The sequence below is a fragment of the Streptomyces sp. 2A115 genome, assembly GCF_052245575.1.
Lineage (GTDB): Bacteria > Actinomycetota > Actinomycetes > Streptomycetales > Streptomycetaceae > Streptomyces.
In genome coordinates, this window is record NZ_JBQQCG010000038.1 from 55,056 (window position 1) to 106,423 (window position 51,368).

The following is a 51,368-nucleotide window of genomic DNA, read 5'->3' on the forward strand; positions in this document are numbered from 1 at the left end:
ATGGTCAGCCTCGGTGACCTGGCCGAGAACCGGGACCCGAACTCGGCACTCGCCGACATCAGCCGGGCCGCTCCCAGCCCTGGTCAGGGCACGGTCATGTGGTAACCGGGTGCCGCTCGCGCCCCTGCCCGCGCGGCTCCTGCGCGAGCCCTGCTCAGGCCGCCCTCCGCGAGTACTCTGACTCTATGGACACCTTCGGCAGGGGTATAGCCATCCCGAACGAAGTCGTGGCCGGTCTGGCACCCTTCGTGGTGGGACTTTTGATCACGGCGATGCTGATCGCCGCAGTGTGGTGGGGCATGAGGGTGCGCGCTCGGGAACCCGGCCCGCCGCGTCCCGAGGAACAGCCCCACTTGCCGCCCACTGGCGCGGTCCACGAGATCAGCGAAGTGCGCGAGCCCGACGAGATGCCGCACGACGGCACGGTCCTCCTCCCGACCGAGTTGGCAGCTCTCGGCAACATGTACACACGCCGCGCCAAGAACCAGAAGCGGCCCATCTGGAACCGGAACAGCAGCGGAGGATTCGGGAGCGGCGGGCTCGGACACCACTGAGGGTGCTCGGGCACACCGCGTGAACACCGGAACGAGCGGCGAAGGGCGAAGGACGACAGGCCGCTCAGAGGCGTGCCGTCTCGGCCGTACGGATGTCGGCGCCCATGTTCCGCTCCATCATCCGCAGCGCGGCCTCGGCCAGATCGGCGTGGATGTGCGCCACCGCGTCCGCCGGGACGGTCACGCGCATGTGCCGGATGTGGGCGTCGAGCGCGGAGTAGAGCACGCACTGCTCGGTCACCTGGCCGCAGAGCACGACATGGCCGATGTCGAGCTGGTTGAGCAGATAGCTGAGCGGGGTCTCGAAGAAGATCGAGTGCCGGGCCTTCACGACGAAGAGGTCCGTCCCGTCGGGACGGACCGGCTCGACCAGATCGGCGTGCGGCCCCCCGAGGGCGGTCTCCACGATCTCCCCGTGGTGGGAGCGCCACTCGCCGAAGTTGTCGTTCGCGTAGATCACCGGAACGTCCCGCTCCCGGGCCCGCTGAAGGAGACGTACGACCGCGGGCAGCGCGTCGCGGACCGACGGGATCAGCAGATCGGCGTCCTTGTGGTCGTATGTGTTGATCATGTCGATGACGATGAGTGCGGTCTTTGTCTCGCCCATGCCGTTCGAGGTTCCACTTCATGACCGAAAGGAACCCACTGGAAGGAAACCACCGGAGGGAACTCGTGGGGTCAATGAAGTCATTCGCCGACCGACTCGACTACCCCGTGTACGTGGTGACCGTGGCGGCCGCAGGGGAGCGGGCCGGCTGTCTGGTGGGCTTCGCCTCGCAGTGCTCGATCCGGCCGCCCCGGTTCATGGTGTGGCTGTCGAAGGTCAACAGGACCTTCCGCGTCGCCCAGCCCGCCGAACGGCTCGCCGTGCATCTGCTCGGCTCCGACCAGTACGCGCTCGCGGAGCTGTTCGGCGGTGAGACCGGCGACAGCGTCGACCACACCGGCGAGCTCCTGGACAAGTTCACCCGCGTGGCCTGGACGCCGGGCCCGGACGGCGTCCCCGTGCTGGACGGGGTGCCCGCCTGGTTCGTGGGCCGCGTGGAGAGCCGTACGGACGGGGGCGATCACGTGGGCTTCCTGCTCAGCCCCGTCGCGGGCGGGGCAAACAGGCGTTCGGGACAGAGGCTGCTCGGCCTGAGCGATGTCGTCGGCATCACCGCCGGACACCCCGTCGACTGACGATGCCTGACGGCCGGCGTCACGCACTCTCGGGCAGCTCACACACACCGATCCCGTTCTCCAGCAGGCTGCCCAGGACCAGCGTGCCCTCGTACGCGTACACGCTGGTCACCATCCGATAGCCCGATCGTCGACGCCTGAGGTCGCGGCGGACCCGGCCGTCGGGCCCGATGCCCATCACCCGGGCGATGGGCCGCGGGCGCACCCCCAGCGGTCGAACCACCCGCCACACCGCGCGCCGCACACCGACGGGCGCCCGATGCAGCCAGTCGAGGGCAGCCAGGCGCGGGCCAGCCAGCGCGACCCAGATCGTCCCGTCCGCGCCACGCGAGAGGTTGTCCGGAAAGCCCGGAAGACTCTCGATCAGGGTGTCGCGGCGGCCGGCTCGCGCGCCGGACAGCCACAGCCGTGTGAGGCGGTACGCGCCGGACTCGGCCACCACGACACAGGACTCGTCCTCGGCGAGCACGACTCCGTTGGCGAAGTGCAGGCCGTCCAGGAGGAGTTCGGGCTCGCCGCCACCGGGCGGGAGCCGGAGCAGCCGACCGGTCGCCGTCCGTTCCATCAGATCGCCGGCCCACTCCTGGAGCCCGTAACACCTGCTGGAAACGGTGAAGTACACGCTGCCGTCCGCCGCCGCGACCGCGTTGCTGCAGAACCGCAGCGGCGCCCCCGCCACCTGGTCGGCAAGCACCTCGACCTTCCCTCCGGAGTGGGAGTCGGAGTCCGAGTCGGGGCCGGAGTCGGAGGCAGGCGTGACCCGCAGCAGCCCCCGCTCCGCGTCACACACCAACACCCTTCCGTCCGGCAGGACTTCGAGCCCCAGCGGCCGCCCTCCGGTCCGGGCGATCCGCTCCACTCGGGCCGGACGGCGCGGATGGACGCGCAGAATGCGGCCGTCGTCCACCCCAGTGACCACGAGGCCCTCGTGATCGACGGCGACATCCTCGGGACCCGTACCCCCGAGGGGGATCAGCAGAGGGGACGGCAGAACCGCGGGCGCCGCCTGCCGGGAGCGTCGCGGTGTCATGAAGCACGCCGTGCCCGGACGCAGCGCCTCAACTCCTCGGCGTACGGCAGCACCACCCCGGCACCGATCACCACGCCCAGGCCCGCCAGATACCCGGCGGACAGCGGCCTGTCCTTGGGCAGCAGCTTCCAGTCGTCGGGGCGGCGTCCACCGCGCAGGGCCGCCCGTACCTCGTCCGCGTACAGGCACCCCGTGAAGGCGATCCCCGCCAGCGGCAGCACTTCAAGGAAACTGTGGATGTGCTGCTCGATCGGGCGGACCTCGCGCTTCTCGGTCGCCAGCGTCACGTCGTACAGGGCTGTCGCGCTGTGGGCAGCCGCGGAACCGCCCATGACGGACAGGACCAGCGGGTTGACCCGGGCCAGCAGGCCCATGGCGACCGGGATGCCCGCCTCGGTCATCATGAGCGCGTGCACGACGGACTCCTTCGTGCCGGTGGTGTGCTCGATCCGGGTGCGCCGGTGCATCCACCAGTCGGCGACCGCGGGCACGACCCACAGAGGCAGCATCCCGTAGAGCAGAAACCTCCGGTTCGCGTCCTCGACATCCGTCGACGCGAAGGGGACCGACAACTCGGGTCCCCGCCGCCAGTGCCGCCAGGACCTGGTCGCGGACTTGCCGGGCAGAACCATGAAAAACCTCCGTCAACAACCCGAGGACACGGATGCCCGACCCCGGTACCCGGCACGGGACCGCGCACACGCGCCGTCGTCCTCGCGCACGTTCTCCCCGCCCGCCAGGCGCCCTTGCGGACGTTTCGGGTACCCCCGACCGGCTACTAGGAACGCATGGTGCAAATCGGATACACGATGATGACCGAACAGGCGGGCCCGCGTGACCTCGTACAGCACGTGGTGGCCGCCGAACAGGCCGGATTCGACTTCTCCGTCACCTCCGACCACTACTTCCCCTGGCTGGAGGAGCAGGGGCACGCCCCGTACGCGTGGAGCGTCCTCGGCGCCGCGGCGCAGGCCACCTCCACGATCCCCCTCATGACGTACGTGACCTGTCCGACGACCCGCTACCACCCGGCAGTCGTCGCCCAGAAGGCCGCCACGACGCAGCTGCTCGCCGAGGGCCGCTTCCGACTCGGGCTCGGCTCGGGCGAGAACCTCAACGAGCACGTGGTGGGCGGCGGTTGGCCCGCCACGCACGTACGCCTCGACATGCTGGAAGAGGCCGTGGAGATCATCCGCGCCCTGTTCGGCGGCAGGAACGTGAACCACCACGGCCCGCACTTCGACGTCGAGAACGCCCGGCTCTTCGACCTCCCGGACGAGCCGCCCCCGATCGGCGTCGCCGTCTCGGGCGACCACTCCTGCGACATCGCCGGCCGGCTGGCCGATCTGGTGATCGCCACCGAGCCGAACGCCGAGCTGGTGGACTCCTTCGACCGGCACGGCGGCAGCGGCAAGCCCAAGGTGGGCCAGTTGCCGGTCTGCTACGACCCGGACACGGACGCCGCGGTCCGCCGGGCGCACGACCAGTTCCGCTGGGCCCTCGGCGGCTGGCCGGTCAACTCCGAACTGCCCGGTCCCGCGAGCTTCGACGTGGCCACGAAGAACACGCGCCCGGAGGACGTCGCGGAGACGATTCCGTGCGGCGACAGCGTCGACACGTTCGTGGAAGCCGTACGCCCCTACGTCACCGCGGGCTTCACCGAGATAGCCCTGGTCCAGGTCGGCGGCGACCACCAGATCACGTTCCTGAACTGGGCCGAGAAAGAGCTGCTCCCCGCGCTGAAGGACCTGTGAGAAGGACCGGGGAACGGAAGAACGAGAGACCGAAGACCGAAGAGCGAAAGACCGAAGCGAAAGACCGAAGAGCGACGAAGGGACCATCGTGGCCATCGCCGAGTACCGCCTCGTAGCCCTGGACTGCCCGGACCCGCCGGCCCTCGCGGAGTTCTACGCGGGCGTACTCGGCGGAGAGGTCAAGCAGTACGACGACAACTGGTACGACCTCTACGCCCCCGGCGGCCACCGCATCTCCTTCCAGCGTGCCCCGGGTTACCGCCCGCCGGACTGGCCGCGCGCCGACGACAACTCCCAGCAACTGCACCTGGACTTCACGGTGCCGGACATCGACGCGGCCCAGGCCGAGGTGCTGGCCCTCGGCGCCACCCCGCTCGACCTCGACGACGAGGACGGCCGTCGCGGGTTCCGGGTGTACGCGGACCCGGTCGGCCACCCGTTCTGCCTGTGCCGGGACTGACGCACGAAGCGCGCCGGGCGAGGCGAGTCGGTCGGGCCCCGATTCGTTGCCCTGCTCACGGCCGGTACCGCAGCGGATGATCCGCCGGTACCTCCACGACCACGATCTCCGTCCCGTCCGGATCGGAGAGCCACATCTCGATCAGCCCCCACGGCTCCTTCACCGGAGGCCGCGGGACCTCGACGCCCGCGGCCACCAGTTCGTCGTACGCCGCCGTCGCGTTCGCGACCTGCAGCCACAGCTTGACGGCGGGGGAGGGCGGTTCCTCGGAGCGGCCCGAGATCTCGAGGAAGCCGCCGCCGAGGAAGTAGACGGTGCCGCGCTCGGGGCCCGTGCCGTACTCGCGGTAGACGGCGAGGCCCAGCTGCTCGCCGTAGAAGGCGCGGGAGCGCTCGGGGTCGGTGGGGCGGAGCAAGGTCCGGCTGCTCAGTACGTGCACCATGCACCCGGAGCCTAGTGGGCGGGTTACGCTCATCGGTGCCCGAGCCGCGCCAGAGAGTCGGAGAAGCTTTCCATGGACACCGCTGACACCGCCGCCAATGGACTGACCTTCCGCGACGCCACTGACGCCGACGTGGACGCCATCGTCGCGCTGATCGAGTCGGCCTACCGAGGGGACGCCAGCCGTACCGGCTGGACCACCGAGGCGGACATCCTGGAGGGTCAGCGGACCGACCCGGAAGGCGTGCTCGAGGTCATCAAGTCCCCCGACAGCCGTCTGCTGACCGTCGAGCGGGGCGGCGCGGTCGTCGCCTGCTGCCAACTCGAACACCGAGGCGACCACGCCTACTTCGGTATGTTCGCGGTCAGCCCCGCCCTCCAGGGTGCCGGCCTCGGCAAGGTGATCATCACGGAGGCGGAGCGCCACGCGTGCGAGACCTGGGGCGCGCGGGCCATGCACATGACCGTGATCTCCGTACGGAACGACCTCATCGCCTGGTACGAGCGGCGCGGCTACCGCCGTACGGGAGAGATGACCCCCTTCCCGTACGGCGACGAGCGATTCGGCATCCCGCAGCGCGCGGACCTGCAGTTCGAACTGCTGGTCAAGCCGCTCGCATAATCGTTACGCCGTGAAGCGGCCGGTGCGTTTGATCTCCGGATAGTCGGTGGTCGCGCCGTCCAGCTCCAGGGCGCGTACGAGCCGCAGATGGTCCTGGGTGTTCACGACCCAGCCGATGATGCGCAGGTCCGCCTTGCGCGCGTGCTCGACGATCTCCAGGGTGAGCCGGCGGATGTTGAGGACGAGGCCGGTGGCGCCGACCGTGACCGCCCGCTCCACGACGTCGACGCCGTAGCGGCTGGCGACCAGCGCCGTGCGGACCCCCGGGACGAGCCGCGCGATCTCGGCGAGCGCCTCGTCGTGGAAGGACAGCACTTCCACCCGGCCGACCAGATCGCGCCGGTTCATGACCTCGGCGAGTGCCCGGGCCGCCGCGACGTCCTTGATCTCGGCCTGGAGCGGGGCCGTGACGGCGTCCAGGACCTCCTCGAAGACAGGAATGCGCTCTCCGCGACCCGCGTCCAGCACCCGCAGCTCGGCGAGGGTCTTCTCGGCGATCGGTCCCGAACCGTCGGTCGTACGGTCCACGTCGGCGTCGTGCATGACGACGAGCTCGCCGTCCTTGCTCAGATGCAGATCGAGCTCGATCAGGTCGAGGCCCGCGTGCTGGGCGGCGATGAAGGAACGGAGGGTGTTCTCGGGTTCGACACCCATGATCCCGCGATGACCGATGGTGAGGAAGTTCAAGGCTGGCTCCGCTTCCGTCGACGGCGGCTCGGCTGCCGCGCTGCGGTCCCGTACCCGCGCGGCAAGGCCGCAGCCTAATCGCCCGGCTCGGCGTTGAACCCGGTCCTACAGGGGGGAATGAGGCCTTCCAGCCGTGGTGACGCCCTCTCCCGCGACCATCCTGCCTCACTCCTGCTCACTCCTGCGTGGGCGAGTCCCGAAGGGGTTGACCCGTCGTGCCGCTACCCGGCAATCAGCGGAAGTAATCGCCGTTACAGTATCCGGCAGGAAAAAGAGCGGTGAAGATGGAGTAGTCCAGGACGATCTCCCGAGCTTCCCCTTGTGGGGAAGATCGCCGCACGCATACGGTGTTCATACGCGAGGTTCTCCAGTGGAGGATGGGTCATGACGGAAATTCTTGTGCAGGTGGGTGCGGAGGAGCAGGTTCCTCCCCATGGCAGGGTGGTGGAGCACCCGGCCTGGCCCGTGCTCAAGGATGCCGTGGAGCAGATCCGGCCATGGCAGTCCAAGGACGGGTCCATCGACTTCGACGCCGAGGCCGCCCCGGACCCGGCCGACGCCGATCTCGCCGTACGCCGTGTCATAGACGCGGTCGAGGGGCTCTCCCCCCTCCTTCCGCACGACGCCGCCTACCACGAGGCGCTCGTCAAGGACCTGCGTCACTGGGCCGACAGCGGTTTCAAGGTGCCCGACTTCCTCGACTCGCTGCTGGCCTTCCAGCCGGCCGCGCACCGCGAGGACGGCCTCCAGCACCTCGTCGTCTTCCCGATGTACACGCAGAACGGCAACCCGGACCGCAACCTCGAAGCGGTCGTCGTGCGCATGGTCTGGCCCGACTGGCTGGCCGAGCTGGAGCGCACCCGCTACGACAACCCGCTGTTCTGCGGCATCAAGTTCGAGGACTTCACGGCCGGTTACGACACCCACTCCGCCGTCCTCTTCCCGGAGACCATCGCTGTGCGCGAGGCCCCCGAGCGGTTCAGCTGGGGCGGTATCTTCTGCGACCGCGAGGCCGCCCGCTTCCGCAGGGTCACGGAGGCCGCCGTCGACACGCTCGGGCTCGAACTGCCCGACGACATCCGCGAGATGGTCGGCGACCAGGCGCGCTGCGAGCAGGCCTTCGTCTTGTGGGACATGGTCCACGACCGCACCCACAGCCATGGTGACCTGCCCTTCGACCCGTTCATGATCAAGCAGCGCCAGCCGTTCTGGATGTACGGCCTGGAGGAGCTGCGCTGCGACCTCACCGCCTTCAAGGAGGCTGTGAAGCTGGAGGCGGACGGCTTCCCGCAGGGCCGTGACGTGCAGCACGCGGTGCTGTTCGACCGGATGTTCCGTTTCCCGGTCACCGGTGACCGGGTCCGCAACTACGACGGGCTCGGCGGCCAGTTGCTCTTCGCATACCTGCACAAGCACGACGTCGTCCGCTGGACCGACAACACGCTGCACATCGACTGGCAGCGCGCCCCCCAGGTCACCAACCAGCTGTGCGGCGAGATCGAGGACCTCTACCGGGCCGGTATCGACCGCCCGAAGCTGGTCCACTGGTTCGCCGCGTACGACCTGGTCTCCCAGTACCTCGCACCCCACCCCGGCTCCCGCTGGGCCAAGGGCCCGGATGCCCTCGACCTGACCCAGCCGCCGAGAAAACTCGTGGACGACGTGCTTCCTGACGAGTTTCCGTTGAGCATGTTCTATGAGGCGCTCTCCAAGAAGCTCAAGCACGTGATCGCCTCCGCCAAGGGCATCACCGCGGCGAGCGCCGAGCGGGCAGCCGCGTGAGCGCTGCCCGCGCCGGGAAGGCTGCAGCTCAGGAGGCGAAGACGATGGGGAACGGGAACGGGGCACTGAGCGGTGCGGTGATCGCGGTGGCCGGCGCGGGCGGACCCGCGGGCCGGGCGGCCTTGCTGCGACTCGCCGAGGCGGGAGCCGTCGTCGTCGGCTCCGACAACGACCCGGAGCGGCTGTCCGAGGCCGTGGACGCGGCCCGCTACGCGCACGGCGGCGCCACCGTCGTCGGCGACACGGTCGATCTGCTCAACCTGCAGTCGACCCGGGACTGGGCCACCCGTATCGAAAAGGACTTCGGCCGCGTCGACGGTCTGGTCCACCTCGTGGGCGGCTGGCGCGGCAGCGAGACCTTCACCAAGACGGTCCTCGACGACTGGGACCTGCTGGAGTTGCTGCTCATCCGCACCGTGCAGCACACCTCCCTCGCCTTCCACGAGGCGTTGCACCGCAGCGACCGTGGCCGGTACGTCCTGATCAGTGCCGCGGGCGCGAGCAAGCCCACCGCGGGCAACGCCGCCTACGCCGCCGCCAAGGCCGCGGCCGAGGCGTGGACGCTGGCCATGGCGGACTTCTTCCGCAAGGCCGGGGGCCGGGAGGGGCCGACGTCCGCGGCTGCCATCCTGGTCGTGAAGGCGTTGGTGCACGAGGCGATGCGCGCCGAGCGCCCCAACGCGAAGTTCGCGGGCTTCACGGACGTCAAGGAGCTGGCCGAGGCCATCGTCGGCGTCTGGGAGCGGCCCGCCTCCGAAGTGAACGGAAAGCGTCTGTGGCTGACCGAGAAGCCGTGAACCCTCCCAAGACCGATGCACGGCGTCACCACGACCCGGAGGTCCGCGGCTTCGCCAGCGACAACTACGCGGGGGCCCACCCCGAAGTGCTCGCCGCCCTGGCCCTGGCCAACGGCGGGCACCAGGTCGCGTACGGCGAGGACGACTACACGGACCACCTGCAGCAGGTGATCCGCAGCCACTTCGGCGCGACCGCCGAGGCGTTCCCGGTCTTCAACGGGACGGGTGCCAACGTCGTCGCGCTCCAGGCGCTCACGGACCGCTGGGGCGCGGTGATCTGTGCGGAGAGCGCGCACATCAACGTCGACGAGGGCGGCGCTCCCGAGCGCATGGGCGGTCTCAAGCTGCTCACGGTGCCCACGCCCGACGGCAAGCTCACGCCCGAACTGATCGACCGGCAGGCGTACGGCTGGGACGACGAGCACCGCGCGATGCCGCAGGTCGTCTCGATCACCCAGAACACCGAACTGGGCACGGTCTACACGCCCGACGAGGTCCGCGCGATCTGCGAGCACGCCCACGCGCACGGTATGAAGGTGCACCTCGACGGGGCGCGGATAGCCAACGCGGCCGCCTCCCTGAACGTCCCGATGCGGGCGTTCACCAACGCGGTCGGCGTGGACGTCCTGTCCTTCGGCGGCACCAAGAACGGCGCCCTGTTCGGCGAGGCCGTCGTCGTGCTCAACCAGGATGCCGTCAGCCACATGAAGCATCTGCGCAAACTCTCGATGCAGCTCGCCTCCAAGATGCGCTTCGTCTCCGCGCAGTTGGAGGCGCTGCTCGCCAAGGATCTGTGGCTGCGCAACGCCCGGCACTCCAATGAGATGGCCCAGCGCCTCGCCGAGGGCGTGCGCGCCGTGCACGGGGTCGAGATCCTCCACCCGGTGCAGGCCAACGCGGTCTTCGCACGCCTTCCGCACGACGTGGGCGAGCGCCTCCAGAAGCGCTTCCGCTTCTACTTCTGGGACGAGGCCGCGGGCGACGTCCGCTGGATGTGCTCCTTCGACACGACCGAGGACGACGTCGACGGGTTCGTGGCGGCGCTCAAGGAGGAGATGGCCCGCTAGCAGCTCACGGCGCTGTGCATAGATATACGGTTGAGTGGAAATGCATTGACTCTCGATCGGTCGTGTTCCTATGCTCTGCGGGTATGGAGCTGATCCAGCAAACCCCCGACCTGTCCGCATACTTGGTCGCTGACGAGGTCGTCGACCATCACCACCCGCTCGTGCGCGAGACGGCCGCGCGCCTTGCCCGGGACGCGGCGAACTCGTATGTATATGCGCAAGCCGCCTATGAATTCGTTCGCGACACCATTCCCCACTCGCAGGACTCCGGCGACATGCGCGTCACCTGGCGTGCCTCCGACGTCCTGGAGCAGGGCACCGGCATCTGCCACGCCAAGGCGCACGCGCTGGCGGCCCTGCTGCGGGCCGAGGACATTCCGACAGCGTTCTGCTATCAGAAGTTCGACATGGTGCACGGGCTGATCGCTGTGCGATTCAACGGCGCCTGGCATCGGCAGGACTGCCGAGGGAACAAGCCCGGAGTCGATGCCCAGTTCTCTCTCGACGGGGAGCGCCTGGCCTTCGCGCTCGACCTTGAGTCCAATGAGATGGACTACCAGGTGCTGTACGCTGAACCGCATCCGGCCATTCTGCGCGCCCTCAAGGACGCTCCCGACCGGCCGTACCTGTGGAAGACCCTCCCTACCGCACTCTGAGACAAGGCAGGCAGCACAGCCGATGAATCTCCCGCTCACCGTGTCCGACGACGTGCGCGCCCTCGCGCCCGGCTTCACCCAGGTCGCCGTCGAGGCGTACGGTCTCGTCAACGGGCCCAGTACGGACGGCACTTCGGAGCTCCTCGACGACGCGGCCCGACGTCTGGCCGTACGCCTGGGCGGCCGCGCCCCGCACGAGGACCCCCACATGGCCGCCTGGCGCGAGGTCTACACGGCGTTCGGCTCCAAGCCGTCGCGTACGCGCAACTCGGCGGAGGCGCTGGCCAAGCGGGCCCTGTCGGACGCCGGACTGCCCCGCGTCAACATGCTCGTCGACGTCTACAACGCGATCAGCGTCGCCCATCTGATCCCGGTCGGCGGCGAGGACCTCCACCGCATCCAGGGCGGGATGCGCCTCGTGCGTGCCACGGGCGACGAGGACTTCGTGACCGTCGCGGCGGGTGAGGAGGCCGTCGAGCACCCCGACGCGGGTGAGGTCGTGTGGCGCGACGAGGCGGGCGTGACCTGCCGCCGCTGGAACTGGCGCCAGGGTCCGCGCACCCGGCTCACGGAGGAGTCGACCTCGGCCCTCTTCCTGCTGGAGAGCCTGCCGCCGATGCCGGTGGCCGACGTCGAGGCCGCGGGGGCCGAACTCGCCGAGCTGCTCGAGAAGTTCAGCCCCGGGGCGCGGATCACCGTCCACGCCCCGTCGTGACGATTCAGCGCGCCTCGGCCGCACGCGCCTCTTCGGGGGTCGGTGCCGTGCCGCCGAGGTGCGCCGGCATCCACCAGGTGTCGTCCGGGCCCTTGGGCCGTACGGGGTAGGCGCGCTGCGCGGCCTCCAGGAGCTCCTGGACGCGCTCGCGCAGCTGCCGGGTGATCGCGCCCGCGTACTTGTCCTGGGGTGCCTCCACCGGCTCGCCGACCCGGATCATGATCGGGGTGTGGCTGCGCTTGAAGTTGCGCGGGTGGCCCTTGGTCCACAGGCGCTGCGTGCCCCACAGGGCCATCGGAATGAGCGGAACACCGGCTTCCTGGGCCAGTCGCGCGGCGCCCGACTTGAAGGTCTTCAGTGTGAACGACTGCGAGATGGTGGCCTCGGGGAAGACGCCGACGATCTCGCCGGAGCGCAGCGAGTCCAGCGCGTGCGAGTACGCCGCCTCACCCTGCTTGCGGTCCACCGGGATGTGCTTCATGCCGCGCATCAGCGGACCGGAGATCTTGTGCCGGAACACCGACTCCTTGGCCATGAAGCGGACGAGACGCTTCTGCGGCAGGGCGGCCAGGCCGTCGAAGATGAAGTCCAGATAGCTGATGTGGTTGCTGACCAGTACGGCGCCGCCCGAGCGCGGAATGTTCTCCGATCCCCTCAAGTCGATCTTGAGGTCCCAGGCCTTGAACAGGGTGCGGGCGAGACCAACGACAGGACGGTAGACAAGCTCTGCCATGGACGGGGTGGACCCTTCTCTCTGGTCTGCCTGGGAAGAGGGTGATCCCGGCTGGAAAGTTACGCAGCCGTAGGTTTACGGCATTGCGCAGATCGTGCCCGAAGAACGGGCGAGTGACCAGTCCTGGTTCCCCGGTGTGGCGAGATTCTCGTCACGTCACCCCTTGATCCACCTCGGGGTTTTAACCCGCCTTTGCTCCCCACACACCGTCACCCGCCGTACGAGCAGGTACATCTCGCACTCGAGGCAGTACCCGAACGCAGCATTGAGAAACGCCGCCGCGAACGAACTCCGTCGGTCGCCGTACCGAACCGAGTCCCCTCGCATCGATGTTCATGAATCAAGCATTCCGCATGGCGGAGGTCCCGTTGCGGCGGGAATCTTCGCAGTCTCGTGAACGCTGAAGGTGAGGACGAACGGACTTGTGGTGTGCGTGGTGGGGCTCGTCCTGGCGAGCGCCCACGGAGTGCTGCGCCGGCAGCGGAGCGGGAGAGTCGGAGTGCGCGGGCGGGACGAAGGAAAGCGGCTCGGCGTGGCCGAGTTGGGTGAGAGTCTGGGGGAACGGGCCACGCTCGTGCAGTTCTCCAGCGCGTTCTGCGCACCGTGCCGGGCGACCCGCAGGGTCCTCGGAGAGGTCGCCGACCTCGTCCCGGGCGTGACGCACGTCGAGATCGACGCCGAGGACCACTTGGACCTCGTGCGCGAACTCGACATCCTGAAGACGCCGACCGTGCTCGTCCTCGACGCCGACGGGCGCGTCGTGCGTCGTGCGACCGGGCAGCCGCGCAAGGCGGACGTGATCGCCGCGCTCGGCGAGGCGGTGGCAACGCCCTGAGGAACTCCCCGACCTGTGAAGCCAACCCCTGACCTGTGAAGCCGCCGGTGACGCATCTCCCAGATGCCGGGACGCACTTGACTGAGCGTGCCACCTATCGTCAGCTTGGCCGTATGCCTCAGGAACTCCTTCTCTTCGGGCGCGTCCATGTGGACCTCGCCCGCACCTCGAGCGCGCGCTGTCCGGGCTGTTGAGCAGTCCAGGCCCCGCTCGTCGTCCCCCGCAGAAGGACAACTCCATGACGGCCACGCCCGATCTCACCACCCCTCGACTCGCTCCCGCAGACCTGCTCCGGTCCGTCTTCCGGCGGCACGCGGCCGGAGTCGCCGTGATCACAGCCCAGGGTGAGGAGGCTCCCGTGGGCTTCACCGCCACCTCGCTCACCTCGGTCTCCGCCTCGCCCCCGATGCTCTCCTTCGGTATCGGCACGGGCGCCTCCAGCTGGCCCGCGATCGCCGAGACCGACCACGTGGGCGTCCACATACTCGGCGAGCACCAGCAGGAACTGGCCGCCACCTTCGCCCGCAGCGGCGCCGACCGCTTCGGCGCTCCCACGGGCTGGCGGGAGGGCCCCGAGGGCGTCCCCGTCCTCGATGGCGTCCTGGCCTGGCTCGTGTGCCGGGTCGCCGCGCGCGTGCCCGCGGGCGATCACCGGATCGTCCTGGCCGAGGTCGTCCTCGGCGACCCCACCGGCACCGGGCGGCCGCTCCTCTACCACCAGGGGCGCTACAACGGGCTGCGCGACTGAGCCCTTGAGCGGTCCATCGGGCCGTACGGCCCGCCTCGGCTGCGGGAGCGTCGAGTTCCGATTACGCTGCGTTGCAAAGGTCACAGTTCAAAGCGCTTGCTTAGAGGGAACCACCTGCGGGAGCGTAGATGTGCGTACTGGCGAGTAATATTTCGCTCGGAGCGCGGGTCGCCCCCACCGGGAACGGCCGCTTCAGGCGCCTATGCTGCCGCAAGAAGGCAGCCCAGAAAAAGACGATGCAGTAGGAGAGCCGGCGTGAGCTTGAGGATCGTTGTCACTGTGAAGTACGTGCCCGACGCCACTGGCGACCGGCACTTCGCCGATGACCTGACCGTCGACCGTGACGACGTGGACGGCCTGCTGTCCGAGCTCGACGAATACGCGGTCGAGCAGGCCCTGCAGATCGCCGACGAAGCGGACGACGCGGAGATCACCGTGCTGACCGTTGGCCCCGAGGATGCCAAGGACGCTCTGCGCAAGGCGCTGTCCATGGGTGCCGACAAGGCCATCCACGTCGAGGACGACGACCTCCACGGCACCGATGTCATCGGTACGTCTCTGGTGCTGGCCAAGGCGATCGAGAAGGCCGGCTACGACCTGGTCATCTCCGGCATGGCGTCCACCGACGGCACCATGGGTGTCGTCCCCGCGCTGCTCGCCGAGCGCCTGGGCGTCCCGCAGGTCACGCTGCTCTCCGAGGTCTCCGTCGAGGACGGTGTCGTCAAGGGCCGCCGCGACGGCGACTCCGCCTCCGAGCAGCTGGAGGCCTCGCTTCCGGCGGTCGTGTCGGTCACCGACCAGTCGGGTGAGGCCCGTTACCCGTCCTTCAAGGGCATCATGGCCGCCAAGAAGAAGCCGGTTCAGTCCTGGGACCTCTCCGACCTCGATCTCGAGGCCGAGGAAGTGGGTCTGGAGGGCGCCTGGACCGCCGTCGACTCCGCCACCGCGCGTCCGGCGCGCACCGCCGGCACGATCGTCAAGGACGAGGGCGAGGGCGGCAAGCAGCTCGCCGAGTTCCTCGCGGGCCAGAAGTTCATCTAGGACGCGAGCCCGCCGCAGGCTCCCTTACCGCCCCTCAGACTTCACACTTCGCAAGCAGGAGAGCATCCCCATGGCTGAAGTTCTCGTCTACGTCGACCACGTGGACGGTTCCGTCCGCAAGCCCACCCTGGAGCTGCTGACACTGGCCCGCCGCATCGGCGAGCCCGTCGCCGTCGCGCTGGGCTCCGGCGCCGAGGCCACCGCGTCCACCCTCGCCGAGCACGGCGCGGTCAAGGTCCTCACCGCCGACGCCCCCGAGTTCGCCGACTACCTCGTCGTACCGAAGGTGGACGCGCTGCAGGCCGCGTACGAGGCCGTCTCCCCGGCCGCCGTGCTGGTCCCCTCCTCCGCCGAGGGCAAGGAGATCGCCGCCCGCCTCGCGGTCCGCATCGGCTCCGGTCTCATCACCGACGCCGTCGACCTGGAGGCCGGTGACGAGGGCCCCGTGGCCACGCAGTCCGTGTTCGCCGCCTCCTTCTCCACCAAGTCCCGTGTCTCCAAGGGCACCCCGGTCATCACGGTCAAGCCGAACTCGGCCGCGGTGGAGGCCGCTCCGGCAGCCGGTGCGGTCGAGGCGCTGTCCGTCTCCTTCTCGGACAAGGCGACCGGCACCAAGGTCGTCGCCCGTACCCCGCGTGAGTCGACCGGTCGCCCGGAGCTGACCGAGGCCGCGATCGTGGTCTCCGGCGGCCGTGGCGTCAACGGCGCCGAGAACTTCACGATCATCGAGTCGCTCGCCGACTCCCTCGGCGCGGCCGTCGGCGCCTCGCGTGCCGCGGTGGACGCCGGCTGGTACCCGCACTCCAACCAGGTCGGCCAGACCGGCAAGTCCGTGTCGCCGCAGCTGTACATCGCTTCCGGCATCTCCGGCGCCATCCAGCACCGGGCCGGTATGCAGACGTCGAAGACGATCGTGGCGATCAACAAGGACGCCGAGGCCCCGATCTTCGACCTGGTCGACTACGGCGTGGTCGGTGACCTCTTCGAGGTCGTCCCGCAGCTCACCGAGGAGATCAAGGTCCGCAAGGGCTGAGCGATCAACACCTTCTCCGCTTCATGAGATACGAGGCTCCTGCGACCGTCACGGTGGCAGGAGCCTCGCTTCATGTCCGCGTCAGTCCTCATGCCAAGGTCAGCGACGCCTGCACGGGCAGATGGTCGCTCGGGAACTGTCCGTTCACGGAGAAGGTGTTGATCGATGCCCGATGCGTGGTCACGCCCGGAGTGGTCAGGATCCAGTCGATGCGGTCGCCGTCCGGAGTAAGCGGCCGGTAGCCGTGGAACGTCGCGTAGAGCTTGCTCCGCTCGGCCGCCGTCTCCCAGGTGTCGACGAGTCCGGCGCCCAGCATCGTGTCGTGGACCGGGTTCTTGCGGGCGGCGACATTGAAGTCGCCGGTCACCACGAGCGGCAGGGAACGGTCGAGCCCGGGGATCCGTTGGGCGATCAGGGACGCGGCACGCGCGCGTGCGTTCTGGCTGGCGTTGTCGAGGTGGGTGTTGAGGAAGTAGAACTCCCGCTCCCCGTCGCGCAGATCGCGGAAGCGGACCCAGGTCACCATGCGTATGGAGCCGCCGCCCCAGGTGTTCGAGCCGATCACGTCGGGAGTGTCGGAGAGCCAGAAGTGGTCGTACTCCACGGGGGCGAGCCGGCGGGTGTCGTGGAAGACCGCCATGAACTCGTCTCGGCTGCCGCCCGCGCGACCCGTGCCGATCCAGTCGTAGTGCGGGCCGAGGTCGGCCTCGATGTCGCGGACCTGCTGGTAGAGGCCTTCCTGGGTACCGATGAGGTGGAGCCGTTCCTGGCGCAGCAGTTCACGCATCACAGGGCGGCGGACGGCCCAGCTGTTGGGTTCGGTGGTGCTCGCGAAGCGGAGGTTGAACGACATGACCTCCAGGTCGTCGCGGCGGTCAGACGCCGCGGCGGGTGTCCTGGAGAGTGCTGTACTGGACACAGGCAGGGCGACCGCGGCGGCGAGTGCGGTCTTAAGTCCCAAGCGGCGCGTGACTCGGCTGCGATGGGGCACGGGAGGCTCCTTCTGTGGCGGACGCCGGGCGAGGGGGTGCGCTCGCAGTGTCGAATCTGGGCGTGAACATGTCGAGATCCCGGGATGGACCCCGAAGGAAGTCCGGGGGTGACCCGGGGAGGAATCCGGGTGGCCCGGGAGGGAATCCGGGGGCGGCCCGGGAAGGAAGTGGGTGTTGACCAGCCGGAAGGTCCGCGGATAGCTTCGCTCTACGGATTGTTGATTCCGTGAAGCGGAAAACAGGAGGGCGTGGAATGGGTCAGGGCCAGCAGGAGAAGGTCGCGACGAGCCTCGCGGGCGCCGTCAGCGAGGAGATCAGCGCCTCCCTCGCCCCGGTCGACGCCGAGCTGGAGCGCCTCTACCCCGGCGACCCCGGCACCCGCCAGCCCGTCCACACCGTGTACGTCCCCGGTGACGTCTTCACCGCCCACACCCTCCGCTCCTGGGGCGACCAGGCCCTCGCCGCCCTCGACGAACACGCTCCCGACGCCGCCTCCTTCGCCGCCGTCCTCGGCCTCACCGACGACCTCGCCGGGCCCGTGTACGAGCGGGTACGCGCCAAGCTGGAGCGCGAGCCCATCGAGGACCTGCGCGTCGACTTCGAGGACGGTTACGGTCCGCGTCCCGACGCCGAGGAGGACGAGGCGGCCGCCCGCGCGGCACGGCTGATCGCGGAGGCGTACAAGAACGGCACGGCGGCCCCGTACATGGGCATCCGCATGAAGTGCATGGAGGCGCCGGTCCGCGAGCGGGGCATCCGGACCCTCGACATCTTCCTCACCGGCCTGATGGAGGCCGGCGGTCTGCCCGACGGGCTGGTGCTGACGCTGCCGAAGGTGACGTACGCCGAGCAGGTCACCGCGATGGTCCGGCTGCTGGCGGAGTTCGAGAAGGCGCACGGTCTCGAGCAGGGCCGGATCGGGTTCGAGATCCAGATCGAGACCAGCCAGTCCATCCTCGCCACCGACGGCACCGCGACCGTCGCCCGCATGATCCAGGCCGCCGAGGGCCGCGCCACCGGACTGCACTACGGCACCTTCGACTACAGCGCCTGCCTCGGCGTCTCCGCCGCCTACCAGGCCAGCGACCACCCGGCCGCCGACCACGCCAAGGCGATCATGCAAGTCGCGGCCGCCGGGACGGGGGTGCGCGTCTCGGACGGCTCCACCAACGTCCTGCCGGTCGGCCCGACCCCGAAGGTCCACGACGCCTGGCGGCTGCACTACGGCCTCACCCGCCGTGCCCTGGCCCGCGCCTACTACCAGGGCTGGGACATGCACCCCGGCCACATCCCGACCCGGTACGCGGCGGTGTTCGCGTTCTACCGCGAAGCCTTCGAACAGGCCGCGGCGCGTCTGGCCGCGTACGCCAACCGCGCGGGCGGCGACGTGATGGACGAGCCCGCCACCGCCAAGGCGCTCAGCGGCTATCTGCTGCGCGGCCTGGACTGCGGCGCCCTCGACGTCGCGGAGGTGGCCCGCCTGACGGGCCTGACCCGCGCGGACCTGGAGGACTTCGCGACGCCGAGGCGGGCCAACCTGACGAACTCGCCCAAGTAGAGCGCGCCCCTTCAGGGGCGCGGGGCCGTGACACTGTGCGGCTCCGCCGCGTGGGCGCGACCAGCCACAGACGCCCTGCAGCCGTTCGACCGCCGGAGGCCCCCGTCGCGTAGCGACCACGTCACAGAGACCACTTGTCGCCCTGTCCTGTCACGCCCGCCCCGTAATGTGGACGCCACGCATGGGTTGACTCACAGAACGGGGCAGCGGTGTCTTCGGGGGAGAACCAACGGCCGGGGGAGAAGGAACAGCCGGACGGCATCGGGCGGCTCCTGGCGGGACGCTACCGAATCGTGGCCCAGCTCGGCCGCGGCGGCATGGGCGTCGTCTGGCGGGCCCTCGACGAAGTCCTCGGTCGCGAGGTCGCGGTCAAGGAACTGCGTACGTACACGGACGCGGCCGCGCCCGAACTGGCCGACCTGGGCCTGCGTATGCAGCGCGAGGCGCGCGCGGCGGCCCGGGTGCGCCACCCCGGAGTCGTAGCCGTGCACGACGTGGCCGAGATCGACGGCCGTCCGCTGATCGTGATGGAGCTGGTGGACGGGCCGTCCCTGGACGACGTCCTGCGCGAGCGCGGCACCCTCGACGCACGCGAGGCGGCCAGGATCGGCGCGAAGGTCATGGACGCGCTGGCCGCGGCCCACCGCGCCGGGGTGCTGCACCGCGACGTGAAGCCCGGCAACATCCTGCTCGACCGCTCCGGCCGCGTCCTCCTCACCGACTTCGGCATCGCCACGATGGACGACCCGGGTGACGGTTCAGCCACCCGTCTGACCCGCAGTGGTGAACTGGTCGGCTCTTTGGACTACTTGGCGCCCGAACGCGCCCAGGGCCATGACCCCGGACCTGCCTCCGACGTGTGGGCCCTGGGCGCCGCGCTCTACGCGGCCGTCGAGGGAACCTCACCGTTCCGCCGTACGTCGACCTGGTCCACACTCACCGCGATCGTGGCAGAGCCCTTGCCGGAGCCGCAGCGCGCCGGGCTCCTCGGCCCGGTCCTGCAACAGCTGATGGACAAGCAGCCACAGGCCCGCCCCGACGCCGACCGGGCGCGCGAACTGCTGGAGGCGGTGGCGACCGCGCCCGACGCGGACTCGGCGACGGTGGGCCTGCGAGGGCCCGCGCCGCAGCCACGGGAGACGACGGAGCGGAGCGTACCGGCGGTGCCGCCCGGGTTCGGACCGCAGGAGTCGGGCGCGGCTGGTTTCGGCGGCATGGGTGCGGGCGGGCCACAGGCCGGGCCTGCGAAGGGATCCGGGTCTGCGGCGGTTGCGGAGGCGGGTCGGACGGGCTCCGCCACTCCGGAAGCGGGCGGGCCCGGCACTCCGGCGGTGGGTGCCTCCGCGTTGACGTCGGGCAATGGTCCGGGCTTCGGGCCGCCGGAGTCGTCCGGGTCGGGCTCCGGGCCGTCGGAACCGGTGGTCCACGGCGCCGCCCCCACCGCTCCCCGGCGCCGCAAAGGCCGAGCCGTCCTCGCCGCCGCGGCCGTCACCGTCGTCCTGGCCGCGACCGGCGCCACCGTCGCCTTCATGTACGACTCCGACGATCCGGAGACGAGCGCCGCCCGGCCCACGGCCACCCGCGGTGCCGACGACTCCCCGTCGGGAGACGCCGGCCGAGGCTCGGTCGACCCGTCGGACGGCCCGAATCCCACGAAGCAGGGCGACGAGGAGCCCTCGGCCCCGGGCAAGAAGCCGGACCGCACGGAGAACTCCAAGCCGACGGAAAAGGCACCCGCCCCCGTTCCCTCGCCCGAGTCCACCAACGGCGGTACCGCAGGCGGCACTTCGGACGACGGCACGCCCGGAGGCGACGGAGGTTCCAGCAGCCCCGCTCCGGCCTGTGAGCCCATCGGCGGCGGCAAGTACAACTGCGAGGTCTGGAAGACCGCCACCTCCTACACCGCCGTCGGCGCCGAAGCAGGCTCCCTCAACGCGGGCACCAACTACTTCTACTGTCAGCAGAACCTGGGCCGCCGCGAGACCTACGGCGAGTGGACGAACGTCTGGTGGGCGAAGACCGACGACGACAGCGGCAACGCCGATGTCTATGTCAGCGACGTCTACATCGAGGGCGGCAACAACGACGAGCCGGTGCCGGGCCTGCCCACCTGCTGACCAGCCCTGATCGTGTCGCGGACGGGGGCGCGGAGTATCGGCTGCGGCGGACGGAGTGAGGCTTCGACCTGGCCGCGGACGTCCCGACGACGAGCCGCCGCACCACGCACAGGAGCCCTCTTTCGTTGGACTAGCGGCTTGATTAGACCCCGTTCCACACCGGTTCGAACTGAGGTGCACGGCTACGTACGTAGCCATTGAAGTAGCCATGTTGCTCAGGGCAAGCCAGTGATGACTCAGGTGCCTGGGCCTGCGACTTGGGGCCTCTGCTGGACTATCCGGAGGGCTTGCTGCACCAGTCGAGGTGGTGCCGACGCCTGGCGAGCTTGTACCTCTTCAATAGCCCCGCTCGGCTATACAGCTATTCGCGGCTGAGGCCGGCGGCCCGGTCGCGCCATCTGACGTCGCAGTAAGGGAGGTAGCGCCAAACGTGCCGAGCCACGTGAAAGCGGGGCTGCGGCTGTTGATCAGCCTCAGCCCCGCTGAGTTTTCCTTCTCGCCGCTACACCTACGAGGGGCAGCGGTTGGGCGGTCACGCCGCGTCGCGCATGGGCGATGGCTCGGGCCGTGAGGTCAGACTGGCGGCGAAGGCTCCATGAGTGTCGGCGTGGTCCTTCAAAAGGTGGCTGTACGTACTGCGCAGCATCTCGACTGAGTCGCCTACCCATGCGGCCACGGTGTGCTCGGGGATTCCGTTCTGGAGGCACGTGGAGATGAAGGTGTGCCGGAGGTCATGGAAGGTTGGAAGGTTCCCCTTCTCATCCTTGATCCCTAGCTTCCGCAGCGTGGGCTTCCACAGACATTCGTTGAAGTGGTTCTTGCAGAGGAGGGTGTTGTGTGGCCCCCAGAAGAGGGCCTGTACGGAGCCACGCTGGCAGTCATCGATCTTCTGCTTGTGCTGCCACAGGACGTTTTGTGCGGCCCGCGGAGGGTGGCGGTTCATGTGTTCGTTGAGGGCTTCTTGGAGATGCGGGGGGATCGGAACGTCTTTCGTGGTGAGGCGCGGGCTCGTCTTGAGTCGGTCTATGAGAGTGGGCTTGTGACGAGTCTCCTTGGTCTTGAGCACTTGGCGGTGAACGGTGAGCAGCCTTCTGTCTGTGTCGATCACGTCCGTGCACACGGCTAGCGCCTCTGCTTGCCGTACGCCGCAGGCGAAGCCGAGCATCGGGATGGGACGGTAAGGCTCGGGAAACTCGTCATAGATTGCCCAGCACTCGTCTGGGGTGAAGACGTACGACTCCGTCGCGCTTACGTAGGGTCCGGGGACCTCGTAGGTGGGGTTGGCGGCGATCCTTCCGTTCTGGAGGGCGTCTCTGATAATCATCTTGAAGACCTTCCAGTGGCCTTCGGCCGTGCGGTTGGCGAGGTTCTTGTTGGCCTCCATCTCCTGGACCCAGACCTCTACTTGGGCCCGCTTGATGGTCCGCAGGCGCTTGCTTCCCCAGCGAGGGTTGAGGTGTAGGCGAATAGACACCTCATAGTTCACGACGGTGCCTTCCTTCGCGCGGCGCCTGCTGAGCCAGTCGGCAGCCCACTCTTTGAAGGTCAGGGATGCTTCGGCGGGCTCCGGAGCTACGCCGCTAGCCATGTTGTCCAGAACGGCTTGCGCCTGAGCTTGGGTTATGCCAACTGACTCGGGGATAGTGGCTCGTGTGCGGTTACCCTCGGCGTTCGTGAGGTTGTAGGACCAGCTATGGCCGCAGCCGCCCTTCTTGGGGCGGTTCTGGTCGGAGCAGTCGCACCGCTTGTAGACAGTGGGCTTGCGTGCCACGGGATACCTCTCGAGATTTCAGTGGGTTCGCGGGTGACTCCCTGGCCAGGGGAGTTTGACTGTACGTAGGCGTAGCCATCGCTGGTCAAGTCGTCGCGTGAGGGGCCGTGCCGTCGGTGAGGCCCCTGTATGCGCAGCTATAACTCGCGTGCCAGCGCCTGAAGTTCATTCCGTGCGCGCGTCTAGCCATGCCTCGAAATCGCGCTCTCGTACGCGGAGAATTCGGTCGCTGATGCGCACGACGGGGATGTCCCAAGTTCTGTAGTTGTCGAGCACAGTGCGCTTTGGGACTTCCATTCGCTCGGCAATCGTCTCGAAACTCAGCAATGCATTTGAACCACCGCGAGGCATAGCCGTCCCTGTTCGTTCGTAGATGCCCCCGGGCGGACCGATCCGGCCGGATGGAGCCGGTTGCGTTCAGTCCGGCACCGGTAAGTACGCGGGTTGGCGAAATCTGTTACACCTCGAAGAAGCCCCCCGGCCTGCAGCACGGTTAGGTCGCTCTGGGGCGGCGGTATCGGTCGGGCTGGCCGAGTCAATGACAAGGCCGATGGCGGCAGTTGGGTGGTGGCGGTCGTCGGGCAGTGCACCGCGAGCGCGGCACGCTGATCGTGCCGTGCGGACGTCGGGTGGCAGATGGCACATGCCTGCGTCACGTGGCAGTGAAGGCGCGCGGCATCGCTGATCTGTTCGATGCGTTCCGTAAGGGATTGGTTATGCTGCCCGGGAGCCGCATCGGAACGTGATCGTCCATTGGTGGGGAGACCATGGAGGTTGCTCCGAGTGCGGCGCTGTAGCTGATGACCGCAGACCGGCTTGGGGGGATATCACGCCGTGACCGACATTTTGGAGGCTTTGGTCGCACGCGCCGTAGCAGGCGGAGACGACGGGGCTGACGCCATGGCGGCGTTGTACGACGAGCTCAATGACACCGTGTACCACTGGGTGCGGTTCTACATCCGGGACGCGCACGTCGCAGAAGACCTGAGCCAAGAAGTGTGGCTGAAGGTCGCCCAGAACATCAGCAAGTACCGCTCGGGGACGAGCCTGTTGGCCTGGCTGCGCACGATCACGAAGCACACCGCGCTCGACTATCTACGCTCGGTGCAGCGGCGCCCCTCGGAAGTGCTGTACGCCGACCACCTTGAGCTCGACCGGCCGCGCTTCGACCAGAACCCGGAAGAGTACGCCGAACGGCGTGCACTGGCCCAAGCCGTTGCCACACAGCTGCAAAAATTGCGCAGTGAGCAGCGGCAGGTCCTGATCCTGCGATTCTTCGACGGGCTCACCCCGGGGCAGACTGCGCAGATCATGGGGAAGTCGGACGGCGCTGTCCGTACCCTCACGGTGCGAGCGCTGCGCAAGCTCGCTGCGGTCATGCCGACGGGCGAGTCGTCCTCGGAATTGGTCGAAGAGCTGCTGTCGGCGGCAGCGGGCAGACATAGAGTTGTCGGAACACGGGTTGATTCACGAGAGGCGAGGGCGCATGTCGCGACGCGCTGACCAGAGCGGGCGCTTGGAGGGGGCGCTGGAAGGCGGGCCCGTCCCTCACGATGAGGACACCCGCCAGATGCTGGCTGCCGCGGGTGCGCTGCAGCCCGGCCACCAGCGCAGCCCCTCGAGGGTGCGCGCCGCCCGAGAGGCGTTCCTCCGCGAGTACGCGCGTACCCAGAACCCGCAGGAGACGCGGGAGGACGCCGGATCAGGCGACGGCTTGGACGAGCCGGAGATCCATCGTGTGGAGATGGAACTGCCCGATGGTGGGCAGCTCGTTCTCACGGACATCGAAAACATCACCCCGGAGCGGGCCGAGAAGACGGCCAACCACATCGCTCGGATCCTGAACAGCAAGGAAAGAGACCGCCAGAGTTGAGCAGCGCAATATCTGGGGGCTCCGGCGGCTGGGGGCGGCCGTGACCGAGCCGCAGCCTCGCATCCGGATCCACATCCTCAATCCCAAGGACGAGGACGAGGCCGAGTTCACTGACCTGGGCCTCGTCGACGTTGGAGGCGAGCGCCTCCTGTTCCTGAAGCCGCAGAGCTTCAACTCGGCCGTACGACAAGTGCGTTCTGCACTGCCGGATCTGCCGTTAGAGCAGGTGGAGCGCTTGGTGCGTGAGTACCCGGAGTTCAAGGACTTCGAGGAGCTGCTGGGGACGGTCAAGCCAGCTCTGCCCCTGGACATCACCCCCACGCCCGAGCCTCTTCGGCCCGTGCGTTTGCGCGGCCGCGCGAAGCGGTGGGTCATCGCTGCTGCACTGGCGCCTGCACTCGCGGGGAGTTGGGCGCTGGGCTACGTCACCGCCGACAGCCCAGCAGGAACTACCGCGAGTGCACCGGACACAAGTCCGTCGCCGGGCTCCACTGTGCAGCCCGCGGCGAAGCCGTTCGTCGGCCCCGAGTTCATGGGCTTCTCCGATGCTGGGCAGATCGACTGCAAGCCGATCGCCAACCTCGAAGCGGAGTGTACGGACGCGGACGGCATGGTGATGTCGAGTAAGGCGGCCACCGGGCCGGACAGCACGATCTTCACCTTCTCGTACGGTTCGGAGCGCATAGGGCTGAGGATCTTCGGAGACGCAGACTATGCAGAGACGTGGGCACGGCAGGACGGTACGACCGAGCTGTACCCCAACCTCTCCCGTTCCGGCCGGTACGTGCTCTGGGGCACGGACAAGGAGCGGCTGTCGGAGTACACGGAATTGCTCCAGGCCGCGGAGGTAAACCCGTCGGTGGCCCCGAACATGATGGCCTCGTCGACGCCGCTCCCGCCTCGCTTGGCCGCGCTCACCCTCGGCACGTTGGGGCTGGACAAGCGGGACGTGGAGGCAATCCTGCACTCACCGCGTAGCGCGCCGGTCGATGAGCCCGTTCTCCTGGCCGCGCAAGCCGTGCTTGGTGTCCAAACCACCGTTCCGCGCTATACGGGCGGCGACGACATTGTGGCAATCGCCGCTGGCCTCGATCAGCCGCCCGTGGTGTCCCTGCCCGAGCACACCCCGCACATGGACCCCCCAGTGGTGCCCATCGAGGACCGGGACGCTCCTTCCGCACCGGCCGAGAGTACCGACGGGACCCAGCCGAATACGACGTCGCCGGCCTCTGCGGACCAGCCGGTCGCCGACGACCCCCCGACGCCGACACCTGATCCGATTGATTCAACAGAGCCGGAACAGACCACGCCCCCAGCGACGTCAACTCCCGAGCCTCCGACACTCCCGGCCCCCGATCCAGTCGAGGACCCGCCCGGCGTCCCGGGGCCCCCGGCTGCGGGGGAGACCCCGACCGACGAGGGCTCCGATCCGGGCGAGGAAACTCCGGCCGTCCCGGAGAGCCCGGCGCCGTCCGACGAGGGAACCGCCGCCCCAGTCGAGGAGACTCCGGACCCCGTGGATCTGCCCGCAGACACCGCCGAGGACCCGACCCCGACGGAATCCGCGGACCCGGTCACGGGACAGAGCGGGGACGACCTGCTGATCCTGGACTCGGCCTGGACGTTCGCGGCCGCCTGAACAAACAGAAGGGGCCCGGACAACAGTCCGGGCCCCTTCTGCGTGCACGGGTCAGAACGGCGGTTCGTCCCCGCGCGGCGCGGTCCATGGGTCGTCGGCTGTGGGACGGCCCTGCGCTGCAGCGGCGGGGCGCTGCGCGTTACCCCCGGTCTTGGTCACCTTCGCGGTGGCGTTACGCAGGCTGGCGCCGACCTCCTCGACGTCCAACTCGTAGACCGTGCGCTTGACGCCCTCGCGGTCCTCGTAGGAGCGCTGTTTGAGGCGCCCCTGAATGATGACGCGCATGCCCCGGGTCAGGGACTCGGCGACGTTCTCGGCCGCCTGTCGCCACACGGCGCAGGTCAGGAACAGGCTCTCGCCGTCCTTCCATTCGTTGGTCTGCCGGTCGAAGGTGCGGGGCGTGGAGGCGACGCGGAACTTGGCCACTGCGGCGCCGGAGGGGGTGAAGCGGAGTTCGGGGTCGTCGACCAGGTTCCCGACGACGGTGATGACGGTCTCGCCTGCCACAGACAGGGCCTTTCATGACGGAGCCGGCCCGCGCGGGTGCGGGCCGGCCGAGGGGTCAGGAGAACAGGATCGTCCAGGTCTTCGGGCCGGGGATGCCGTCGGCGTCGCCCGCGAGCTCCTGGTGTGCGCGCTGGAAGTCGCGCACGTTCAGGCGGTCCGCCTCCGACCACTTCGGGCCCGGACCCGAGGTGTAGTGCTTGCCATAGCCCTTCCGGACGAGCTGCTGCCCGAGCAGGGTGATGGACGTGTTGTTCTTGCCGGGGCCGAACTTGTCGACGCCGGGAAACGGCGGGGCGGGCTTCGCGGTGACCTTGCCGGGCAGGGTGCCCAGCAGCTCCTTGAGGGACATCTCGCCGGGGACGCCGTCCGCGTCCGCGCCGCTGTAGCCGAGGGACTCCTGGAAGTCCTGGTAGTTCTTGGTGTCGGCGTCCGTCCAGGTGGGGCCGGGGCCCGAGGTGTAGTGCTTGCCGAACCCCTTCCTCACCAGGGCCTGGCCGACCTTGGCGACATGGTCGCCCTTGGCGCCGTAGCCGTAGACCAGGCCGTTGATGGTGACCTGGGCGCGGGAGACCTCGGAGCTCGAGCCGCCGCCCGGGAGGGAGCCGCCCGGGTTCGGGGCGGGCGCGTAGTCGCCGGCGGGCATGCCCGCCTTCACCCAGGCGTACAGCTTGGTGCCGGGGCAGGCGGTCGCATACCCGTCGCGGTGACCCTTCTTGGCCAGGGTGCGGCCGGTCTTCTTGCACGCCTCCTCGTACAGCGCGCGGCACGCGGCCAGGGCCTTCGCGCTGGGCTGTTGGTCGCCGCCGATGGCGATCTGGACGCCGATGCCAGCCACGTTGTGGTCGGGGCAGTGGGCGCCCTGCAGGCCCCAGCCGCGGCCTTCGTAGATGTTGCCGGCCTGGTCGACGACGAAGTTGTAGCCGACGCCGCTCCAGCCGTTGCCCAGGTGCTCCGCCTCGATGGCGCGCATGATCGCGTAGCCGGTGCGGGTGATGTGCGCGCCGCCGTCGTAGTGCACGAAGAACTCGGTGCGCTTGCTCAGGGAGACGGACGCCGGGGTGCCGTTCCACGGCTTTGCGCCCCAGGTGGCGCGGGAAATGATCGTGGTCATGGGGGTGGTGCCCTCCGTTTCGGGTGATCAGTGGAGGGCACCGTGCAGGGCGTGGGTGGTTAACGTCGCGTGCTGCCCTGCGGCCTACTCGTCGAGGACCTCGGCGTCCACGACACTGCCGTCTCCGAGCTCCGGCGGGTACTCGACTGAGAACAGGCTGCGGTCCAGGCGCTCGGCGAGCGCGGACAGGTCGACGGCCTGGTCGTCCGGGCCGACCGCGATGTCGCCCAGGCCGGTGATCTCGACGGCGACGATCGCGTCCTTGCCGTAGTGCTCGCGGTGCTGCCGCTCGAGGTACCACGCATCGGCGCGCCAGTCGGGCGACGTGCGGTCTTCCACGGTCTCCTCGACGATCTCGCCCGTCACGGAGTCCCGGAACCGTCGGGTGGTGACCTTGGTGACGATGCCGCCGTCGGCGACCCGGCGGATGTTCATCATGGCGCGCGCGGCCGCCGTGGCGCGGGCCGTGCGGACCTTCTCGTACAGGGCCGCGTACTCCTCCTCGTCCGGGTTCGGCTTCTCGCCTGCCTCGCGGGCCTCGATCTCGGCGCGGCCGCGGGCCATCCACGCCAGGAAGCTCGAGCGGGAGACCCCGGCCATCTCGGCGGCCAGCTCGACAGCAACGCCCGTGCGCGACGCGCCGACGAGGCGCGCCTCGACTTCTTCGGAGAGCAGGCGTGGGCGACCGCTGTGGCCCTGTGGCCGGCGTGCCTTGCGTCGGGTGGACATGGTGTTCCTCGGAGAGCGGGTCAGCGGCTGGACTTGAACATGTGCCCGCAGGCCGGGCAGGTCGTGTGCGGGACGCGGCCTTCGTCGTCGGGACTGAGGTCGTCGCCGTGCTCTCCGTCGTCGGGCAGGTGCAGCAGGGGCGTCTCGTCCGTGCGGCCGCCGCCGGGCAGGGTCTCGGGGTCGACCTGGCCGAGCATCTTGTCGATCTCCTCGTGGGGGATGGCCAGGGAGTCGAACAGCTCCGCCTCGTTCGTGGCCAGATCCTCGAGGACCTCCGCGAGTTCGCGCGGATCCCATCCGCCCTCACCGGGGAGCCTGTTCAGCTTGATGGCCAGGGCCTCGGCTTCGGCGTCGTTCCTCGACGACCAGCCGCGCAGGACGGGGACGAGCCAGCCGCCGTCCTCGTCGATGACGATGCCGCTCGGCGCGCGCATGCCGCGGGACTGCATCTCGATCAGAGACTCACGGCGGCCGTGGCCGTGGAGGGTCTGCTGGGTGCGCTCGTCGACGACCGGGATCTCCACCAGGCCGTGCATGTCGATCGACGCGATGATGAGTTCGAGTTCGTGCCGCTTGGGGTTACGAGCCGCTGGTGTCAGGTCGGTGAGCGGCACGTAGGTGATGAAGCGTGGGGGCCTGGCGATCGTCTCGGTCACGGCTGGTGCGGTCCTCTCCCATGCGTTGGTGTCCGGCAGCGGGGGAGAGCTGCGAGCCCGCGGACTTCAACCGCGGCGCCCCGCCTCGCAAGCAGGGCGATGCCGTCATGGCCGACCCTCACCCGCCGCCGGGCCGGTTCCGCCCTCGTTCCGGATGGGGCGGAGCCGGAGCCCTGCCGCTTTCGGTGACGTCGCCGAATGCCGCAGAGCCGCAAGGAAGTTAGGGGGACGCACCGTTAACGTCGCGTCCTACCCAAGCGATTTGCCTGGGTGTACTATTCGGATCGGCTGGGAGAGCAACCCAGCTACCTGGGCCTAGGTGTAACAAGAATCGGCCGGCGACGTACCTCCATGCGACGTCCCGAGACACCCCGCCCGGGAGGACCAACACCCTGGGCCACGGCGTCCGGGGGCAGAGAGGAACACCCCGATGTCGAATGACGTCGCCGACGACGGCAACCAGGGCGAGGAGACCACTGGCCTCCCCTTGACGTCTCTCGCGCTGATCGGCGCGCTCGCCCGCGCTATGGAAGATCACCAGAGAGAAGTCATCAAGCCGCGGAAGGACGCCCCGCGCGACCCTCTCATCCAGGGGTTCGAGGCGACGAAGCAGCCGAGTCTCGTCGTGGAGATCGACGGCGAGGAGGTCGGCCACTACAAGGTCAACCTCACGAAGGACCGGTTCGAGATCGAGGACCAGGCCAAGTTTGACGAATACGCGGAAGACAAGGGCGAGATCGACATCGTCATCACGGCGAAGCCCGCGTTCGTGGACGCGGTCCTCGCCTACGCCCACCGGAACCCGGAGACGGGCACCATCTTCGACTCACGGACCGGCGAGGAAATCCCGGGGATCAAGTACGTGCCGGGCGGGAAGCCCACCGGTACCGTCACCTGGACCTGGAAGAAATTCAAGGGGCAGCCGATCGGCAAGGGCGTGCTCTTGGCAGCGTACAAGCGCGGTCGGCTCAACGAACTGCTGCGGGAGACACCGGAGTTGCTGCCCAAAGCGCAACCCGGCGCGAGCGAGTGACGACGGCCGCCCGGGTCCGGTCCCTGCGGCCGGACCCTTCTCCCCAGGGACCAAGACCATGACCACCACCGCGCCCGCCCACACCTCGAAGCTCTCCGACCGCGCGCACCGCGTTCTCTTCCAACTCGCCCTGCACCCCGACGGTGAGTGGGTCGACGTGACGTCCATCTACACCAGCCTCGGACTGAATTCCCATGAAGTGCGCAGCGCCCTCACTGAACTGCGCACCGCGGGCATGACGGAGAGGAAGCGGCGCATGGCCCTCAGCCGGACCACCAGCCGCCGGACGCACCGCACGTACTTCCGGCTGACCGACGACAACACCAGCGAGGCCGCTGAATGAGCCGCCTGCCCAGTCCCACGGCGGTCCGTCACAACCGGCGTCGCCCCTACTACGTTCACGTGGAGTCGACGACCGTCCGCAACACGCGCCTGAGCTACCGCGCGCTTGGGTTGCTGACCTACCTTCTTGATCAGAAAGAAGGGTGGCAGGTCCGGTCCGACCAACTCTCCAAGGGCGAAGGGCGCGAGGGACGTGAAGCGATACGGACCTCGCTGCGCCTGCTTGCCGCTGAGGGCCACTACCGCCTCGAGCGGCGCCGACTGCTCAACGGCAAGGTCGTCATGGGCACGGCGGTGTCTGAGTTTCCCGTGGACCAGTGGATCAAGGATCACGAGATATTCAGCACCCAGAAGGATCCAGCCGTCCCGGTGGTCGAGCAGGAGGACGGCACGTTCTTCGTCGAGTATCCCGACGGCAGCCGCGGCAGCGATGGGTTCGAGACGGACCCCTACAACGAGGAGCCCCCGGCCGACCAGGAGTTCGAGCCGGCGGAGAAGCCCGCGGTCGACGGCGAGGAGCCCGCGGCCGCGCCGCCGGAGAAGCCTGCCCGCACCCGTAAGCCCCGCAAGACCCCCGAGGAGAAGGCGGCCGAGGCGGAGGAGAAGGCGGCCGCCGCCGACGAGAAGGCCAAAGAGAAGGCCGCTCTCGACGAGGGGGCGACGGCAGGAGCGCAATGGTGGTGGGGCACCCCGGAGAAGGACGGGCAGCCAGCCAAGAAGGGCCGCGTCTACGAGCTGATCGACGAGGGGAAGATCCCACGGTTCGTCGGCAACAAGAGCCGCGCCTACCACGGTGTCAGGACCCTGGTCCGCAACGCCCTCATGGCGGGATACGACCGCGGCACGGTCGCTACCGCCCTCGAGACCACGAAGCGGGCGTTCCCAAGTCAGCAGCAGTTCGAGGACGCGTGCGCCGCGGCGGCAGGGGTCCACATCGACCGGCCCAGGTTCAACGGATCCCGCAGCGTGCCGTACAACGACGCGAACACCTGGGGCGACGACACGAATCCGTCGTCCACCACGCCCAGCAGCACCAACGACTCTGACGACGCCACCTTCGGCGTCCTCGTACGACCGTAAGGAGCGCCACGATGTCGGTCACCGCGGATACCCCGACGACCGCGCCGGGCCGCGGTATGAACGCGCTCGGCGATCTGAGCGCCCACCTCTTGACCGTGCTGAAGAACAACGGCGCGGATATGTCCCAACTCGGCGTGCCGCCCCAGCCGGAACCAGAAGACGGACTATGGGAGGACGTGGCCGTGCCGCAGGCCCGCGCACGACAGAACATGTGGCGCAACAGCATCATCGACGCCGCCCACGATGACTATCTGCCATTCCGCATCGATCACCTCGATGAGGCGCAGAAGCCGAGGACGCTGCAGCGTTGGCTCGACTCCCTGATCGAGGCCAAGAAGTTGGACGCCCGGCCGGAGACCCTGAACATGATCCTCCCGGGGAACATCGGCAGCGGGAAGACCGCTGCGGCGATCTCACTGGGGAACGAGGCCGCGGAGCGCGGGCTATGGACGCTGTTCGTGAAGCACGCAACGTACCTGACGTGGCGTCGCCCAGACTCGGCGCCGCACAACATGAAGGCCTGGGAGGTCCGGAAGAGATTCGTCGAGTGCGACCTGCTGGTCCTCGACGAGTTGTGCGGCGAAATGGACGTGACAGCCACCGAGTTCGCTCGGAAGGAGACCGTCGACCTGATCGACGCCCGGATCGCGGCCGGAAGACCCACGGCGTACACCACGAACCTGCGCAGCCGCAGGCAGCCGGGAAGCCAGGCAATGGGCGTCGTGGACATCCTGGGAGAGCGATTGCTGTCCCGGCTCGAGTCCTCGGCACACGTGGCGAAGATCGTCGGCCCGGACAGGCGGAAGCCGGCGCAGCCACTGGACTGGTGATCAGGGAGTCGAATATCCCTGCGTGTCCCGGTTGCTGAAGTGGCGTGAGTTGCCAACAGCGGCGCAAGAGGTGAAAGACGCTATATCGTTTAATCGACCCGGAAGGCTATGAGCATACGCCGACCGGGGAGACCCGAACGAGAGGAAAGGTGTCTTGAAACGTCTGTCCCCCGGCTCCGACACGGACGAGAAGCTGAAGGCTCTCGACGACTCAGGCGTACCGCCGCTCAGCCGTCGGGAGCGCTTCGGCGCCGGCCTGACCGCGCTGGGCGGGGCTGCCGTCGGAGGCCTCGGCTTCTACGCCTCGTTCGACGCCGTGTCCAAGGCGGCCGCGTCCTGGGGCTTCACCGACCCGTGGGTACTGCCCACCGCCATCGACTCGGCTATCCCCGTCTTCACCGGGGCGTACCTCTTTCTCATCCGTATGGACATGCCGCTGTGGTGGGCGCGGCTCGTTCCCTGGGCCCTGAGCCTGATCACCTGCGCGCTGAACGTCGCGTCCGGCAACTCCTTGTGGTCCAGGGTCTCCCACGGGGCCATGTCCCTGCTCTGGGTCGCGGTCTCTGAGATCGCCGCGCACATCTACGCCGTCCGTATAGGTGCGGCCACTGGGCGCGGTCGCCGGATGGAAAAGGTTCGGTGGGCACGCTGGATGCTCTCCCCGCTGCCCACGTTCCTGCTCTGGCGTCGCATGCAGTTGTGGGAGGAGAAGTCGTATGACTCGGCCCTTCTGCTCGAGCAGGAGCGAATCGTCTACCAGGCGCTGCTCCGCGGCCGGTTCGGGCGGGTGTGGCGCAGGAAGGCACCGGTGGCGTCGCTGCTGCCGCTGCAACTCGCCAACGCCGGCGTCCCGCTCGCCGAGACGGCCCCTGCTGGTCTGCTGGCGGCGGGCATCGAGCCAACGGGCATCTTCGCCCCGGCGCCTAAGCAGTCCGTGCTTCCGCCCCCGACGTTGACCGCCGTGCCCGCCTCGGTTACGCCCCCGACTTCGTCCGTTCTGCCAGCCGTCAAAAGGCCGCGCCGTATCACGCACACCGCGCCTCCGCAGGCGCAGGCCGGCATCCCACAGTGGAGTACCGAGGGTGAGCTGTACGAGATCATCAAGGACGTTATCGACAACGGGCGTCGGGAGGTGTTCAACGGGCCTCTGACTGGTAGGGCAATCGGGCTGGTTCTCGGTAAGTCCCAAGGGGAAGGCCGTAAGGTTCGCGGCCGGCTCATCGAGACCTACGCCGCCACGAAGGGCATCATCATCCCGGACAAGGCCACTCTCGACGACGTCTTCGTCCTGTTCAACCAGGCGCTGACGCCGGCCGGCCCGTAAGGCATCCTGCCTCTACCCGTACCGAAGTGGCGGGCTCCCTGCCTAGGGTGCCCGCCACCTGCATGATCGGACCTTTCCACATGACACCGGAGATCCTGGCCCGGATCGCCACCGCCCGTGCTGCCCGTGACCTGTCCGACCTCGCCCGGCTCCTGCTCGCGGACACAGCGACGGCCACCAGTTCGCCGCAGCGCATTGAGAAGGCCCGCCGCTTGCGACAGGTGGCCAACGAGGTCGTCGACCTGGTTGTGCTCGCCGAGGTCCTGGCGGGTGCGTCCTGGGATGAGATCACCGAAGCCCTCGGCCGACGGGACCCGGGCACCGTGGAGCGGGAGTTCGCCGAGGACGTCGCCGAGTGGAGCTCCAAGTCCGAAGAGGAACTGGAACGGGCGGCCGAGGGGTACCCCGCCCTTGACAAGTGGTACGGCCGTCACCGCGAGGACCAGGACCCGGAGCTCTCTACTCCTGTCGCGGATCTGCTGAACAGGCATTGAGCTACCCGACCAGGCGGGTAGAATAGTAAGCCGATGGCAATGGCGAGAGGTTAAGCCCTCTGCCGTTGCATCCTCCGCGGGAGAGCAACCCGGGGAACCACGAAGTGAGGGAACACCCAGATGCCTGGTACCACCACGCCTTTGCATGACCGCAGATCCCGGAAGCCGACTGGCAAACCGAGCCCGCCCATGATCCTCATCGCCGGTACGGACAAGAGCGGTCGCAGCCACGAGGCAGCGGCGGGCACAGCATCCGATTTGGTCGGCATGTCGTACTGGATCCAGGTGGGTGGCTCGTCCAACACCGCCGACTACTACGGCCGTATCCCCGGCGCTCGCTACGAGATCGCGGAGCACGACGGATCGCACGCGGACATCTGCGACGCGATTCGCTGGGCGTCCGCCCAGCCACCGCACAACGGCAAGCGCAACATGATCGTCTTCGACGACAGCAGTGCCCTGTGGGACATGCTCTGTGACGAGGTCGCTCTGGTCTCCCGCAAGCGCGCCGAGCGCCGGGCCCAGGCCAACGGCCGTCGCACCGCCCGACTCGATGACCCCTACGTCGACGAGGACCGAGACCTGTGGGTCAATGCGAAAGACCGATGGGGTGAGGTGCTGTGGCTCCTGCGCCAGCACCCTGGCCCAGTCGTCATGGTGGCGCGCCAAGAGGTCGTCACCGCCTACGAGAACGACAAGCCCACCCGACACACCACACGCCGCCTCAAGGCCGAGAAGAACCTCTCAGCGGCCGTCGACGCAGTCGTTGAACTCCACGGGATCGGCGAAGGCTACGTCACGGGCGTGCACACCATGGAGTACACGCTGGAGGCGGGCCGACAGTACCGGTTCGCCGGGATCGACCACCTGCTGAGGAAGATGGGCTACGAGGATTCTGCCCCTACTCGCCAATCGACTGAGTCCCGGCCTTGGGCGTACCTCAACGAACAGCGCCTCCAGCAGCAGCCAGCCCCGCCCGCTCCCGCGCAGCACCCTGGCTTGACGGGACCACAAGCCGTGGAGCTGATCCACCAGGCCCTCACCAATGAGAGCGACCCCGAAGCGTGCCTGCACGACGTCCGCGAATACTGGGGCAAGCGCACTCTGGCGCAAGTCCGCACCACGACCAAGCTGTGGGGCGAAATGGACGCGGACGCCCTGATCACCAGGTCCCTGGAGTACGTCAAGGAAGAGGCCAGTAAGCGCAAGCAGGCCGAAGGGAGCGCGTCTGAGCAGACCGGCCCCAGCCCTGCCCAGTCGGCCGAACCTGAGCGCCAAGACCAAACGCGTGCGCACCAGGAGAACGAAGAACCGGACCCTTCACCCGAAGACAGCGATATACCGGTGTCCTCGGAACCTCCTGTGGAATCGGAAGGCACCCCGCCCCCGCCGCCGGACCCGGAGGCAGAGGATCCACCGCCGGGCGAATCTCCGGAGGACACCAGCGCCGCCGAGGAGCCGCAGGACGTCCCCGCTGCTCCTCCGCCCGCGGCCCGGAAGATCCGCAAAAGGTCGAACGAGGACCGTGCGCTCAAGGCACTCAACGCCGAGGCTGACGTCCAGGCCCGGATCAGGATGATGACTGTGGGTGAGCACCTCGGGCCGATCTCCGAGGAGGGCGATCCGCCCATGACCGTTCTCCGGGACTACCTCCAGAAGCACCGGCCCGCGATCATCGCCCAGCTCGAGCAGGAGGGGCAGACGGAGCTCGCAGCCTACTACCGGGAAGTGACCGTCGACCCGCAGATCCAGCAGCGGTTCGCCTCGTACTTCGCGGGCGTGCCCGCGGGGTAGTGAAGTGACGTGAGGCGATGCGCGCCCGGCCCCCTCGGGCGCGCTCCTCGGGCGTCCCGCGCCCATCTCGATCTCATCACCTCACGTCATCTGAGCCCGGCGCGCTCGCGCGCCTCACCCTCTCTGCAGGCGCGCCCAGGTGATCGCGCGCCGATCCCCCGCGCGTTCCGACCGCGCCGACCCGCACCCGCGCCGTCCTTCTGGCGCGCCGACCCACGCGCGCTCAGGCGCGCCTCGAGACCGGGCGCCACCCCGACCGCGCCCCGCGCCGACCCGAGCGCGTTCCCGCGCGCGCCCAGGCGTGCCCATCGGGCAGGTACGCGCCCCACCCGCGCCGCGCGGCGCGCGCCTGCCGAAGATCGCGCGCGCCGGATTGGCCGGACCGCGGGCCCGCGCCGAGGCCTTCACGCGGAGGCGTGCACTGGGCAGCGCGCCATGGGCGTGCGCCTTTGACCTGCCCATTTCCGGAGCGCTCCGCGCGTCCGACCTCGCGCGTCACGGTAGGCGCGGCCTCCTGGACCTCGTCGACTACGCGCGCGGCCCTGGTAGAGCGCCCAGCGGCGCGGTGATCGCTTCTCGAGTGCGCGCGCACTGCGGCGCGGATGGCCGCGCGCCGAGGATCGCGCCCGTCCAGCGCGAGGCCGCGCCCCGAGCGCCTCCCCCCCCGGACATGACGAAGGGCGCGCCATCGGGCGCGCCCTTCGTCATGGACGATCAGTCGGTTGCGCGCCTACTGCGCGCCCTGCCTGGCCGCGCGCCGGAGGGCGCGCCGCTGCCTCCGCACCTCCGCAGCTCGCTCGAGCTCCCCTCCGCGCTCCTGCCGCAGTAGCTTCATCAGTTCCTCGGGGTATCGCTCACCGAGGAGCTTGAGCGCCTGCAGCCGGACGTTCGGCTCGCTCGGCATCCGCCCCTCGCGTGCCTCCCCGTACTGCACGCCGTAGCGCAGGAGACGGGCCTCGGACTCCACCCGGCGACGGAAGCCGTCGATGCGTCGTTCCTGCGCGTTGCCACTTTCGCCGGGGGGCGGCTCGGGCATGAAGCGGGCCGGCTCCTCGAGCATCTGCCGACAGATGTCCGCAGCCCTAACGGCTACTCTCGGTGAGCGGAAGGCGAGTGCTTCGACCCAGGGAGACGTCGGCGCGGGGGCTGGCTCGTCAAGGATGAACCCCGTCCATCGGTCGACGAAGGAGTCGTCGTCGAGGGCCGCCAACTCTTTCGCGTGCTCGTGGGCCAGGTCGTCGACGACGTCCTCGACCGGGGGCATCGCGGTCTTGATCGTCTCCTGCCACGGCGCGATGCGGGCCTTCTGCCGTTTTTTGCTCTCCCCCTCCTGGATGGGGTTGAAGAACTTCGCTCGGCGGACGGCCGTCTTGAGCGCCTCGAGCGTGCGGGGGGCGAGGCGGGGATCGTGGAGAGCTGGGCCCTGGACCTCTCGCGGTGCGCGCTTGTCGGTCCCGCCCATGACGTACTCGACGACCGTGCCCATGAACGCGTCTTCGCTCATCTGGGACAGGCGCTTGATCTCGGCCGCGACGCGCTGCGCATCAGCCATAGGTGTGTTCCTCCACTTTGGGTGTGACCCGTGCTCTCGGGCCGTTGTTCGGGCGGTGTCCGCTGGCATAGAGCGAGGTGGCCGCACGGTCGCGAACAGCGTGTGCCGGATCCTCGCAGGAGCAACCACTCCCCGGCCCCGAGTGCTCTACACGCACCCGGTGACTCGATCCCAATTGGCCAGGTAACCAACGGGCGGGAGGAACACCCCAACTCTTACGAGCGGTGTGGTCTTGCGCCACTGAACCCTGGACCGGAATCTCAAACGCGTTCTTCGCGGCAGCGGTACGGCCACCTCGTTGCAGATGGTACCCGCCGGCAGGGGGCCAGCCTTGCCCCGTCGGCCTTATTCGGCCTGCTGAGACGTCTTCTTGGTAGTGATGGCCTCGATGATCGGGGCTAGCTTGCTGGGCTTCCACACGAGGTCGTAGCTCGTCTGCGAGGCCGCGAGCACACCGAGGATGGTGACCGTGGTCAGCTTGCCGTGCTGGAACTGGTCCCAGCCACCGTCTGCCGCCACGGCGACGACGCCGGCGACGACCGCGGCGACGACCGCGACGACCTTCTTGTACCGAGCCGACCAGGCGGGGCGCTGCACGACCGCGGTGAGCAGCGGGAGCACGGCGCCGACCTGGCCGCCGGTGGAGAGAGCTTCGAGCGTTGCAGACATGGGGTTGCCCTTCATACGAGGTTGCGTGTCGGGCGGACTGTGCGCGCGGCCGACGTCTTGCGTCGCGTCCTAGCTCAGGCGTCGGGCCCGTCGGCCAGGTCCTCGGCGATCTCACGTGGCGGGGCAGGCGTCGGGCCGGTGTAGAGCTTGGCCACCATGGCGCGGAGCTGGTGGATGTACTCGACCGCGGCGGCCTTCCAGCGCCTCCACTGACGCTGTTCCTCCTCCAACCGCTCGACCCGGTTCTCCAGCGTGGTCACCCGCTCGAGCGTCTGCGACGTGGTCGCGCGCTGCTGCTCCAGGAGCTTGGTGAACCCCTCCGTCACGGTCTGCACAGACGCTACGAACGTGCTGGCCTCTTGTGCCTGCGCGTCGGTGTCGGTCTTGCGCTTGTTTCCCCGGTACACCAGCCACGCCCCGCCCAGCATTCCCGTCATGCCGAAGAGGGGAGAGAGGACAGGCGCCAGAGAGGTGAGCCACTCCACGGGGCGCCTCCTCGGTCATCAGTCGTCAGTTGGGATGCGCGGGAGCCTGGGCCCGAAAGCCCGCGGCTCCCCGCAGCCCGGAACGCTGCACCCCGACGGGCGCTTACGTCCCCTCCTGCTCGGCTTGCCTCGTCTGCGCGTACGTGGGGCCGACGCCGGAGACGGCGTTCCAGCCCCTGCGGATCGCGTCGAGGATCTGGTCGTCCGTGATGGCTGCGGCCATGGCCGCCGAGTCCGTCGCCCCGCCCGCGGCAGCAGCGGCGGCCGCGGCGAGCATGGGCGGCGAGGCGACGATGCCGACCATCATCTGCGCGGCCTGCGACTCGGTGGGGCTGAGCACGGTCTTCGACAGGTTCCAGCGCATGGGGTACCCGGCCGTCTCCGGGGGCTCGGCGAACACTTCCTGCGCGACCATCGCGATGGCCATGCGAATGCGGGGAAGTAACGTCGGCTCGCAGGCGAGACCGCAGATGGCGTTCAGGGACAGTGGTAGGGCAGGCAAGGCGGGAGCCTCCTCACTTGGTGTAGGTGACGCGCAGCTTCGGGGGATTGGTCTGGCCGTAGCCGCGCGCGCGGCCGTAGTACGTCAGGCCGGAGGTGTTTGGGTCCAGGGCAATGCCCCGCCACGTCGTGCTGTCGAAGACGGAGGTGATGTCGACCCACTTGCCCTCGTTCTTTGCCCAGGTCACGGTCTTGGACTCGGCGTCGCAGGAGAACGTGGACGGGCGGGAGGTGTGCTTGTGCGCCTTGATCACGGCCTTGCCGCCGCTGTTGTTGTACCAATGATCGAAGTAGAGGTAGACCTCCGCTTTCTGGATGGTCGCCCCCGACAGGTCGGTGCCCAGGGCGGAGGAGAAGCCGATGAGGCTCGCTTGCATGCCGTTGGTGGAGCTGTAGTAGCCCTGGTAACACGAGTTGCCGAAGTACGAGTTGTACGAACCGCGCGCGGCGTAGGAGCCGGACCAGGTGGCGTTGTACGTCTTGGTGTACTGAACGACGGGTGGGGTGGCCGTGCCGCCCCCGGTGTTGTAGCCGCCGGTCTTCGGGATCTCCGGGCCGATGTCCTCGACAATGAAGTAGCAGGTCCGACCGGTAGTCGGCAGACCGAGCTCGAATGTCGTGCCCGTGGTGCTGCCCTCGTAGTCGAAGGAGAGCAAGAACCGGTGAAGGCCCGCGCCAAGCGCGCTTGCTGGGGCGATGTGCTCCAACTCCGCCGTCCAGTACCGGCCCGTGTGTGACGGGGTGAGGACGCAGTTCTGGCGCATCGTCGAAGCGATCGTGGGTGTGGACGCCCCTCCGTCTCGGAGGAAGATCCGGGCCTCACCGTCGTTGCCAGTGTCGAAGTCGGCTGTGGCGTGGAACTTGATGCGGTACATCCGGCCGGCCACGATCGTGGCCGGCAACTCGAAGTAGCCGATTTCCGTGCCGGTCGACGTCACGGTCGTAGCGGGCACGCCGTACGCGATGATGCCGCGCGGCCGCTGATCGAAGATCGCGGTGATGTCGTCGCCGCCGATGGTCAGGCCTTCGGCGATGGCCATCGACTGAAAGCCCGCCTTGCCCTCCTGGTCGATCGTCGCGACCGGCACGCCGTCGGCCGAGAGGGTGAGGTAGTTGGGGCGCCCGGTCAGCAGCGCGACGGCTTCCTCCCCTTCCTCGTCGTAGAGCTGCAGGCCCAGGGGCGACAACTCCGCCCGCGCCCCGGCGAAGCCGGAGGCGGTCACGAAACGCGCTACGGCGTTGTCCCACAGCACGCTGCCCGCTGTGGAGTGGAACGACTTGAGGCGGACGACTACCCGCGCGGTGCCGGACGGAGCGACGACTGATCCGATCCCGGCGATTCGCGCCCATGCGCCCCGGACGACAGGGCCCGCGCCGGTGGTGACGTTGGCCCAGTCGATGGCGGTGCCAGAAGCGTCCTGCCACTCGGCATAGATGAGGACCTGTTCGCCCACCCAGTCGCTGGAGGCGTTGTAGTCGATGGCGAGGTACATCTTTTGACCAGGCGTGGCGGGGATCGGGCCGACGAGCGGAAGTTCATCTATGGAGGTGGCATCCTGGCGCAGTGCCTGCGCGGTGCCGTTGCCACCAGCGACGAGCGTCCACGCTGCCCTCCCGGAGACGCGTTGGACACTCACGGCGCCCTCGAAGGAGGGGTCGGCGATCAGGTTGCCGCCGTCCGCGCCGATCGCGAGCCGGTCCGCGGTGAGAGATCCGGCCTTGACATGGGTGGCGTCGATTACTCCGGCCGCGATCTTGGTAGCGGTCACGGAGTTCACCGCGAGTTTGTCGGCCGTCACGGCGAGCGCGTTGAGCTTGTCCGTGGTGATCGCGAGTGAAGCGATCTTCTCCGCGGTCACGGCCAGGGCGAGGAGCTTGTCAGTGGTGACCGCCCCCGCAAGGATCTTCGGCGCGGTGATCGCTCCGTCAGCGATCTGAACCCCCGGGACCACCGGACGGACCGCCGCGTTGTCGTACCAGGCGTCACCCGCAGTCGTCAGCGCGGTCTGCACACGGATGGCAGCGCGGACCGTTCCGGCCGGCGCCGTGACGGTGCCGGATATCCGCGCCCATGCTTCCCGTACCGGCGTGCCGCTCGTGCCGACGACGCCGTACCCGAGGACTGCCCCTGCGGCGTCTTCCCAGCGGGCATGAATGTTGACGGACGTGCCCGCCCAGTCCGCGGATACGAAGTAGTCCGCGGCGAGGTAGAACTGATCCCCCGGCAACGCCGGGATCAACGTCAGCGGGACGTCCCGGTAGACAGGGGTGGCCGATCGGCTGTCGAGCTTCAGCGAGGCAGCGGAGCCGTTGCCCTTGGTCTTGTCCTGCGTGGCGTAGGACAGGCCGAGGATCAGCGAGGCGGTGACCGCGCCCTCGAAACTGGGGTCGGGCAGGATGTTCGATCCGCCCGTGACGGTGAGCTTGTCTGTCGTGATGGCTCCGGCCGCCACGGCATTCGCGGTGACGGACCCGGCCGCCAGTTCCAGCGCGGTGACGGAATTCGCCTGCAGCTCCCGGGCGCTGATCGCATCCGCGGCGACCTTCCCCGCGGTCACGGCGTCCGCAGCGAGCGCCGCGGTGTTCACGGCCCCGGCCGTGATGTTGACGGAGTCGACGATGCCCGTCTTGAGCGCCTCGAGCGTCACGCAGTCGACTTGCATGACGTTCGTCGACGTTGCGCCCAGCCCTGTGTAGTTGAGCCACACGTACGGCGCGATGAACCGGACGTCGTTGTGCATCAGGCCCGGAGACCGCGGATCGTTGTTAGGGCCGGCCGACCCGGTTGCGGCCCTGTCCTTCACGAATCCGACGACCGTGACCCAGCCGTCTGCCTGCGTGATGGTCCGACCGGAGGCGGCGACGTAGTAGTGCGAGTTCGGGCTTCCGGCCACACCCGTGCGGTTGACGAGCGTCTTGCCGTCCGCACCAATGCCGGCGATGCCGACATAGAACGTGTCGCTGGTCCCGGCCTTGAGACGCACCCGGGCGCTCAGCCGGTACAGCACCCCCGGCTCGTACGGGATGGTCGTGGTGCCCTGCAGCCGGTTGTAGCCCGTGGCCTGGCCCACCCGCTGACTGGTCGGGGCATCGGTGACACCGGTAAGGAACTCCCAGGTGGCCCCGGTGCCCTTCTCCGTGACCGTCCAGGCCGCCGGGTCGTTCATCGTGTCGACGTAGCGCTGGGCCGCACTGTCGCTGAGGGCGCCGCCGAGGGCGTTGATGGTGACGGCCCCGGTGGCGATCTTCCCGAGCGTGACCGCGGCCTTGGCCAGCTTGTCCGCGAGGACTGCACCGTCGGCGAGCGCGGTGGTGCCGACAGCTCCCAGCGCGATTTTCGCGGCGGTCACGGCGCTCTCGGCGAGCTTCTTCTCCGTGATCATTCCGTCGATGAGGTCCTGCTCCACGGCCTGCCGGGGCTGGCCCTGTACGGCCACGGATGGGGGGCCGGTGAGGGAGGCGGTGTTCTGGCCGACCAGGCGCACCCACACGGTGTCGTAGCCCTCGATGGCGATCGTCACCGTGCCGCCGACCTGGGCCGTGATCGTGGCGACGTGCGTGGTCAGGTCCGGCGTGAACTCCGCGGTCGTACCGACGTGGACCTGGACGAGGGCGAAGTCCGTGGGGGTGGTGTAGGCGTCTTCCCATTGCCCGTCCCAGCCGACGAGGAGGCCGGCGAGTACGGCCTCGATGGTCGGGGCGGTCGGCGTCGGGGGCGGGGTGGTGTTGACCGGGACCAGGGCGACGCCGCCGTCGGGCTGTACGCCGACGCTGCCCTTGAAAACGCCCTCGTCGTCGTAGATGTCGAGGGAGCCGCCCTCGATGCTCGTGTAGCTGGCCTGGGTGGTGCGCTCCAGCGCTTTGAGGCGCCGGTCGTAGTCGTCGAGCAACTGCGCCAGGCGCTTCGCATCGGTCTGATCGTCGAGGAAGTTCGCCATGGCCGCGGATGGTGAACGGTGGCCATGGCTAACGTCGCGTGCTCAGTAGTGGAAGGAGTCCGAGCGCCTCAAGGTGAGGGTGCAGCGGCCGTCCGCGCTGATCTCGTCGCCGATGATGCGGTGCCAGACGTCGATGTCGCCGACCCACGGGACGTGCACCTGGACGCGGATGTCGTCGCCCAGGGACCACGATCCGAAGCGGGCGTTCGGGTGGTCCCATATCTGGATGGCGGGGATCTGCAGGTTCGCGGTGCGGCCGGCGAGCTCCTTGTCCCCGCGGCTGCGGAGCGACTTGTCGGAGGCCAGGGTCTTGTCGGTGACGGTGACGACCCGGCGTAGTCGGCCGCCGGTCCGTGGGCGGTAGACCTGTGCCCGCTTCATCTTCTTGCCCTCGCCCTTGCCCAGGACGATGGCCTCGTTGGCGTAGTCGTCGCCCATGCCCTCGGGCTTGGCGATGGCGGCGATGTTCTCGCCGTCCATGAACCGCAGGTCGGGGCGCTTGCGGCCGAGGCGTGGCTTTCCCAGCCGGACGCGGTGGTTGATGGTGTTGCTGGTCGCGTTCGCCCACTCGTGGGTCTCGAGCCAGTCGAACGGGGTCTGTGTGGTCAGGGTGTCGAGGACCTGCCCACAGTCGGGGTTGTCCCACCAGGCCAGTTCCCACGGGTCTTCACCATTGGAGGTGCCCAGGAGCTCCCCGAGGTCGTGGGTGTCGACCTTGATGCCGATGTTGCCGCCGGGCTTGCCCTGGACGTGAGCCCAGACGTGCCGGAAGCCGTCGAAGACGTCGATGCGGGGGCCGCCGTACGGCTTCGGCGGCGGGGGGACCTTCTTCTTGCCCTTCTGCCCGTCGACCCAGCCGTCATGGTTCTTGTCCTTACCGGCGTACGGATCCTTGGGGGTGATCTTCTTCCCGGAGATGATGTAGCTCTCGTACGGGATGCCGTGCGGGTAGTTGCTGAACCCCTCGCAGGCGACGGTGAACTGGGGCCCGTCGAACGACGTCTTCGTGATGATGCCGCCCCACCGGATGCCGCCGTCGATCTCCAGATACAGCTTGGTGCCCCACTCCTGCAGGATCGGGGTACCGTCCGAGCCGATCATGCGCGCGTACTCGGGGGTGATGGTCCCCGTCATCGCCCCCGGCCCGGACAGATCCCGCTTGGGATTCGAGGACAGGGCGAACGGCACCTCCCAGTCGAGGACCTCATCGCCGAGGGCGCGCTGAGCGATGAACCGCCACCCCTGCATCAGACCGCGTCCTCCGTCGGGTCCTCGACGAACTCGATGTCCGCGAAGACCGTGGCGCCGCCGTCTGCCTCCAGGACCCCGGTGTATCCGCTCGAGGCGCCACAGCCCTCGAGCACCAGGTCGTAGACGTTGCCGCGCATGGAGGCCGGGATGGTGACATCGCCGCCACCGACGAACGTGAACCGCTGAGCGCTGCCGACCCAGTCGCAGTTGAAGTTCGTGATGGGAGTCGCGAGGGACCCCAGGACTGCCCGCAGGTGGCCGTACGAGTCCTTGGCGTTGCGCTGGTCGAGACCCGCCCAGGTCGCCATGATCGTCGCCTTGGTGGCCCACTCGGGGACCTCGATGTCCCAGCGGGCGCCGTTGGGGAACTCCTCCCAGCTCGGGAACTTGGTGTTCCCGACCTCGTCAGGGGTGGTCCACGTCCCGCGCAGCGCGCGCACGACTCGTCGGCGGCGGGGGTTCGCCATCTCCCGCAGGTCCTTGATCATGCCCTGGGTGATCGCGGACGTGTTCGCCGGAATGTCGATGCGGGCCAGGGTGATCGCCGAGTCACCGGCGCGGACCTGCTTGACCCGGGTCGTGGTCTTCGGAACACCGGAGATGACCCGGGTGAAGATGTACGGGCCGACGGTCGGGTCAGCTGGCTGGTTCCACGTCTCGCCGTAGCTGTAGGGGTTCTCGATGCGCGCGACGATCAGGTCACTGCGCGCGGTCGCGCCGGTCGCCGCGATGTTCACGGTGTCCGCGCTGGGCAGCCGTGCGGCGTACGCCTGGTACCTGGCCCCGGCCGCGCGGTTGAGGATGGCGCACGCGCCGGTCATGACCTGCACCGAGGACCCTGGCGAGCTGAGGGCCTTCACCTGCAGATCCGAGTTGCCGATGATGCCCTCGGCGCCGGCGAACGCCGCGTAGGCCAGGAGTCGGGCCACCTCGGAGCTGTGCTCGGCGCCGCCCTCGGTGAACCAGGGCACTGAATCCCACGGCATGTGTCTTACCTCCGCTGCTGTTGATGGACAGCGGAGGCTCACCCCCGGCGGGCCTTAACGTCGCGCCCTGCCGGGGCGCCCGGGTCACAGGTAGGGGTAGGCGTCGCGCCAGGTGATCGTCATGTACGCCGTGCCGGTGGCGTCGGTCCCGCGGAGGATGAAGTCGTGTCGGCCCACGGGCAGGAGCAGGTCCTGCAGTCGGGGAGAGCCGCGGGTGATGTCGCCCGCGACGGACGCCCCGCTGTTCCGCAGGACGGTCCGGGCCCACGGCCGTGGGTCGACCGTGACGTACTGGCCGGCGCCCAGCGTCAGGCCACTGAACGTCAGCTTCCAGCCGCCGACGACCTCGCACGTCGGATTGCTGATCGGCCCGTAGAACCTGATGACGGGCCAGGTGGGACTCTTCCCCCCGATCACCGCCTCGCCCGGCACCTTGGTCGCTCCCTGCCCTGTCATCGACAGTGGCTCCGCGAGCGGGCCGACGAGCCCGCGGTGCGGCGGCGGATTGAGGTCAACGCGGAGCGTCTGCTCGGTGTCGTCGTACGCGGTGTCATCGACGCACACGAACGTGGCCACGACCGGCGTGTGCCCCTGGCGGGTGAGCCTGGACCCAGCGGGAGCGAACTTGCGGGGGCGTCCGTAGAAGCGGCGCGGCCGGCCGCCCTGGGTGGTGCGCAGCACCGCCGGGGTCGCCATCCGCTTGCGGACCGCCTTGCCGTCCCAGGCCTGCCCCATCACCGAGACCGCGTCCAGGTTGGCAGCGTGGCGGCCGATCATGTTCGCGGCGTCGTCGACGGTGTCCACGCCTACCTCGAAGGTGACGGTGGCTTGGCCGCGGTAGTCCTCGCCGAACCGGGCCCCGTCCTCGCGCGGCATGGGAGTGTCCCCGGCGTCGACGTCGGCATAGGTGATCTCGTACGGCTCCAGCAGGTAGTAGCCAGACTCGATCGTGCCGAAGGTGAAGTTCGCCGCCGGGTGAACCCCGTTGGCACTGTAGGAGAGGTTCCATTCGCCCTCACGGAGTGGCATGTGCGCCTCCTCGGCGGATACGGCGCAGCTCGAACAGGGCGTCGCTCAGGGCTGCGCCCGGGGTCATGGGCGCGCCGGTCATGGTCAGGTTGAGGTCGCCTCCGACGAGCGCCGCGGCGGCCGGTGAAGCGGTCGCCCGTGAGCGGGGCGCACTCGCCGCGGTGGTGCGCACCGCGCCGTTCGCGTACTGACGGAGGGCTCCCTGGGCGAAGTACACGACCTGGCCGCCGAACATCTCCGCAACGCGCTCGAGGATGGCCTTGCTGCGCTTGCGCTTGCTGGGCGCGAGGGGTACGTAAGCCTCGCCCTGCGTCTCGGGCTCATTCCACACGCGGATCTCGCCCGGTCTTCCGATCTGCGCGATGTGCCGCTCGGCGCCGGCCGCGAACGCCTTGATGCGGTTGGTGGCCGCTCGGATGCCGCCGTTGGCGTAGTGGACGATCCCGCCGTCCGCGTGGGTGCGGACGACGGACGGCTTGCCTGACTCGCTGTACTGGACGGTGACGTGGACGGTCTTACCGGTGAGGCCGTTGATCGCTCCCTGAATGCGCTGCACGTTGGCCAGCGGCGACGCGGTCGGGGCGGTGATCCGGACCGTCTTGCCGTTGGAGCCGTCGACCGTCTTGATCTTGTAGCCGAGATCCTTCAACGCCTGTTGCGCGGTCTTCGTGGGCGCCTTGACGTCGATGCTCTTGCCCTTGGGCAGGCCCGCCACCTTCTCCTGGACGTTTTTCAGGTCGCCGGCGGCCTGCTTGATGATCGCCTGGACGGTGACCTTCTTCTTGTCCGGCGCGTTGGCGATGTCCTGGGCCAGGGCGGAGATGTTCACGCGCGCGCCGCCGGTCGGGGCGGTGACTGAGACGTTCTTGCTGCCGGGGATCCGCTGCACGGTGAAGCCGAGGGCCTCGAGCTGTGCGCGGGCCTCGATGGTGGGCGCCTTGATCTGGATGCCCTTACCCGGCGGAATGCTCTCCAGCTTGCCGCGCAGGGCGAGGATCTCGGCGGTCGCTGCCGGGATGCCCGTTGCGGTGACCAGGGTGGTGATGGTGTCCGGGACGAATCCCATCTGATCGGCGAGCGCCTTGGCCTGAGCCTTCGGGATGGCCATGTCCGTGGCGAGCTGGATGGCCTTCGCGCGGGCCCGCTCCATCGCCTCCTGGCTCTTGTCCATCGCGGTGGACATGGGCATCAGGCCCTGTTCCGCGGCTTCCTGCGCCCGGGTCGCCACTCCGAGCATGCCGTCGCGCAGCTCCGTGAGCTGTCCGTTCAGGTTCTGGCCGTTCTTGGTCGTGGTGTTGACCAGACCGTCGTTGGCGACCAACGCCTTGCCCCAGCCGTCGGCCTTCTCGATGTTCGACTTCATCGTGTCGTCGATCTGCAGCATCACGGCGTTGAGCTGTGCCTCAGCGTCATGGAAGCTCTGGGTGTTGCCGTTCAGCGCGTCCAGAGCCCGCTTGAGGGCATCGACACGTTCGTCCGCGGACTTCGTCTTGTCGCTGAACGTCGTCACGGCGGACTGGAGACGGCCGTACGCATCGGTGCCGGTGGTGCCCGACTGGTTGATCGCGTCGCCGAGTTCCTTGTGCTTCTTCTGGCTGTCCTCGAGTTCGCCCTTCACCGTGCCGATGGCGTCGCGGGCCCGGATCGCGGCGAGGCCCTCGTCGTCCCATGCCTGCGCGGCGCCGGTCGCGGTGGTGACCCACACCTTGTGCGCGTCGGCTGTCTCCTGGAGCTTCTTCTGCAGATCACCGAGGGACGTGCCCTGCCCGAGGTACGCGTTCGTCAGATCGCCGAGGCTGACTCCCGCCTCGCGGACACTGTCGACCAACTTGCCCTTGCCGTCGGCGAGCTCCGTGTCCTGGAGGAGTTGCGCGGCCTGGGCGCGGACATTCGCGTCGATCGCCCCGCCGGACGCGACCAGTGCGTCCGTCAGCGACTTCACCCGCTCCTGGTGCGCCTGGGTGGCGCGGGCGGCCTCTTCCTGCCGTGAGGCAAGCAGGCCGAGCCCGATGGTGACGCCAATGAGAGCGATACCGAGCGGCCCGCCGAGCGCAGAGGTGATGCCGCCGATGGCCCGGGAAGCTACGCGGTTGGCCGCGCCGATTCCGCGCATGGCGCCGGACAGGCGGTTTCCCTGTGTCGCCGCGCCCTGGTAGGCGAGGCCCATGCGCTGCCATGTGGTGATCTGAGGGCCCATGACCCCGGGGCCCAGGCTTCCGCGCATGATGGTGCCGAGCGTGCGTGCGGACGTTCCCGCGGCTGCGACCGAGGTGCCGAAGCCGCGGATCATGCCAGCGACACCGGTGATCACCTTGAGGGCGAGCATCGTGCCCAGGAACGTGGCCAGGACGGTGTTCGCGCCGGGGATGATGGTCATCAGCGTGTTGAAGACCTCGAGCAGGCCACTGAACGCCAGGAGCAGTACACCGAGCCCAGACCCGGCCGCGGAGACGTTCCCGATCGCTGTGGCGATGTTCGAGATCACCGAGATGATCGCTGGCCCGATGGTCTGCCCGAGGGCGTTGAAGAAGGTCCCCAAGGCCGGCATCAACTCGGTTCGGATCTGCCGGACCAGGTCGAGGATTCCGCCGTCCCTCATGGACCGGCCCATCCCGCGCATGAGGTCGCCGAACAAGGCGTTGACCTCGTGAAACACGGGCGCAGCGTCCGAAAAGAACTGCTGCATGACCCGCTGGCCGACGCCCGAGTTGGCCCAGCGCTCGAAGCGCTTCATGCTGCCTTCGAGGCCGTTGAGCAGCGAGTTGCCGGTGTCCATGGCCGCGCGGCCGACACCACCGAGTCCCTTGATCAGGCTGCCGGTGGTCCGGCCGAGCTGCACGGCCTTGTCGCCAGCGTGGTCCAGGAACTTGGCGAGGCTGCCGGTTTCCCGACCCGCCTTCATGGAGGCCCGGAACCACTGGGTCATCCGTTCGCCACCCCGGCTGACCCGCTCGACGAACGGACCGGAGGCGACGAGGAAGTCCAAGGTGCCGCGACCGAGGTTGGCCAAGCCGTCGGTCATGGTGCCGATGACGCGGGAGTTCGTGCCCGCGATCGTCTTGAAGTCTTTGCGGAAGACCCCGGTCTGCATGGCCTTCGCGCCGCGCTCCGCGAGCTCGCCCATCTGGGAGGCGGAGTCGCCGAGGGCGTCCTGCAGGAGCGGGAACACCGACTTCGAGAGCGGCTTGATGTCGTCCGCGACCTTGGAGAAGAACCGCTCACTGACGGCCATGCGGACCTTGCCCCACGCCGCTTGCAGCGAGGAGACGGCCTTGACCGCATCGCGGGCCGACGGCGAGAGCTTGTCCAGTGCCTCCTTGAGCTTCTTCTGCTGCGCCTCGGTGACCTTGCCGTCCGAGGCCATCATTTGCTGGGCCTTGACCGACTCCTTGAGTGCGTCGCCGAAGCCCTTGAATGCGACCTTCGTGCCGATCGCCGCGGTGCCCGCCGCGGCGATCAGGCCGGGTATCGCACCGAGGACACCGACCGCGGGCGCGGCCGCGGAGACGAGTGCGGTCAGCCCGGCGCCGTACTGGCCGATGAGTGCGACCGCGGGCTGGAGCAGGGAGACGATGGCGCCGATGCCGAGCATCCGCAGACTGCGGCCGCCCCTCGGCATCCGCACGTTCACGGGGACGTCGATCGGGTTGCGGTCGGCCTCGCCCTGGGCGCCGGCGATGAGTCCGCGGAGCCGGGCGAGGAGACCGCCGCCGCTGTTGCCGTCTCCATCGGGGCGGACGGGGATGTTCAGGTCGGTGTCGTCGATGCGGCGCCGGATGCCGTCGAGGGTGGTGCGGAACCGCTCCTCGTCGATCTCGACGCGGATCTTCGCGGTGACGCCCTTGGACGCCTCCTTGACCGCTTCCTTGAGCCGTCGTTTCAGGCCCTTGGAGTCGACCTCGACCTTGATCTTGGCGGCCAGGCCCTCGGCAGCCGTCTCGACGGCCGTGCGCAGCCGTTCAGCGAACCCCGAAAGGTCGGCGACGACCGGCACGTCGAGGCGGCCGGCCTGCAGGCCCTCAGCCACTTCGGACCATTCCTCTCTGCATGGCGGCGGCGAGCATCTGGCGGTGGCCGCTCATGCGGGGTGCCTGCGGTTCCGGGGCGGGCTGCGACGGCCTGGGCGGTGTGCCGGGGCCGCTGTGCGTCACGGCGTCGGAGCGCGGCGGGCGAACGATGGTGGTCGGCTCCTCGCGCCGCTTGTCTGCGGCCAGGAGCCCGATCTCCTCGACGACGAGGGCCAGGAGCTCGAGGACCTTGGTCCAGCCGCCGAGAGGGGCTGAACGGACCCGGGAGTCGTCTGGCAGGCCGTCGACGAGAGAGATCAGTCGGCGGAGTCCGAGGAATCCGGGTTGTCCGGGACGAAGCCAGATACGTCGGGCGTCGACTCCGTGGAAGCGGGAGAGGTCGGATTCAACGTCTGCGAATCGCTCGCGGACGAGTCGGCCGACCGAAAGAGCTTTCCCAACTCCACCCCGTAGACCTTGATGAGGCCGGTGGTCAGGCGGACGTAGTCGCCGATGAACGGGCGCTTCTTGAGGAACTCCTCGTGCTGGTCGCCCAGGAGGATTCCGTACGTCTCCCGGATCGCGACGAGGAACTTCCGCGGGAGGGTCGGGCGCCGGAACAGGGCGGTGACGACCTCGGAGACGCCGGCGTCGCCGTCGGCTGAGTCGATGACGTCGCCGAGGAGTCCGACCAGGTCCAGCTCGTCCGACAGGATCGGGTCGAGGGCTTCGGCGGGCAGCTCCGCCGGAAAGATGAACTGTTCTCCGCCGAACTTGACCGGGATGCCGTCGGGGTACTGAACCTCGCGGCGCTCGGCGTCCAGGTCGATGACGAACGACATGTGCGTGACCTCTTCGTTGGTGCGTAGCTGGGTTGCCGGTTTCGGCAGCGCGCGGACAGTGGCAGCGCTGCGCGGCTTGTGTCGCGGCGTGGGGACACCCCCGCCCCATCCGGGGGGAGGG

Annotated in this window: 49 protein-coding genes and 1 pseudogene (1 of these 50 only partly in view); 27 read left to right on the plus strand and 23 right to left on the minus strand. The window is 68.8% G+C overall.

The features are described 5' to 3' along the window. On the plus strand, positions 1 to 105 hold the 3' portion of the coding sequence (locus ACTWQR_RS29245) for a CBS domain-containing protein (protein WP_443230185.1). 336 nt of this gene lie to the left of the window's left edge; the window shows 105 of its 441 coding nt (coding positions 337-441); its start codon lies off the left edge, out of view; the stop codon is at positions 103 to 105. 80 nt (positions 106 to 185) lie between these two features. Further along, a complete protein-coding gene (locus ACTWQR_RS29250; RefSeq protein WP_443230186.1) occupies positions 186 to 554 on the plus strand; it encodes a DUF6479 family protein in 369 nt (122 codons plus the stop codon). Positions 555 to 618: 64 nt separating this feature from the next. Here ACTWQR_RS29250 and ACTWQR_RS29255 read toward each other — a convergent pair whose 3' ends face one another. After that, positions 619 to 1,161: a cysteine hydrolase family protein gene (locus ACTWQR_RS29255; RefSeq protein WP_443230187.1), complete on the minus strand. Its 543-nt coding sequence runs from the start codon at positions 1,159 to 1,161 to the stop codon at positions 619 to 621. A gap of 74 nt (positions 1,162 to 1,235) precedes the next feature. On the opposite strand from ACTWQR_RS29255, the gene ACTWQR_RS29260 reads away from it, so the two are divergent. Beyond that, positions 1,236 to 1,736, plus strand: a complete 501-nt coding sequence (locus ACTWQR_RS29260; protein WP_443230188.1) for a flavin reductase family protein — start codon at positions 1,236 to 1,238, stop codon at positions 1,734 to 1,736. A gap of 19 nt (positions 1,737 to 1,755) precedes the next feature. Here the strand turns inward: ACTWQR_RS29260 and ACTWQR_RS29265 are convergent, their stop codons facing one another. Together ACTWQR_RS29265 and ACTWQR_RS29270 are read right to left on the minus strand one after the other, a co-directional pair. Then, positions 1,756 to 2,766, minus strand: a complete 1,011-nt coding sequence (locus ACTWQR_RS29265; protein WP_443230189.1) for an SMP-30/gluconolactonase/LRE family protein — start codon at positions 2,764 to 2,766, stop codon at positions 1,756 to 1,758. Continuing rightward, a complete protein-coding gene (locus tag ACTWQR_RS29270) occupies positions 2,763 to 3,398 on the minus strand; it encodes a diguanylate cyclase (RefSeq protein ID WP_443230190.1) in 636 nt (211 codons plus the stop codon). The genes ACTWQR_RS29265 and ACTWQR_RS29270 overlap by 4 nt, the downstream gene beginning before the upstream one ends. A 156-nt stretch (positions 3,399 to 3,554) precedes the next feature. On the opposite strand from ACTWQR_RS29270, the gene ACTWQR_RS29275 reads away from it, so the two are divergent. Together ACTWQR_RS29275 and ACTWQR_RS29280 are read left to right on the plus strand one after the other, a co-directional pair. Further along, entirely contained in the window at positions 3,555 to 4,520 is a 966-nt protein-coding gene (locus ACTWQR_RS29275) for an LLM class F420-dependent oxidoreductase (RefSeq protein ID WP_443230191.1), read from the plus strand. Positions 4,521 to 4,608: 88 nt separating this feature from the next. Continuing rightward, complete coding sequence (locus tag ACTWQR_RS29280) at positions 4,609 to 4,980, plus strand: VOC family protein (RefSeq protein WP_443230192.1); 372 nt, start codon at positions 4,609 to 4,611, stop codon at positions 4,978 to 4,980. A gap of 55 nt (positions 4,981 to 5,035) precedes the next feature. On the opposite strand, the gene ACTWQR_RS29285 is transcribed toward ACTWQR_RS29280, so the two are convergent. Continuing rightward, positions 5,036 to 5,422: a VOC family protein gene (locus tag ACTWQR_RS29285; RefSeq protein ID WP_443230193.1), complete on the minus strand. Its 387-nt coding sequence runs from the start codon at positions 5,420 to 5,422 to the stop codon at positions 5,036 to 5,038. Positions 5,423 to 5,494: 72 nt separating this feature from the next. Here ACTWQR_RS29285 and ACTWQR_RS29290 point away from each other — a divergent pair, with 72 nt between their 5' ends. After that, a complete protein-coding gene (locus ACTWQR_RS29290) occupies positions 5,495 to 6,043 on the plus strand; it encodes a GNAT family N-acetyltransferase (RefSeq protein WP_443230194.1) in 549 nt (182 codons plus the stop codon). 3 nt (positions 6,044 to 6,046) lie between these two features. Here ACTWQR_RS29290 and ACTWQR_RS29295 read toward each other — a convergent pair whose 3' ends face one another. Beyond that, positions 6,047 to 6,730 (minus strand): glycerophosphodiester phosphodiesterase, encoded by a 684-nt coding sequence (locus tag ACTWQR_RS29295; protein ID WP_443230195.1) that lies wholly within the window; start codon positions 6,728 to 6,730, stop codon positions 6,047 to 6,049. Positions 6,731 to 7,114: 384 nt separating this feature from the next. Between ACTWQR_RS29295 and ACTWQR_RS29300 the strand changes: the two genes are divergently transcribed. The 5 genes from ACTWQR_RS29300 to ACTWQR_RS29320 all read left to right on the plus strand — a co-directional run bounded on the left by ACTWQR_RS29300 (position 7,115) and on the right by ACTWQR_RS29320 (position 11,747). Further along, positions 7,115 to 8,512, plus strand: coding sequence for a DUF6421 family protein (locus ACTWQR_RS29300; protein WP_443230196.1), 1,398 nt, complete (start codon positions 7,115 to 7,117; stop codon positions 8,510 to 8,512). A 44-nt stretch (positions 8,513 to 8,556) separates the two neighbouring features. Then, positions 8,557 to 9,309 (plus strand): SDR family NAD(P)-dependent oxidoreductase, encoded by a 753-nt coding sequence (locus tag ACTWQR_RS29305; protein ID WP_443230197.1) that lies wholly within the window; start codon positions 8,557 to 8,559, stop codon positions 9,307 to 9,309. Beyond that, on the plus strand, positions 9,306 to 10,376 hold the full coding sequence (locus ACTWQR_RS29310) for a threonine aldolase family protein (RefSeq protein ID WP_443230198.1): 1,071 nt from the start codon (positions 9,306 to 9,308) through the stop codon (positions 10,374 to 10,376). Before ACTWQR_RS29305 ends, ACTWQR_RS29310 begins: the two co-directional genes overlap by 4 nt. An 83-nt stretch (positions 10,377 to 10,459) precedes the next feature. Then, positions 10,460 to 11,032 (plus strand): transglutaminase domain-containing protein, encoded by a 573-nt coding sequence (locus tag ACTWQR_RS29315; protein ID WP_443230199.1) that lies wholly within the window; start codon positions 10,460 to 10,462, stop codon positions 11,030 to 11,032. A gap of 22 nt (positions 11,033 to 11,054) precedes the next feature. Next, on the plus strand, positions 11,055 to 11,747 hold the full coding sequence (locus ACTWQR_RS29320) for a B3/B4 domain-containing protein (RefSeq protein WP_443230200.1): 693 nt from the start codon (positions 11,055 to 11,057) through the stop codon (positions 11,745 to 11,747). A gap of 4 nt (positions 11,748 to 11,751) precedes the next feature. On the opposite strand, the gene ACTWQR_RS29325 is transcribed toward ACTWQR_RS29320, so the two are convergent. Both ACTWQR_RS29325 and ACTWQR_RS29330 read right to left on the minus strand, forming a co-directional pair. Beyond that, the gene (locus ACTWQR_RS29325) at positions 11,752 to 12,480 is read right to left on the minus strand and encodes a lysophospholipid acyltransferase family protein (RefSeq protein ID WP_443230201.1); all 729 of its coding nucleotides are present in this window, start codon (positions 12,478 to 12,480) and stop codon (positions 11,752 to 11,754) included. Positions 12,481 to 12,636: 156 nt separating this feature from the next. Beyond that, positions 12,637 to 12,771: pseudogene (locus ACTWQR_RS29330) on the minus strand (DUF4395 family protein); the annotation flags it as partial. 133 nt (positions 12,772 to 12,904) lie between these two features. On the opposite strand from ACTWQR_RS29330, the gene ACTWQR_RS29335 reads away from it, so the two are divergent. The 4 genes from ACTWQR_RS29335 (at position 12,905) to ACTWQR_RS29350 (ending at position 16,137) form a co-directional block, all read left to right on the plus strand. Next, positions 12,905 to 13,315 carry a TlpA family protein disulfide reductase gene (locus tag ACTWQR_RS29335; RefSeq protein ID WP_443230235.1) on the plus strand — a complete coding sequence of 137 codons (411 nt, stop codon included), beginning with the start codon at positions 12,905 to 12,907 and terminating at the stop codon, positions 13,313 to 13,315. A 238-nt stretch (positions 13,316 to 13,553) separates the two neighbouring features. Further along, positions 13,554 to 14,063 carry a flavin reductase family protein gene (locus tag ACTWQR_RS29340; RefSeq protein WP_443230202.1) on the plus strand — a complete coding sequence of 170 codons (510 nt, stop codon included), beginning with the start codon at positions 13,554 to 13,556 and terminating at the stop codon, positions 14,061 to 14,063. A gap of 255 nt (positions 14,064 to 14,318) precedes the next feature. Continuing rightward, entirely contained in the window at positions 14,319 to 15,104 is a 786-nt protein-coding gene (locus ACTWQR_RS29345) for an electron transfer flavoprotein subunit beta/FixA family protein (RefSeq protein WP_443230203.1), read from the plus strand. A gap of 70 nt (positions 15,105 to 15,174) precedes the next feature. Next, positions 15,175 to 16,137 carry an electron transfer flavoprotein subunit alpha/FixB family protein gene (locus tag ACTWQR_RS29350; protein ID WP_443230204.1) on the plus strand — a complete coding sequence of 321 codons (963 nt, stop codon included), beginning with the start codon at positions 15,175 to 15,177 and terminating at the stop codon, positions 16,135 to 16,137. Positions 16,138 to 16,225: 88 nt separating this feature from the next. Here ACTWQR_RS29350 and ACTWQR_RS29355 read toward each other — a convergent pair whose 3' ends face one another. Continuing rightward, positions 16,226 to 17,128 (minus strand): endonuclease/exonuclease/phosphatase family protein, encoded by a 903-nt coding sequence (locus ACTWQR_RS29355; protein WP_443230205.1) that lies wholly within the window; start codon positions 17,126 to 17,128, stop codon positions 16,226 to 16,228. Positions 17,129 to 17,382: 254 nt separating this feature from the next. Between ACTWQR_RS29355 and ACTWQR_RS29360 the strand changes: the two genes are divergently transcribed. Further along, the gene (locus ACTWQR_RS29360) at positions 17,383 to 18,687 is read left to right on the plus strand and encodes a DUF6986 family protein (protein WP_443230206.1); all 1,305 of its coding nucleotides are present in this window, start codon (positions 17,383 to 17,385) and stop codon (positions 18,685 to 18,687) included. A gap of 209 nt (positions 18,688 to 18,896) precedes the next feature. Next, complete coding sequence (locus tag ACTWQR_RS29365; RefSeq protein WP_443230207.1) at positions 18,897 to 20,804, plus strand: protein kinase domain-containing protein; 1,908 nt, start codon at positions 18,897 to 18,899, stop codon at positions 20,802 to 20,804. 532 nt (positions 20,805 to 21,336) lie between these two features. Here ACTWQR_RS29365 and ACTWQR_RS29370 read toward each other — a convergent pair. Next, positions 21,337 to 22,575 carry a tyrosine-type recombinase/integrase gene (locus tag ACTWQR_RS29370; protein WP_443230208.1) on the minus strand — a complete coding sequence of 413 codons (1,239 nt, stop codon included), beginning with the start codon at positions 22,573 to 22,575 and terminating at the stop codon, positions 21,337 to 21,339. Positions 22,576 to 23,409: 834 nt separating this feature from the next. On the opposite strand from ACTWQR_RS29370, the gene ACTWQR_RS29375 reads away from it, so the two are divergent. From ACTWQR_RS29375 to ACTWQR_RS29385, 3 genes are read left to right on the plus strand one after another with little or no spacing between them, the layout of a single operon-like run. Beyond that, positions 23,410 to 24,078, plus strand: coding sequence for an RNA polymerase sigma factor (locus ACTWQR_RS29375; RefSeq protein WP_443230209.1), 669 nt, complete (start codon positions 23,410 to 23,412; stop codon positions 24,076 to 24,078). Beyond that, on the plus strand, positions 24,062 to 24,448 hold the full coding sequence (locus ACTWQR_RS29380; RefSeq protein ID WP_443230210.1) for a hypothetical protein: 387 nt from the start codon (positions 24,062 to 24,064) through the stop codon (positions 24,446 to 24,448). Before ACTWQR_RS29375 ends, ACTWQR_RS29380 begins: the two co-directional genes overlap by 17 nt. A gap of 40 nt (positions 24,449 to 24,488) precedes the next feature. Further along, complete coding sequence (locus ACTWQR_RS29385) at positions 24,489 to 26,087, plus strand: hypothetical protein (protein WP_443230211.1); 1,599 nt, start codon at positions 24,489 to 24,491, stop codon at positions 26,085 to 26,087. A 51-nt stretch (positions 26,088 to 26,138) separates the two neighbouring features. Here the strand turns inward: ACTWQR_RS29385 and ACTWQR_RS29390 are convergent, their stop codons facing one another. The 4 genes from ACTWQR_RS29390 to ACTWQR_RS29405 form a co-directional block, all read right to left on the minus strand. Then, complete coding sequence (locus tag ACTWQR_RS29390) at positions 26,139 to 26,594, minus strand: single-stranded DNA-binding protein (RefSeq protein WP_443230212.1); 456 nt, start codon at positions 26,592 to 26,594, stop codon at positions 26,139 to 26,141. A 55-nt stretch (positions 26,595 to 26,649) separates the two neighbouring features. Then, a complete protein-coding gene (locus ACTWQR_RS29395) occupies positions 26,650 to 27,705 on the minus strand; it encodes a peptidoglycan-binding protein (RefSeq protein WP_443230213.1) in 1,056 nt (351 codons plus the stop codon). Positions 27,706 to 27,789: 84 nt separating this feature from the next. After that, positions 27,790 to 28,434 (minus strand): hypothetical protein, encoded by a 645-nt coding sequence (locus ACTWQR_RS29400; protein WP_443230214.1) that lies wholly within the window; start codon positions 28,432 to 28,434, stop codon positions 27,790 to 27,792. A gap of 20 nt (positions 28,435 to 28,454) precedes the next feature. Next, complete coding sequence (locus ACTWQR_RS29405; protein ID WP_443230215.1) at positions 28,455 to 29,090, minus strand: ParB N-terminal domain-containing protein; 636 nt, start codon at positions 29,088 to 29,090, stop codon at positions 28,455 to 28,457. Between the two features lie 430 nt (positions 29,091 to 29,520). Between ACTWQR_RS29405 and ACTWQR_RS29410 the strand changes: the two genes are divergently transcribed. The 7 genes from ACTWQR_RS29410 to ACTWQR_RS29440 all read left to right on the plus strand — a co-directional run bounded on the left by ACTWQR_RS29410 (position 29,521) and on the right by ACTWQR_RS29440 (position 35,987). Then, positions 29,521 to 30,123 (plus strand): hypothetical protein, encoded by a 603-nt coding sequence (locus ACTWQR_RS29410; protein ID WP_443230216.1) that lies wholly within the window; start codon positions 29,521 to 29,523, stop codon positions 30,121 to 30,123. A gap of 58 nt (positions 30,124 to 30,181) precedes the next feature. Then, positions 30,182 to 30,466 (plus strand): hypothetical protein, encoded by a 285-nt coding sequence (locus tag ACTWQR_RS29415; RefSeq protein WP_443230217.1) that lies wholly within the window; start codon positions 30,182 to 30,184, stop codon positions 30,464 to 30,466. Between the two features lie 59 nt (positions 30,467 to 30,525). Then, complete coding sequence (locus tag ACTWQR_RS29420; protein WP_443230218.1) at positions 30,526 to 31,545, plus strand: hypothetical protein; 1,020 nt, start codon at positions 30,526 to 30,528, stop codon at positions 31,543 to 31,545. 11 nt (positions 31,546 to 31,556) lie between these two features. After that, positions 31,557 to 32,375: an ATP-binding protein gene (locus ACTWQR_RS29425; RefSeq protein WP_443230219.1), complete on the plus strand. Its 819-nt coding sequence runs from the start codon at positions 31,557 to 31,559 to the stop codon at positions 32,373 to 32,375. 154 nt (positions 32,376 to 32,529) lie between these two features. Then, entirely contained in the window at positions 32,530 to 33,699 is a 1,170-nt protein-coding gene (locus tag ACTWQR_RS29430) for a DUF2637 domain-containing protein (protein ID WP_443230220.1), read from the plus strand. Positions 33,700 to 33,761: 62 nt separating this feature from the next. Then, complete coding sequence (locus ACTWQR_RS29435; RefSeq protein ID WP_443230221.1) at positions 33,762 to 34,193, plus strand: hypothetical protein; 432 nt, start codon at positions 33,762 to 33,764, stop codon at positions 34,191 to 34,193. A gap of 189 nt (positions 34,194 to 34,382) precedes the next feature. After that, a complete protein-coding gene (locus ACTWQR_RS29440) occupies positions 34,383 to 35,987 on the plus strand; it encodes a hypothetical protein (protein WP_443230222.1) in 1,605 nt (534 codons plus the stop codon). A 730-nt stretch (positions 35,988 to 36,717) separates the two neighbouring features. Here ACTWQR_RS29440 and ACTWQR_RS29445 read toward each other — a convergent pair. The 10 genes from ACTWQR_RS29445 to ACTWQR_RS29490 form a co-directional block, all read right to left on the minus strand. Beyond that, positions 36,718 to 37,539 (minus strand): hypothetical protein, encoded by an 822-nt coding sequence (locus ACTWQR_RS29445; protein WP_443230223.1) that lies wholly within the window; start codon positions 37,537 to 37,539, stop codon positions 36,718 to 36,720. 345 nt (positions 37,540 to 37,884) lie between these two features. After that, entirely contained in the window at positions 37,885 to 38,208 is a 324-nt protein-coding gene (locus ACTWQR_RS29450) for a hypothetical protein (protein WP_443230224.1), read from the minus strand. 74 nt (positions 38,209 to 38,282) lie between these two features. After that, on the minus strand, positions 38,283 to 38,693 hold the full coding sequence (locus tag ACTWQR_RS29455; RefSeq protein WP_443230225.1) for a hypothetical protein: 411 nt from the start codon (positions 38,691 to 38,693) through the stop codon (positions 38,283 to 38,285). 103 nt (positions 38,694 to 38,796) lie between these two features. Beyond that, the gene (locus ACTWQR_RS29460; RefSeq protein WP_443230226.1) at positions 38,797 to 39,195 is read right to left on the minus strand and encodes a hypothetical protein; all 399 of its coding nucleotides are present in this window, start codon (positions 39,193 to 39,195) and stop codon (positions 38,797 to 38,799) included. Positions 39,196 to 39,208: 13 nt separating this feature from the next. Continuing rightward, complete coding sequence (locus ACTWQR_RS29465) at positions 39,209 to 43,132, minus strand: hypothetical protein (protein WP_443230227.1); 3,924 nt, start codon at positions 43,130 to 43,132, stop codon at positions 39,209 to 39,211. A gap of 42 nt (positions 43,133 to 43,174) precedes the next feature. Then, the gene (locus tag ACTWQR_RS29470; RefSeq protein WP_443230228.1) at positions 43,175 to 44,380 is read right to left on the minus strand and encodes a hypothetical protein; all 1,206 of its coding nucleotides are present in this window, start codon (positions 44,378 to 44,380) and stop codon (positions 43,175 to 43,177) included. Beyond that, positions 44,380 to 45,369, minus strand: coding sequence for a hypothetical protein (locus ACTWQR_RS29475; RefSeq protein WP_443230229.1), 990 nt, complete (start codon positions 45,367 to 45,369; stop codon positions 44,380 to 44,382). Before ACTWQR_RS29475 ends, ACTWQR_RS29470 begins: the two co-directional genes overlap by 1 nt. An 84-nt stretch (positions 45,370 to 45,453) precedes the next feature. Next, complete coding sequence (locus ACTWQR_RS29480; RefSeq protein ID WP_443230230.1) at positions 45,454 to 46,398, minus strand: hypothetical protein; 945 nt, start codon at positions 46,396 to 46,398, stop codon at positions 45,454 to 45,456. Then, positions 46,385 to 50,425 (minus strand): hypothetical protein, encoded by a 4,041-nt coding sequence (locus tag ACTWQR_RS29485; protein WP_443230231.1) that lies wholly within the window; start codon positions 50,423 to 50,425, stop codon positions 46,385 to 46,387. The genes ACTWQR_RS29480 and ACTWQR_RS29485 overlap by 14 nt, the downstream gene beginning before the upstream one ends. A 297-nt stretch (positions 50,426 to 50,722) precedes the next feature. Further along, the coding region (locus tag ACTWQR_RS29490) for a hypothetical protein (protein WP_443230232.1) at positions 50,723 to 51,368 on the minus strand (646 nt) is incomplete at its 5' end.

What these genes read in the sequence shown, in the direction of transcription:
- ACTWQR_RS29465 (WP_443230227.1), bottom strand. Translation starts at nt 43,132, where the DNA reads ATGGCGAACTTCCTCGACGATCAGACCGATGCGAAGCGCCTGGCGCAG.
- ACTWQR_RS29400 (WP_443230214.1), bottom strand. Translation starts at nt 28,434, where the DNA reads ATGTCCACCCGACGCAAGGCACGCCGGCCACAGGGCCACAGCGGTCGC.
- ACTWQR_RS29255 (WP_443230187.1), bottom strand. Translation starts at nt 1,161, where the DNA reads ATGGGCGAGACAAAGACCGCACTCATCGTCATCGACATGATCAACACA.
- ACTWQR_RS29470 (WP_443230228.1), bottom strand. Translation starts at nt 44,380, where the DNA reads ATGCAGGGGTGGCGGTTCATCGCTCAGCGCGCCCTCGGCGATGAGGTC.
- ACTWQR_RS29425 (WP_443230219.1), top strand. Translation starts at nt 31,557, where the DNA reads ATGTCGGTCACCGCGGATACCCCGACGACCGCGCCGGGCCGCGGTATG.
- ACTWQR_RS29290 (WP_443230194.1), top strand. Translation starts at nt 5,495, where the DNA reads ATGGACACCGCTGACACCGCCGCCAATGGACTGACCTTCCGCGACGCC.
- ACTWQR_RS29475 (WP_443230229.1), bottom strand. Translation starts at nt 45,369, where the DNA reads ATGCCGTGGGATTCAGTGCCCTGGTTCACCGAGGGCGGCGCCGAGCAC.
- ACTWQR_RS29305 (WP_443230197.1), top strand. Translation starts at nt 8,557, where the DNA reads ATGGGGAACGGGAACGGGGCACTGAGCGGTGCGGTGATCGCGGTGGCC.
- ACTWQR_RS29325 (WP_443230201.1), bottom strand. Translation starts at nt 12,480, where the DNA reads ATGGCAGAGCTTGTCTACCGTCCTGTCGTTGGTCTCGCCCGCACCCTG.
- ACTWQR_RS29265 (WP_443230189.1), bottom strand. Translation starts at nt 2,766, where the DNA reads ATGACACCGCGACGCTCCCGGCAGGCGGCGCCCGCGGTTCTGCCGTCC.
- ACTWQR_RS29250 (WP_443230186.1), top strand. Translation starts at nt 186, where the DNA reads ATGGACACCTTCGGCAGGGGTATAGCCATCCCGAACGAAGTCGTGGCC.
- ACTWQR_RS29450 (WP_443230224.1), bottom strand. Translation starts at nt 38,208, where the DNA reads ATGTCTGCAACGCTCGAAGCTCTCTCCACCGGCGGCCAGGTCGGCGCC.
- ACTWQR_RS29435 (WP_443230221.1), top strand. Translation starts at nt 33,762, where the DNA reads ATGATCGGACCTTTCCACATGACACCGGAGATCCTGGCCCGGATCGCC.
- ACTWQR_RS29275 (WP_443230191.1), top strand. Translation starts at nt 3,555, where the DNA reads ATGGTGCAAATCGGATACACGATGATGACCGAACAGGCGGGCCCGCGT.
- ACTWQR_RS29380 (WP_443230210.1), top strand. Translation starts at nt 24,062, where the DNA reads ATGTCGCGACGCGCTGACCAGAGCGGGCGCTTGGAGGGGGCGCTGGAA.
- ACTWQR_RS29270 (WP_443230190.1), bottom strand. Translation starts at nt 3,398, where the DNA reads ATGGTTCTGCCCGGCAAGTCCGCGACCAGGTCCTGGCGGCACTGGCGG.
- ACTWQR_RS29395 (WP_443230213.1), bottom strand. Translation starts at nt 27,705, where the DNA reads ATGACCACGATCATTTCCCGCGCCACCTGGGGCGCAAAGCCGTGGAAC.
- ACTWQR_RS29410 (WP_443230216.1), top strand. Translation starts at nt 29,521, where the DNA reads ATGTCGAATGACGTCGCCGACGACGGCAACCAGGGCGAGGAGACCACT.
- ACTWQR_RS29320 (WP_443230200.1), top strand. Translation starts at nt 11,055, where the DNA reads ATGAATCTCCCGCTCACCGTGTCCGACGACGTGCGCGCCCTCGCGCCC.
- ACTWQR_RS29415 (WP_443230217.1), top strand. Translation starts at nt 30,182, where the DNA reads ATGACCACCACCGCGCCCGCCCACACCTCGAAGCTCTCCGACCGCGCG.
- ACTWQR_RS29260 (WP_443230188.1), top strand. Translation starts at nt 1,236, where the DNA reads ATGAAGTCATTCGCCGACCGACTCGACTACCCCGTGTACGTGGTGACC.
- ACTWQR_RS29340 (WP_443230202.1), top strand. Translation starts at nt 13,554, where the DNA reads ATGACGGCCACGCCCGATCTCACCACCCCTCGACTCGCTCCCGCAGAC.
- ACTWQR_RS29445 (WP_443230223.1), bottom strand. Translation starts at nt 37,539, where the DNA reads ATGGCTGATGCGCAGCGCGTCGCGGCCGAGATCAAGCGCCTGTCCCAG.
- ACTWQR_RS29480 (WP_443230230.1), bottom strand. Translation starts at nt 46,398, where the DNA reads ATGCCACTCCGTGAGGGCGAATGGAACCTCTCCTACAGTGCCAACGGG.
- ACTWQR_RS29360 (WP_443230206.1), top strand. Translation starts at nt 17,383, where the DNA reads ATGGGTCAGGGCCAGCAGGAGAAGGTCGCGACGAGCCTCGCGGGCGCC.
- ACTWQR_RS29315 (WP_443230199.1), top strand. Translation starts at nt 10,460, where the DNA reads ATGGAGCTGATCCAGCAAACCCCCGACCTGTCCGCATACTTGGTCGCT.
- ACTWQR_RS29350 (WP_443230204.1), top strand. Translation starts at nt 15,175, where the DNA reads ATGGCTGAAGTTCTCGTCTACGTCGACCACGTGGACGGTTCCGTCCGC.
- ACTWQR_RS29300 (WP_443230196.1), top strand. Translation starts at nt 7,115, where the DNA reads ATGACGGAAATTCTTGTGCAGGTGGGTGCGGAGGAGCAGGTTCCTCCC.
- ACTWQR_RS29440 (WP_443230222.1), top strand. Translation starts at nt 34,383, where the DNA reads ATGATCCTCATCGCCGGTACGGACAAGAGCGGTCGCAGCCACGAGGCA.
- ACTWQR_RS29285 (WP_443230193.1), bottom strand. Translation starts at nt 5,422, where the DNA reads ATGGTGCACGTACTGAGCAGCCGGACCTTGCTCCGCCCCACCGACCCC.